Raw genomic sequence first — 44,209 nt, 5'->3', positions numbered from 1 at the left:
GCGAGGTCGTCGAGGATGCGGACGGACTGGTAACCGTCGGCGGACAGCCGCTCCGGCTCTCGCTCGGCAAAAAGCGCCATGTGGTGGTGAAGTAGGCCAGCCGGCGGCGGCGGCCGCGCCGCCGCCGCCCGTTCAGGGGCCCGTCACAGGATTTCAGCCGCGCCTTCGGCGCGAAGGCGGTTGCGGCCAGCGTTGCGGGTGCCGTTTTCCGCCGTGCGGACGCACGGCTGCTGGATCCCTGTGACGCGCACAGGGATGAGGCTGGAGAGGGGCTGTATCCGGCAAGAACCAGGCTCCCACGAGCCCTGTCCAACAAGCGGGCGTCGCATCGTCCCTCCCGCCATGCAGACGCATGGCTGCTGGATCCCTGTGACAAGCACAGGGATGAGGCTGCAGAGGGGCTGTATCCGGCCAGAACCGGACTCCCTCATCCGCGGGGCTGGAACTTGAGACGGAGCGGCGGCGAGATGGCAACCCCGAGAACGTCGAATAACGTCCCCTGGGTCGCCGCGTCCAATGCTCTCCACAACGACACCACCACCCTCATCCGCGGGGCTGGGACCTGAGACAGAGCGGCGGCGAGATTGCAGCTGCGAGAAGTCGGGCAACGTCCCCCGTGTCGGCGCGTACTATGGTCTTCGCAAACACCACAACGACACCACCGCCCTCATTCCTGTGCTTGTCACAGGAATCCAGCCGCGCCGCGTCTGCGGCGCAAAGGAGATCTGCACTCAAGTGCAAGCGCACGAGCGCAGTCGCGCATTTATCCGCCACGCGTATCCGCCGCTGGAAGCAGGGATGAGTAGCGACAGGCTGTGGCTGCCAAGATCGTGGCTGCAATGGTGCGAAATGCCGGCCAAAAGGCTGCAGCGGCCTGCATCGTGGCTTCAACGCCGAGAGAGAGTGTGATGCGCTCGATGGCCACGCTGACGTCGCGGCGGTCAGCCCGCCGCAACCGCCCTCGCCTCGACCTGTCGTGCGTCCTCGCCGAACCTCTCGCCCCATTGGCAGAGGGCCTCCGCAGCGACGTTCAGGGCAGCGCCGCGTTCGGTCAGCGAATAGACCACCTTCGGCGGGATTTCCGCATAGGTGGTGCGGGCAACCAGGCCGTCGGCCTCGAGTTCGCGCAACTGCTGCGCCAGCATCTTTTCGCTGATTTCAGGGATCGCCTGGCGCAGCCGGCCGAAGCGGCGGGCCGCCTTGCCGAGTTCGCAGAGAATATCGACCTTCCACTTGCCCTCGATCGCACGCAGCGCGGTCATGAAACCGCAGTTTTCCATCGCATCCGTCACGTCTTCCTCCCTTACGCCGGGGTAAGCACTTACCCGCGGGTGCGTATTGCGACCCGGTTGTCCCACCTTACGTCTCAGCCGCGACGACAATCCCGTCGTGTCGAACAATCGAAGCGGGATGCGCAGCAGCGCCGACCCGCGCCATGGATATGGAGACTGGACATGCAACCTGCAATCAGTGTTTTGGGAATGGGGCGAATGGGATCGGCACTGGCGCATGCGCTGCTGAAGGCCGGACACCCGACGACGGTATGGAACCGCACGCCGGCAAAGGCGGCGCCGCTCGCCGCTGCCGGAGCCGAGGTGGCGGCCAGTGTCCGCAACGCCGTTGCCGCGTCCGACATCGTCATCGTCAATGTCAGCGACTACCTGGCGACGCAAAGCCTGCTGCGCGACCCCGACGTCACTGGCGCCCTCAAGGGCAAGCTGATCATCGAGCTGACCTCCGGCACGCCAGACGGCGCCCGCGAGGTGCAGGATTGGGCCGGGCGACATGGCATCCGCCACCTCGACGGCGCAATCCTGGCAACGCCCGACTTCATCGGCACCGAAGCGGGCACCCTGCTCATCTCCGGCCCGACCGCAGCGTTTGAGGAAAGCCGCGCGGTGCTCGGCGCGCTCGGCGGCAATGTGCAGCATATCGGCGCTGATCCGGGCCTTGCCAACGCGCTCGACAGCGCGGTGCTCGCCCTGATGTGGGGGGCGCTGTTCGGTGCGCTGCAATCGATCGCCGTCTGCCGCGCCGAGGCGATCGATCTCGAAACGCTTGGCAAACAATGGTCGGCGACGGCGCCTGTCATCGATGGCCTCGTCGCCGACCTGATCAAGCGCAGCGCCGCCGGGCGCTATACGGCCGACGACGACACGCTTTCCTCGGTCTCGCCGCACTATGGCGCCTTCCACCATCTGGTCGAGCTGATGGCCACCCGCGGCATCGACCGGACGATCACCGACGGCTACGAGGCGATCTTCCGCCGTGCCATCGACGCCGGCCACCTGCACGACGATTTTGCATCGTTGTCGCTGTTCATGGGGCGTCCGTAAGGCGTAGGTGACGGGGCGCGCGCGCCGTCAGCTGTGCCGCCCCGCGCCACAATCTTTCAGATTTGCGCTTTAAGCCGTTGGTCCACCGCCGCGTTTCGCGCCTGCCGCCCCCTTGCGCCACGTGCGGCGGTGGGCACTCATTTCGCGGCCTCCGCACCGCCCCCTTCGCCTGCCGGCTTGAGCACTCCGACCAAGGTCTTGCCGTCGGTGAAGTAAGGATCGCCGCCGCCGTTGCGGCCCGATGTGGTGGCGCCGATGCCGGGGATCTCATAGGTCGACGCTACCTGCCCGGCCTTGTCGAGGTCGCCGATGACCAGATTGCGTTCGGCATCGAGATTGGGGCCGATGTGGTGGGTAATCTGGCCGGTATCGTGGCTGAGGCCGACACCGCGGTCGAAGCTGGCCGAACCGAGCCAAAGTGGGCCGTTGCCCTCCACAGGCTTGGTCGTCTGCCAGATGCGCACATGGTTGCGCTGGTCGGCGCTGTGGCCGACCGGCTTCTCGAAGGCCAGGTCCTGCTTGCGCCCCTCATAAAACAGCGGGCTGACGGGCGCGTCGAGATCTGGCCGGTCGAGCACGACGCTGAGGCCGATATCGACCGAGGACCTGAGCGTCACCTTGTCGGCAGCGTCCCATCCGGCCGCGACGAAGGCGCGGATAATCTGCTCCTTGGAGCCGACCAGCCCGACATTGATCGGGTCGCCGGGAATGCCCTGCTCCGTGGACGTGACCATCGGATTGAGCGGAACCCTGCGCCTGGAGTCATGGAAGACCCAGAGTTCCGGAACGAGAAAATAGCTGACCGCGAGATAGGCGGCGAGCATGGTCGCCAGAAGGAGAACGGCTGCACGCATGTGTGAGCGGCGGCTCATGCCACTCTCCTTCGCTCCAGACGATGGCAGAGGTCCCGGCTATCGGGGACAGACGGAGACTATGGCACCGATAGAGGCGACTGCACAGCGGTGCCAAAAAGGCGAACGCTGGCGACATCAAGACCGGCGATCGCGCCGGCCGATAGCCAGGTCTCCGGATCACGGTTGTCGACGTCGTCCCGGCGCGTTTACCAACGGAAGAGTCGAGATGGCGTCGCCTACTCCGCCGCGTGCGCCTTCACCTCCAGCGCCTCAAGTTCATAAGAGTAACCTTCCAGCATTTCATAGGCCTGCTCGATCGTCTTGATCTGCTCGTCGGTGTTCTTGATCGCCTCGGCGATCGAGCGCGAGCGGGCGCGCAGCATCGAGCCGAGCACGTCGGTCTCCGGCCGGCGGCCGAGGCGGTCGAGGTGCTTGCGCACGCGGGCGCGGTGGCGTTCGAGCTCGAGGATGTGGAAGCGGCTCTTGACGATATCGTCCGAAAGCTTGCGCCGCATGGCGGCGACGGGATCGAAGCTGCCGGGCTCGCGCTCGTCGAGGATGAACTCGTTGACCAGCGTTTCCAGCATCATCAAGCCCTTGAGATCGCGTGCGTCTGCCAGCTGCGGATCGTAGCCGGTGTCGTCATAGACCTTGCGACGGACAGGATCCTTGAGCAGCTCATAGGCCACCTGCAGCCGAGCAAACTGTTCGGGATCGCCGCCGGAATCCGGATGCGCGGATTTCGCCGCCTTGCGATAGGCGTTGCGGATTGCCTGATTGTCGGCGTCGCGTTCCAGTCCAAGCAGTTCGTAAGGGTCGATCACGCTGTCCCTCTCCGTATGTCACTCCCACCGCCGGCCAAAGCCGTCGGCGCATTCTTCAGGCACGTCACGCCATCCCGCTTTGCGCGGCCGGCAGGGCATCGCTAAGCCATTGCCGGCCAAGACGGAACCAACCTTCGGTAAAACCTGCGCGTTATCCTGGGGATGCGCAAGTCTTATAGCGAGGTGCAAGCCCACCAACGGCAGTCCACCCCAAGACGCGAACGCCCGTTGGCGGCGCGCACGTTCGGTCGCGGTCGGGACGAAATTGTGTCCGCAAACCGGCCGTCCCCGATTTTTCTCCCGGCCCGGAAAGCGACGATCGAGAACCGGCCAAAGCCCTGCAAAGACAGAGGCCGGACGGCTTCCCGCGGCGCACAAGGCGCTTGCCTTTTTCTACAAATCCTGTCACTTCTTCCGCCGTTCGGGCGATTTCTATCCCGGAGACTGGACTTTCAACTGCGCCCGGCCTTGTGTCGGGACTGCCGGCAGCGGCACCGTAGACGTCTTTTCCCCGATATCGTGACCACTCGACGCCTTTCCGCTTGCAAGCGGAAGACGAGATGCCCACATCCCCCAGGGGGCGCGGGCAACGCAAATTGACTGAAGGAAAAGGACTTCTTCCATGGCCACCAAGGGCATCGTAAAATTCTTCAACCAGGACAAGGGCTTCGGCTTCATCACGCCGGATGGCGGCGCGAAGGACGTGTTCGTACACATCTCCGCCGTTCAGGCCGCTGGCCTCGCTACCCTCAAGGATGGCCAGCAGGTCACCTTCGACACCGAGCCGGATCGCATGGGCAAGGGCCCGAAGGCCGTCAACATCCAGGCTGCCTAAGCCGGATCGTCCAGTCGGACATTCATTTGGAAACGGCGCTCCGCAAGGGGCGCCGTTTTCATTTGGGGAGTTCCCCGCCGACGCCAGCTTCCCGGCCGAGCTGCCTGCAACGGCATACCCGGTTACGGTTGCGGCCATTCGCAGCTGCCGGTTCTCGCGCGCTCCGGAAACAGCTCGTCATAGGCCGGGCACCAGATGCCGAGGGCCGCGACTTCGATTTCGCCCGCTTCCTCGAAGTAATCCTCGATCGCAACGCCCGCGCAGCGGATCGGCACATCGCCAAGTCTCACGGTGAAGTCGCTGTTCTCATTGGCCATGTCACGATGATATGCGCCGGTTGGAAAAAACTCTCCGTAGGCGACAGCCATTGATCGGTCGCCATGCTCGAACACCGTGTGTCCGACAAGCTGATCGCCAAGGTAGACTTCAAACCGTCGCATTCGTAACACCTTAAACAGAACGACAAACAACTACGGGAGTGGTGCCCGTTCCGCGGGGCGGTCGCGGCGCAGTCGTTGGCCTACCCTACTCCGCCGCCTGCTTTGCCGCCGTCGCCTCGAACACCGCCTCGAACGCCGCGTGGATCACGTCCGGACCCGCGCCCTGGCGGGTCGCATCGGAAGACAGGATCTGGCGATAGCGTCGAGCGCCCGCCCAGCCCTGGAACAGGCCGACCATGTGACGCGTCACATGGATCAGGCGCCCGCCGCTGGCGATATGCGCAGCGGCGTAGTCCGCCATGGCGTCACGGACGCCGGCCCAGAAATCGAGATCGAGGCGATGGCCGCGCTCCGAGAAGGTGGCGCCGTTTTCAACGATGGGCTCCGCCCCGGTCAGCGGATGCGGGAAATGGCGATCCGCCGCCGTCAGCATGGCACTGTCGTGATAGGCGGCGCGGCCAAGCATGACGCCGTCCAAATGCTGAAGCTGTTCAAGCGCCTGATCAAGGGTCTGAAGACCACCGTTGATACCGATGAAAATATTGGGGTTTTCCTGCTTCAAACGATGCACGAGACCATAATCGAGTGGCGGGATCTCGCGGTTCTCCCTGGGGCTCAGGCCCTGCAACCAAGCCTTGCGGGCATGCACCCAGACGGCATCCGTGCCGGCATCGACCACCTGCGCCACGAGCGTGCGCAGCGCCACTTCCGGATCCTGGTCGTCGACGCCGATCCGGCACTTGACCGTGACCGGGATTTTTACCGCCGCCTTCATCGCCGCAACGCAGGCAGCCACCGTCGCCGGCTCCTGCATCAGGCAGGCGCCAAACGTGCCGGATTGCACCCGATCCGACGGGCAGCCGACATTCATGTTGATCTCGTCGTAGCCGAAGGCTTCGGCGATCCGTGCCGCCTCCGCCATCTTCGCCGGATCATTGCCGCCGAGCTGCAGCGCGACGGGATGCTCCGATCCGTCAAAGCCGAGCAGCCTCTGCCGGTCCCCCCGCAGGATCGCCTCAGCGACGATCATCTCCGTATAGAGCAGCGCATGCCGCGACAGCTGCCGCGCGAAAAAGCGATAATGCCTGTCCGTCCAGTCGATCATGGGTGCAACGGCAAAGACAGGTCCCCTGAAGTACCTGCACCCACCCACGCTCTCAACCGTTTGCGCTGTCTTCATCATCTCTTGTCAGCTCTTGCTTGAGCCCTGCTCTGACCGCCGTCGCTGGGCGATTGCTACATTGTAGCAAGTGGTCCGGGGCTTGTCGTAAATCCATGGGCAGCATCGTCAGGCCAATGCGCCCCAATGGGCCGGGGTCATATACCGCGTGGATCCGCAGAATGCGAGAGGGCAAACAGTCCAAGGTTAGAAGACGTGGCAGACCGGACAGAGTTGAAGGCCCCGACCGCTCTCACCAGCGTGCTCGACTGACATCTGAGGCCGAGCGGTCTTGTCGGGCGCACCAAGGCGCAGACGCGAGAATGACGGCAGGCTCGAACGTCTCTAACTCGTTTACAAACCACAATTTTTGTTTAGTTAGAGCTGACCGTCGCAATGAGGGATTGATGTCGAATATTGTCAACACAGTTTGGATCGGCAAGCAGCTCGGCCCTGTTCATGCCGCTTGTTTGCGATCCTTTTTACGCAATGGTTATGATGTGGTGCTGCATTCGTTTGGAATGCCAGAAGATGCACCTGTAGGCGTAAGATTATTTGATGCAAGCAAGCTGATGGCTTTGCAGGAGGTCGACGTTTTTCGAAAAGCCAAGATGTTGGCTCTTGCGTCGGACATCTATCGCTATCGCATTCAACGCGAGGGTATGGGGCTCTATGCCGACTGCGATGTGTATTGCCTGAAGCCCCTGGACGAAGATGATTACATTTTCGGATGGGAAAGCTCCAAGTTGATCGGCAGCGCCGTTCTGAAGATTCCGCCTCAAAGCCGCTTGCTACAAGAGCTTCTGGAGGCAGCCGAGGACCTTCATTTCATTCCGCCATGGCTGCCTCGCCGCAAGAGAAACAAGATGGGGCTGCGGAAAAAGCTCGGTTTTCCGGTGCATGTCGCAGACCAGGCTTGGGGCGTCATTGGTCCCCAACTCTTGACGCACCACGTGCGTGAGATGAACCTGACGAACCACGCGTCCAGCATAGATGCCTTCTACAATCTGCATTTCGAATGCACGGGCCTGCTGTACGAACCTGGGCTTTCCGTTCGCGACCTGGCGACCAGCCGATCGTCCTTCCTTCATCTCTGCAACTCCCGCCTGAAGCCAAGTGGCGTTCCGGCCGGCAGTCCGATGCATGAAATTCTGAATGCGTGATCTTGGATGACGTCAAAAAGGCCGGGTATGAGTGAGATCGCTCTGCCCGCCTTTCGGCCGCAGAAACCGCAGCGCAGATGAGTGATCACGCCGCCAACGTGGACAGCGCCAGGCTTAGCCGAACGGCACGGCCGTCCAGCGGTAGCGAATGCTGCGAAAAAGGAACGGCGGCAGGGCCGCTAGCTGCAAGGACAGGCGCTTGCACTCGCGCCAGAGCTTCTGGTGTATCCCGAGCTTTGGCTTCACGCGGACCGTCGCGGCGGCCGGCTTGCGGATCGTGCTTCCGTGCGCGGGGTCGGCGCTGTCGAGCAGCATGCCCTGGATGCAGACGGCCGGATAGAGCTGATGGATGCGGCATTCCTCCGGCCGCGGCACCTCGTCGTCGAACATGAAATGATCGACGGGGCATGGAAACGCGGCCTCCGAGAGCTCGAGCAGTCTCTTTGCATAGTCCCGAGAGATCACATAGCCGCCCGTGCCGACATGGCATCCTCGCAACGCGTGGATCGAGCGCCCGGCATCGGCGAGCACACGGGCGCGACTGAGAAACACCTTCTGCCGGAAGGTTTCGATCTTCAGCAGCCCCACTTCGGCCGGTATCCAATTCGACGACGACAGCACATGGGTGGCGCTCGGCGAAAAGAAGACATCGTCCTCGATCACCGCGCCATAGGCATCGCTCCCTTCCGCAATGATGGCCCAGCACGTCCGATGGCTCATGAAGCAGGCGATCTCCGCCTTGTTCATCCTCTTCCACTGCTTCGACGCCGGCTGCATCGCCAGAACGGCGTCATCGAGCTCTCGCCCATCGACGGCAGCGACGCGCTCGAAATTCAGGCCGAGGGTGGAAAACTGGCTACCGATATGGATCAGGCGCTCAGGGGAACGGTCGAGATTGATCACCAGGCAGCGCATGGATACCCCTGCTTCCTTCCATCTTGGCGTGTGTGGGTCGAAGGCGCACGCCGCATGGCGTGCCGCACGCGCCCGGACACCGGAACTCCGAAAAAACGCTCCGAAATCAACGGCAGGGTGACCGAACGCATCATCGGGATTCGTACAACTGCGCGACGAGCTATCACGGATCGCCCAGCGTCACAACGATCAGCCCTGCGGCGACAAGCTGCTGCGCGACAACGACGTCTGCAAGCTCCTCGCAATACGGGGCTGACGGGACTACCAGCCGGGTTCCGTCAAAGTGCCCCCCAAAGGGGGAGCGCCGCGCCGGCGCGCGACCATTCGGGCATGGTTTCCATTTTGTTAAGCAAAATCACCGATTGTGCCGCATCGACTGGATCGTCATCGGAGCGAAACATGAGCTACGATTGGAGCGGCGCACGGCGCCGGCGGACAATAGCGACCGTCATCGGCGCCGCATTTCTGCTGCTGGCACTGGCGGCCACGGTGGCAGCATCGGTTGGCACGAGCCTTTTCTGAGCGACGGGCACTTTTTTTGCGGCTTTGAACGACAGAGGACGAGCGTATGATCGCCAACGGAGGGAAGGCAGATGATCGGCCCGCCTCGCCCGCTCCGTTCCACCCCCCACGGGCTTGACGGCGCCCGCGGACAGGACTAGGGCAGCGTTCCTGTATCGTTACCGGTCACAGGAATAAGGACGGACGGCATGAAACGCGCGATCGCGGCACTTCTCACGCTTCTCTTGGCCGGGTGCCAATCGATGGAGTTGGAGGCGCCGGAAGTCGCGAAGCCTCGGCCGACCGCTCCGTCCGTCCCGACGCTCTCGGGCGATGCGCTCCAGGCCTTCCTCGTCGGCAAGACGCTGCGGTACAATCTCAACGGCGTCAACTCCACCTTCTTCCCCGACGGCCGCTACGGTTATCGCGACTACGAGGTGCGCGACGGCGGCACCTACACGATATCAGGCGACGAGGTCTGCATCACTTTCGAGGATGGCGGCCGTCGCTGCGACCAGTATGCGCAGATCGGTTCCGACTATTACCGGATCGAGGAAGGCGGCCGCCGCACCAAGGTCGACCGCGTCGTCCCGGCAGCCTGACTCGAGGACAACGGGCGCCTGTGTAACCCCTCATTCCCGAGGGGTTCAATTCGCCGGCCTTCTGCCATAGTGCGCGCGGGAATGCGACCTTGTGGGAGGGACGGGTGGCCCCATTGCGAGCGACTCAATGCCTGGCGCTGTCGAAGATCGACATGGCGAGGCTGCAGCGTGTCTTCGACGCGCTTTGCATCGAGCAGGGCTGGGCACGCGACGGGGAGCCGGCGCGGCGCCATGCCAGGATGCTGATCGACGACTATCTCGCGGGCAATACGAGCGAGGGGCGACTGCTCATTGCCGGTCGCGCATTTGCCGAAAGATTGCAGCGCGATATGCCCCGATAACGCCACCAGCGACATTCGCACGACATGGCTTCGCCACCGCCGCTGGCAGCCGGCCCTGCCATAGCCGAAAAGCTGCTTACAAAAACAAACTCCTGCGCTACATTAGCAAGATCGACTGTCGGCGCTCTCGAGAGGAGCCAGACGCAGGCGGTCGCAAATGCCGATGTTCATTGAGATGATCTCGAGGAGGAGACGCATGCAATTAGTCTGGAAACAGCCGATCGAACTCGACTTCGTTAGCGGCGACTGCCGCACCGTCAAAGGCCCCTCAGACGCCCTCGCCTGCCTTGCAGACCACTGGCCTCGCCGCGGACCATTCTATGTCGCCGCTCGCAGTGCCTGCCGTGCCGCCATCGACGGCCGTCGCACCGCCGAGGAAGCCCGATCGCTGTTCATCTCGGCCGCCGAAGAAGCCGAGCTGCATACGCACTGACGCGCCAGCCGGCGCAGAATGGAAGATGCCGCCGTCAAGGTGGCGAGCGCTTGTCATCGGGCAAGCGGAACAATGACTTTTTGATTGAAAAACCACGGCATCTGATGGCCGATTACGATTGTTCAAGCTCCGGGCATTCGCCCGACAAACGCATCATTTCAGCACATTACTGCCCAATCTCGGGTGATTTTTCCAGAAATGGCCCGATTTCTGTCGTGAAGCATTCATTTCTTTCTACTATATTCTGAGGTGCCTCACAAAAACCCATTTCGGAGCGCCTTAGTCCCCGCAAGGGAATTCAAGAAAAACGATATACGGGAGAGAACATATGAGCGAGAGCAATCTCTATCGCATCGTTGAAGTCACCGTGAAGCGTGAAGGTGGCCGTCGTGATCTCGGCATCATGACCGTGCGCCAGGCCCTTGAGCTTCCCCAGGTCCCCAGCCTCGAATACAGCCATCCCGAACTCAATTCGCGTTCGGACGGTCGGTTCCTGACCCGCGACCAGCTTCAGGCCTACGCGCAGTGCGCCTGACTTTGCCGATGATGGCATCCTTGCGGATGCCGTGATCGCGCGCGCCCGGCCGGGCGCGCATCAACCAAAATCTTCTTCCTCAATCCTTGTTCCTAATTTTTCTGCAGATCGATTCCGATTCGCGGATTTATGCAGTAACGTCCGGATTCTCTCTCGCCTCGCTGGAACCGAAATCGGGCAACAGCGAGCGCACAACACACGCGCGGCGCTCTTCCTGTCGGTTGCGATTAGGCGGACGCCCAAGACCGGACGATCATGGAAACAATCATCCCCCCACCGCTTCCCGTGCTGCTGCCGATTTCCGGCAGCCTCGTCGGCTTTCCGGTCCGCCGGGTCTATTGCGTCGGCCGCAACTATGCCGCCCATGCCATCGAGATGGGCCACGACCCGGACCGCGAGCCGCCGTTCTTCTTCCAAAAAAATCCGGACAATCTGCTCGCCGCCGGCAACACCTTCCCCTACCCGCCATTGACCACCGACGTTCATCACGAGGTCGAACTGGTCGTGGTGCTGAAGCGTGGCGGCAGCGACATCGCCGTCGAAGACGCGCTCGATTGCGTCTACGGCTATGCCGTCGGCATCGATTTCACCCGCCGCGACCTGCAGGCGGAAGCGAAGAAGGCCGGCAAGCCCTGGGCCGCCGCCAAGGCGTTCGAGCATTCCGCCCCGCTCTCGGCGATCGCATCCGCCGAAACGATCGGCCATCCGGTCAACGGCAATATCTGGCTGAAGGTCAACGGCGATTTGCGCCAGCAGGGCGATCTCGACCAGATGATCTGGAAAGTGCCGGAGATCATCGCCGAACTCTCCAAGCTCTTCACACTGGCTCCCGGCGACGTCATCATGACCGGCACGCCCTCTGGCGTCGGCCCAGTCGCGCGCGGCGACGAGGTCACCTGCGGCGTCGATGGCGTTGCAGCACTCGCCGTCAGCGTCGTCTGACCGGCTCACTTCCGGCAGGCGGTCCGCCGCCTGCCGCCCGGCCGCAATCGGCCATGTAGCGAAAGGACAGAATGGATGCCGCTCTACGCCCTTGGATCACTGCGCCCACAGACGCCGCCGAAGGGTAGCTATTGGGTGGCCCCGGACGCCAATGTCGTCGGCCAGGTCGAGATCGGCGACGAGGTCGGCATCTGGTTCGGCGTGACCTTGCGCGGCGACAACGAACCCATCCGGCTCGGCGCGCGCACCAACATCCAGGAAAACGTCGTCATCCATGTCGATCCCGGTTTCCCGGTGACGATCGGCGAAGGCTGCACCATCGGGCATGGCGCCATCATCCATGGCTGCACCATCGGCGAGAATTCGTTGATCGGCATGGGCGCAACCGTGCTCAACGGCGCCAGGATCGGCCGCAACTGCCTGGTCGGCGCCAATGCGCTGGTCACCGAAGGCAAGGAGTTCCCGGATAATTCGCTGATCGTCGGCGCGCCGGCCAAGGCGATCCGCACGCTGGACGAGGCGGCGGTGGAAGGCTTGAAGCGCTCGGCGGCGCATTACGTCAAGAACTGGCGGCGCTACGCCGCCGATCTCACGCGGCTGGACTGAGCGCCAAACACCTCAAGGTAAGCTTTCCACAGGCCCTGAAGGAGTTGCCCTTACGCGCAGCTCTGGCAGTGGCCGCGAATCTCGATCGTCGTCTTTTCGGTCTTGAAGTGCTGCGCCCGCGTTAGCGTCGAAAGCCGCTGCTCGATTGCCTCGTCATGAAATTCGGTCACCTGGCCACAGCCTTCGCAGATGGTGAAGGCCGTGACGCCATGGTCGTGTTCGTGATCGTGCGGGCAGGTGCAGGCAACGAAGGCATTGATGCTCTCCAGCCGATGCACGAGACCGTATTCGAGCAGCTTGTCGAGCGCCCGATAGACCTGCAGCGGCGCGCGAAATCCATGATCGCGCAGCTTGTCGAGGATGGTATAGGCGCTCATCGGCCCTTCGGAGTGGCTGAGCGCATCCATCACCAGCGTCTGGTTCTTGGTCAGTTGCGGCGTAGCCATTAGTGGTGCCCTCCAGGCGTGGAATGATGCGCCGCCTCGATCGGGCGGCGGCCGATCGGTAGCAGACTCAGAACGAAAAGCCCAACCGCGGCAACGACGATAGACGGTCCCGACGGCGTATCCCAGTGCAGCGAGCCGAAAAGCCCGCCGGTGACGGCGAGCGCGCCGATGACCGAGGCGAGTACCGCCATGACTTCCGGCGAAGTCGAGAAGCGTCGTGCTGTTGCTGCCGGGATGATCAGCAGCGAGGTGATGAGCAGGATGCCGACGATCTTCATGGCGATCGCAATCACCAGCGCCATCAACAGCATGAAAAAGAGCCGCGTGCGCTCCGGCTTCAGCCCCTCGGCTTCCGCCAGTTCCGGATTGACGGTCGAAGCCAGGAGCGGCCGCCAGAGATAGACGATCGCAAAGATCACCAGAATGCCGCCGCCCCAGATGATGTCGATATCGGATTCGGAGACCGCGAGAATATCGCCGAAGAGGAAGCCGACGAGATCGATGCGCACCCAGGTCATGAAGGCGACGATGACGAGGCCGAAGGACAGTGCCGAGTGCGAGAGGATGCCGAGCAGCGCATCGGTCGACAGCGCCCCGCGCCGCTGCAGAAAGAGCAGCAGCACCGAGACGACGGCCGCAACGATGAAAACGCTGAGCATCAGATTGAGTTCGAGCAGCAGCGACAGCGCCACGCCCAGCAGCGCCGAATGGGCCATGGTGTCGCCGAAATAGGCCATGCGCCGCCAGATGACGAAGCAGCCGAGCGGCCCGGCCATGACGGCAATGCCGACGCCGGCGATCAGCGCGCGCACGAAGAAATCGTCAAGCATCGCGCTTCTCCTTCACGTCATAGCCATGCAGTCGTGAATGGTGGCCGCAGCCGCAATCCTCGCCGTGGTCGTGCACATTTTCCTCGTCGTCGTGGTGATGGCCGTCGCCAGGATAGCAATGTTCGGTGATCGAACCGTCCGCATGCAGCACCCGGCCGTCGGGCAGATGGGTGTGGTCGTGGTGGTGGCTGTAGACCGCAAGCGTGTTGGCCGCCCGCCTGCCGAAGAGTTTCTGGTATTCCGGGCTCTGGCTGACGGCCTGTGGCGTCCCGCGGCAGCAGACATGGCCGTTGAGGCAGACGACCGTGTCGGTCTCGGCCATGACGATGTGCAGATCATGCGAGATCAGGAGAATGCCGCAGCCGGTGCGATTGCGGATCTGCTTGATCAGTTCGTAAAGCGCGATCTCGCCGCTGAAATCGACCCCCTGCACCGGCTCGTCGAGCACGAGCAGGTCGGGCTTGCGGGCAATGGCGCGGGCGAGCAGTGCCCGCTGGAACTCGCCGCCTGAGAGATGCTGCACCTCGGCTTTCGCCAGATGCAGCACGCCGGTCGCCGACAGCGCCTCTTCGATCTCCCGCCCCTTCAAAGGACCAGTCAGCGTCATCAGCCGCTCGACCGTCAGGGGCAGCGTCCAGTCGACAGCGAGCTTCTGCGGCACGTAGCCGACCTTGAGGCCCGGCTTGCGCTCGACATAGCCTTCGTCCGGCTTCAAAACGCCGATCGCCGTCTTTGCCGTCGTCGACTTGCCCGAGCCGTTCGGACCGATCAGCGTGACGATCTCGCCCGGGCTGATCGAGAACTCGACGCCGCGCACCAGCCAGCGGCCGTTGCGGCGCACGCCGGCATTGCTGAGATTGACCAGCGGCAGCGTATCTGGGGAGCGGACATTCAACATGAAAAAATTCCGGTTTGCATGGTTGCCACTGGCTATCGCACACGTTATAGCATAACGCAATTGATGTAATAACATTACATGACGACTTCAAGGTCATCAACGGCCTGCTGAAGCGAGAGATTTGCATGCCCGACAGTACCTCTGGCCGATGCGGACAGGGGCGTCAATCAAGCCCGGAGAACCCGATGAAATCGACATCCGCCCTGCTCTTTGCCTCCACCATGCTTCTTGCGGCACCCGCCGCAGCGGACAGCCCCAATGTGGTGGTTTCGATCAAGCCGATCCACTCCCTCGTCGCTTCGATCATGCAGGGCGTCGGCGAGCCGTCGCTGATCGTCGAGGGCGCGGCCTCCCCGCACACCTACAACATGAAGCCCTCGAACGCCTCTGCCCTGCAGGCAGCGAAGGTCGTCTTCTGGGTCGGTCCCGGCCTGGAAGCCTTCCTCGACAAGCCACTCGACGCATTAACAAGCGGCGCAACGGTGGTGGAACTCAGCGAAGCCCCAGGCATCGAGAAGCTGAAGTTCCGCGAAGGCGGTGCGTTCGAGGCGCATGACCATGGCGACGAAGGCCATGGTGAGGAAGGCCACAAGCATGCCGAGGGCGAAGCCGGGCACGATCATGGGCATGACCAGGATCACGGCCACGGCGACACCGACCTGCACATGTGGCTCGATCCCATGAATGCCAAGGCGATGGCGGCCGCGATCGAAAAGACGCTCACCGAGGCCGATCCCGACAATGCCGGCGCCTACAAGGCCAATCTGGACGCGCTGAACAAGCGCCTGGACGCACTCGACGCCAAGCTCACGGAGACGGTGGCACCGATCAAGGACAAGCCCTTCGTCGTCTTCCACGACGCCTATCAGTATTTCGAGCACCGCTACAAGGTGCGCGTCGCCGGCTCGATCACCGTTAGCCCCGAGGTGCTGCCAGGTGCGGAGCGGCTGTCCCAGATCCACGCCAAGATCAAGGAACTGGGCGCGACCTGCGTCTTCGCCGAGCCGCAGTTCGAGCCGAAGCTGATCAATGTGGTGATCGAGGGAACGCCGGCAAAATCCGGAACACTGGACCCGGAAGCCGGTACGCTGGAGGCCGGCCCGGATCTCTATTTCCAGATGATGGAAGGGATCGGCACCTCGCTGAAGACCTGCCTCACCTCGGCAAGCTGACCCGTCCTCCCAAGACGGTATCGTTGGGCGTTCGCGTGGCTCGATTATGGGGGCGCCCACCCCTCTCCTTACCTTCGGGCTTGATCCGTCATCCGCGGGCTCGACCCGAGGATGACGAGCCTGGCGGCGACCGGGAATACAGAAACGTCAAGCGAAGACCTGCCTAGGCGACAACCGAGGCATGCCGCGGCTTGAAGCCGGTTTCACACACGGATCTGGCGAGCAATATCGCTCGCCTTTTTTACCGATAGCAATTGTAACGATATAACATACAGGAACCAATCGATGGAAAAGCTCCCCGTCACCGTTCTCTCCGGCTTCCTTGGCGCCGGCAAGACGACGCTGCTCAACCACGTGCTTTCCAACCGCGACGGCTTGCGCGTCGCCGTCATCGTCAACGACATGAGCGAGGTCAATATCGACGCAGCTCTGGTGCGTGACGGCGGCGCCGGTCTGTCGCGCACGGAGGAGCAATTGGTGGAAATGACCAATGGCTGCATCTGTTGCACGCTGCGCGACGATCTCCTGAAGGAGGTGCGCAACCTCGCGGAACAGAATCGCTTCGACTATCTGCTGATCGAATCGAGCGGCATTTCCGAGCCCCTGCCCGTCGCCACCACCTTCGATTTTCGCGACGAGGACGGCGAAAGCCTGGCCGATGTCGCCCGCCTCGACACGATGGTGACCGTCGTCGACGCGGCAAATCTTCTCGCCGACTATTCTTCGCTCGATTTCCTCGCCGATCGCGGCGAAACGGCGGGCGAAGGCGATACACGCACCCTCGTCGACCTCCTGGTCGAGCAGATCGAGTTCGCCGATGTGGTCGTCTTGAACAAGGTCGGCACTGCCACGCCCGAGCAGGTGGATGCCGCCCGCAAGATCATCGTCGGGCTCAACCCCGATGCGCGGCTGATCGAAACCGATTTCGGCAAGGTGAACCTGCGCGAGGTCCTTGGAACCGGTCGCTTCGACCTCGCCAAGGCCGAAGAACATCCGCTCTGGTACAAGGAACTGCACGGTTTCAAGGATCATATCCCGGAGACCGAGGAATACGGCATCCGCTCCTTCGTCTATCGCGCCCGCCGTCCGCTCGATCCCATGCGCTTCCAGGCTTTTCTCAACCGCACCTGGCCGGGCGTGCTTCGCGCCAAGGGCTTCTTCTGGCTGGCGACCCGACCGCATTATGTCGGCGAGATCAGCCAAGCCGGCCCGCTCGTTCGCACCGGCAAGATGGGGCTCTGGTGGTCGGCCGTGCCACAGGAGCAATGGCCGCGCGAACCCGGCTTCCTGAAGGCGGTCGCTCCCTACCTGGACCCGGTCTGGGGTGATCGTCGCCAGGAGATCGTCTTCATCGGCGCCGACCCGATGGACGAGGCGGCACTTCGCGCCGAACTCGATGCCTGCCTGATCGCCGACGAGCGCTTTCGTCCGGAACGGTGGCGCGATCTTGCCGACCCCTTCGCCAGCTGGTCGCCACGGGCCGCCTGATGGCCGATGCCGCACGCGCACCGCGCCGACCGCGCTACATCTGCATGGCGCTCAACGCCGCCGGGCGGCCGGTGCCGATGTTCGATCCGTTTCTGGGCGATGAGCCGGCGGACGAGGACGCGCCGGAAGCGGCAGGCGCCATCGAACTGCTGCTGTTTGGCGACCGGCAAAACCCACGCACCGGTCACCGAAAAGGCGAAGGGGCGGCGTGAAAACGCCGCCCCTTCGCTGAACCCGGTTGGTGTTATCAGCGTGCTGCCGCCAGGCCGACGATGACGCCGGTCGCCAGGCTGATCAACAGGAAGTCGTCGCCGGACCGCACCCACTGCTGGCCGCGCGGCGGCTGGCGAAGCTTGTAGTAACGGTAGTCACGCACTTGCGCCATGTGGCGACGCTCGGCCGGCGACAGGCGATGGCCGCGCGCCCAGCGCTCCTTCTTCTTGACGATCACCCGCTTTTCGATCGTGACGTGCTTGTCAACGTGACGATCCACGCGGCGGTCCATGTGACGATCGTAGTCGCGATCGACGGGTCGACGCGAACGATCATAGTTCTGCGCCACCTCGAAGGATCCTGCCGGCTGGGCAAGGGCTGCGACCGGCGTAATCAGAACGGAGCTGGCGACGAGCGCGATCAGGAGACGTTTCATTCGGGTGTCCTTTCGTTGTCTGCACCCGAAAATTAGTCCCCGCTTCCTGAACCGAATATGAAACTCTACATTACAAATGCGTAATGATATCCATCACTTATTCCGTATTTCTAATGTTTGGAGATCAACCTGCCGCAAGACTGACGTAACGGAATCGGTCGAAATCGGCAGCCTTGCCAGCGCCTGACGTGTCGAAGGCGAACAGGCCGGCGAAGGCCCCGGTGAAGGATCCATGCTCGCCGCGGCCGCCCTCGTCCGAGACCACGCCCGCGTCGAGAACCGGGCCGATCGGCTGCCATTCCGCTGTGCCGCTCACCCGCCAGAAGAACTGCAGGTCGTTGTCGCGGACCTCCATCGCAAGCTCGAGCGGACCATCGGGAACGGCGATGCCACCGCCGACGGGAAACTCCAGCCGCGCATGCGGAAAATCGCCGGGGCACGAGAGGATCGTCAGCGTCCGTCCCAGCGTCTCGTGCCAGGTGACGCCGAGCGCATGAAACTTGTGGCGGTTGTAGTAATGCGTCAGGCCTGCCACCTGTTGATAGGTTTCTGCCGTGAAATCGACTGTCGTTTCGGCGCGGAAGGAATGATGTTCCTGCCGCCGCGCCACGAGCGCCTGCTCGAACCAGCTGCCGATGCTTTCGCGACCGATGAGACGCAGATGGCCCGGACGCCGGTCGAGCGAGAAGATGCGCTCCGGCTGCGGCGTGCGCAGCCATTGGAAGTCGATCGGCAGCACGCCGTCGTCGAACTCCGTCTCCACGACGACGGGAGCCACCACCTGCTCCACCGGTCCCGGCGCCGGCACCAGCACCTCCGGTACCGGTCCGCCATTTTCCAGATAGAGCCAGCCATCCGCGCGCCAGACGCATTTCTGCAGCGCCGTCTCGCGGCCGAGCGGAGAGCGACGCTGCGGCGCAAGCGGCCTGCCGGTCAGATGGGTGTGATAGGCCTGCCCGTCGGGCGTCTCGATGTACTGGCCGTGGCCGGCGCGCTGCAACGGCGCTTCGGGGTGATCCTTCGACGTGATCAGGTAGATGTCCGGATGCATTTCATAGGGACCGTCGATCGTGCGTGAGCGCGCCATGGTGACGGCATGGTCGTAGCCGGTGCCGCCTTCGGCCGTCGTCAGATAGTACCAGCCGTTCTTCTTGAAGAGATGCGGCCCCTCGACGAGGCCGAGCGGTGAGCCGGCAAAGATGTTCTTGACCGGGCCGACGAGCCGGCGTGTTCGCTCGTCCCACTCCTGCAGCAGGATGCCGTCGAAGGCCGGATGTTTCGGCGAGCCGCCGAAACTCATCGTGCGGTGGTTCCACTGCATGTTGAGGAACCACTTGCGGCCGTCGTCATCGTGAAACAACGACGGATCGAAGCCGGAGGAGTTGACATAGACCGGATCCGACCAGGTCGCCTCGATCGTCTCCGCCGTGACGATGTAGTTGTGCGCGTCCTTGAAGTTGCCGTCGAAGCGCTTGACGTCGGTATAGACCAGCCAGAACAGGCCGTCGTCATAAGAAAGGCACGGCGCCCAGACCCCGCAGCTGTCAGGATTGCCGCGCATGTCGAGCTGGCTTGCGCGCTCCAGCGGCCGGCGGACGAGCTTCCAGTTCACGAGGTCGCGCGAATGGTGGATCTGCACGCCCGGATACCATTCGAATGTAGAGGTGGCGATGTAGTAATCGTCGCCAACGCGGCAGATCGATGGGTCCGGGTTGAACCCTTTAAGGATCGGGTTTCGGATCATGGCGGTCATGTCTAGGCGTCCTCCGTTGGCGGCGCCATCCGACCCCAAAAATCATACAAATTCAAGCCTGCAACGTTACAGTAAAGCACTCTCCCCGCTGTTTGCGACCAGCTATCCACATCGATTCGGGACTGCGATCTGCCCCTAGAGATGGCTGGCGATCGTCATGTACCGGCACCGGCCGGTTGGATTGCACAAACAATGAGCAGAGCGCCGAAACGGCCTATTCTACTTTAGTCGGAAGCGGCCCAACTACACGGGAAAATCGTGGCCCGGACTTGAACGCGCGCTTGAAATCGGCACTCTTGCTGTGCTTGGCACAAGAACCATAAGAGCCATCGCGGGGAGGAAATCGATGAGAGCTTTGCTCGGCTTCAGCCGACTTATAGACACGATCACGGAATTTATCGGAAAGAGCGTTTCATGGCTGATCCTGGCCGCTGTTCTCGTCAGCGCCGGCAATGCCATCATCCGCAAGATCTTCAACATGTCGTCGAATGCCTGGCTCGAGGCGCAATGGTATCTGTTCGGCGCCGCCTTCATGTTTGCGGCCGCTTATACGCTGAGCCAGAACGAGCACATCCGCATCGACGTGGTCTACGGCCAGTTCTCGCGCCGCGTTCAGCACTGGATCGACCTTCTTGGGCACCTCCTCTTCCTGATGCCCTTCGTGCTGCTCGTGCTCTATTACCTCTTCCCCTATGTGAAGATGTCCTATGTCTCTGGCGAAGTCTCCTCGTCGGCCGGCGGTCTGATCATCTGGCCAGCCAAGGCCATCCTGCTCTTCGGCTTTCTGCTTCTGGCGTTCCAGGGGGTGTCGGAGATCATCAAGAAAATCGCGATCATGACCGGAAACATGGACGACCCGACACCCTATGTGCCGACCCATGCGCCGCTTGACGATGTCGTGTCTCCGGAGACCCGTCCATGATCGAATTCATCGCTGAAAACCTGGCGCCGATCATGTTCGTGTCGCTGATCGTGTTCCTGCTCTTGGGATACCCGGTCGCCTTCTCGCTTGCAGCCAACGGCTTGCTGTTCTTCATCATCGGCGTCGAACTCGCGCCCCTGTCGGACTCGATCAACCTCTCCTGGCCCTTGCTCAATGCATTGCCCGACCGGTTCTGGGGGGTGATGTCGAACGACACATTGCTTGCCATCCCCTTCTTTACCTTCATGGGGATCGTGCTCGAGAAATCGGGCATGGCGGAAGACCTGCTCGACACCATCGGCCAGCTCTTCGGTCCGATTCGCGGCGGTCTCGCCTATGCGGTCATCTTCGTAGGCGCGCTGCTTGCCGCCACCACCGGCGTTGTTGCCGCCTCGGTCATCGCCATGGGCCTGATCTCGCTGCCGATCATGCTGCGCTACGGCTATGACCGGAAGGTTGCCTCGGGCGTCATCGCCGCCTCGGGCACGCTTGCCCAGATCATTCCACCGTCGCTGGTGCTGATCGTTCTTGCCGACCAACTCGGCCGCTCGGTCGGCGACATGTACGCCGGCGCGCTGATCCCGGGCCTGGTGCTGACCGGCCTCTACATGGGCTACATCCTGTTGATGACCTTCATCAGGCGCGACTCCATGCCGGCGCTGCCGCTGGAAGCCCGCACGCTCGGTTCCGGCGTCACCTCGCTGATCATCGCCCTCATCGTCGCCGGCGCCTTTGCCTATGCGGCGCACGTCTACCTCTATCCGACCCACGGCGAGAACGCCGACATCCTCGGCGCAACCGTGGGCGTCGCTTTCATCTACGTCGTCGCCCTGCTGGATCGTGGTCTCAAGATCAATGCGATGTCGCGCCTTGCCCAGCAGGTCATCATCGTGCTGATCCCGCCGCTGGCGCTGATCTTCCTCGTGCTCGGCACCATCTTCCTCGGCATCGCCACGCCGACCGAAGGCGGCGCCATGGGTGCCGTCGGCGCACTGATCATGGCGGCGGCCAAGGGCCGGCTCAACATGGACGTGGTGCGCGGCGCACTGACGGCCACCACCCGTCTCTCGGCCTTCGTGCTGTTCATCCTCATCGGTGCGCGCGTCTTCTCGCTCACCTTCTATGGCGTCAACGGCCACATCTGGGTCGAACACCTGCTGACGGCGATGCCGGGCGGCGAGACGGGCTTCCTGATTGCCGTCAACCTGCTCGTCTTCTTCCTGGCGTTCTTCCTCGACTTCTTCGAGCTCGCCTTCATTATCGTGCCGCTGCTTGCGCCCGCTGCCGACAAGCTCGGCATCGACCTGATCTGGTTCGGCGTTCTGCTCGGCATCAACATGCAGACGAGCTTCATGCACCCGCCCTTCGGCTTCGCGCTCTTCTACCTGCGCTCGGTCGCGGCCAAGGTGCCTTATCTGGACAAGATTACCGGCAAGAACATCCAGCCGGTCACGACCGGCCAGATCTACTGGGGTGCCGTGCCCTTCGTCGGGATCCAGATCCTGATGGTGGCGCTGACGATCATGTTCCCGCAGATGGTCATGCACTACAAGGGGACGGGGGCCGTGGTCGATCCGAACACGATCAAGATCGAGGTGCCCGGCTTTGCCCCCGGCGGCGGCCTCACCTTGCCGGACAATGGCGGCGGCCTCGGCCTTCCCGGCGGCCTGCAGCTTCCAGGCGGCAGCCCGCTCGACCAGAAGCCGGCCGATCAGGACGGCGCCCAGCCGCAGACCGCTCCGTCGAACGACCTCAGCCAGCCGCCGTCGTTTGGCAGCCCGGGTGCCCAGCCGCAAACCGCCCCTTCAAACGACCTCAGCCAGCCGCCGTCGTTCAAGTAGACGGCAGGCGGACGGAAAACACGAAGGGCGGCCCATCGGCCGCCCTTTTTCCGTGGAACACCATAACTCGTCGTCACCGGAAAGACACGGGCACAAGCCAAGATCTCCCTCATTCCTGTGCTCGTCACAGGAACCCAGACAGCCCAAGTCGTTGGGCTGAAAGGGTCTTTTGACCCGACGGACGTCGGGTCGCTGGATCCCCGCCACAAGGGCGAGGATGACGGAGAGTGGGGCGACCTCGAGGTCACAAGCCACTCAGAGCCTTCATAGCAGTCGGCAGGATGGCCTAACCGCCGGAGAATCGATCGTCACCAAGCCGACCAACGACCCCGCCCGCCTCACTCGATCCGCTTGGCCGGATTGTCCCGATACCAGTCGACGATCATGGGCATCATCTCCTCAAACGGTCCGCCGACATAGACGTTGAGCAGCCCCATGCGGGCCCGGCTCTCATTCTTGAAGTCATGCATCGTCCCGCGCGGGATGACGAACAGCGAACCCTTCGGCTTCTGGTGCCAGGTGTCGCCGACGAGCACACTCGCCGTGCCTTCGATCACATAGAAGATCTCGTCATTGTCGTCATGGCTGTGGGCGCCCGGCCCTTCATGCCGCGCCTCCAGCCACCATTCCGAGATCGAGAAACGCCCTGCGGTCTCGGCGCCATCGGCTTTGAACACCGCCTGGATCGCGCCCATGTCGTAGCGCCGCCCCTCGTCGGGACCGAGCACGACGGATTGGCCTTCGCTTGGCATGGCTCTTCCTCCGTCCTGTTGAGGCAGCAACCATACCACGAAATGCGGAAACGACGGCGCGCAACACGCTGTGCGAGCCGCAACGAAAAGGCCGCCCGCGAGGATATCGCGAGCGGCCCGTTTCCGTGAGCAAGGGAGAAAGCTTAGAGCTTGCCGCCACGCTGCTGGATCATCATGAAGGTGTCATAGTTGTATTCGGCGATCTGAGCGTTGAGGTAGTACTCGCCGCGGAAAGCCTTGATCGAGTCCCAGATCTTCTTGAAGGTCGGGTTCGAGGCTTCCATCTCCGCATAGACTTCGTTGGCCTTGTCGAAGCAGGCCGACAGGATTTCGGCGCTGAACGGGCTGAGCTTGGCACCGGAAGCAACCAGCCGCTTGATCGCCGCCGGGTTCAGGTAGTCGTACTTCTGCAGCATGTTCGCGTCGGTAGCCTGGCAGGCGGTGCGCAGCAGCGACTGGTAGTTCTTCGGAAGCGCCTCGAAGGCCGCCTTGTTGAACATGGCGTGAACCGTCGGGCCACCTTCCCACCAGCCGGGATAGTAGTAGTAGGGCGCGACCTTGTAGAAGCCGAGCTTCTCGTCGTCATAGGGGCCGACCCATTCGGCAGCGTCAATGGTGCCCTTTTCCAGCGCCGGATAGATGTCGCCGCCGGCGATCTGCTGCGGCACGACACCGAGCTTCTCGACGACCTTACCGGCGAAACCGCCGATGCGCATCTTCAGGCCCTGCATGTCGGCGACCGTCTTGATTTCCTTGCGGAACCAGCCGCCCATCTGCACGCCGGTGTTGCCGCCGGGGAAGCCGACGAGGCCTTGCGTGCCGAGGAACTCGTTGAAGAGGTCGATGCCGCCGCCATGGTAGTGCCAGGCGTTCATGCCGCGCGCGTTGAGCGCGAAGGGAACGGCCGCACCGAGCGCCCAGGTCGGGTCCTTGCCCCAGTAATAGTATGCGACCGTGTGGCAGGCCTCGACCGTACCGGCGGCAGCCGCGTCAGCAGCCTGCAGGCCCGGCACGATTTCGCCGGCGGCAAAGACCTGGATCTGGAACGCACCGTCGGTCGCCTCGGAGACGTATTTCGACAGCACTTCGCCGCCGCCATAGATCGTGTCGAGCGACTTCGGGAACGACGATGCCAGGCGCCAGTTCACCTTCGGGTTTGCCTGCGCAAGCGCCGGCGTCGCCAGTGCTGCGGCACCGGCTGCGGCCAAGCCGCCAAGGCTTGCGTTTTTCATGAATGAACGGCGATCCATGGTTCCTCCCCTAGTTCTCGCCAAAAGGGCGGGCGCGTTCAGCACCACGGCCCATCAATCCACCCTGCCCCTTCCCGGACGATGGGTGGCTCTCCTCCTCGTTACCCGTCGCAGGCGACGCAAATCGACATCGCAACCGTCGGGCATGCTCGCACCTTATAGAAACACCTGATCATGTCCAGAAGCCGCTTTCCGGCGCTTATTCGACTTTTGTCTAATGCGCCGGAAAGCAATGAGATTTGCCCAAAATGCAGGCAAATCAATATTTTCGGCCAAGATCAGAGCTCGGCTGACTTGGCCCAGAGGTTGATGTCGGCCTCGCGCGCGTAGAGATCGATCTCGGCCAGTTCGTCGGCCGTGAACGTGTCGTTTTCGAGCGCCTTGACGCAATCGACGATCTGCTCCGAGCGGCTCGCGCCGATCAGCGCCGAGGTGATGCGGCCATTGCGCAGCACCCAGGCGAGCGCCATCTGCGCCAGCGTCTGGCCGCGCTTTTCGGCAATGCCGTTCAGCTTGCGGATGTTGTCAATGATTTCGGGACGAATGAAGTCCTTCTTGAGGAAGTGGTTCTGCGCCGCGCGGCTGTCGGACGGGATACCGCCCAGATACTTCGTCGTCAGCATGCCCTGAGCCAGCGGCGAAAACACGATCGAGCCGATGCCGAGGTCTTCGAGCGTGTGGATCAGCCCGTCATCCTCGATCCAGCGGTTGAGCATGGAATAGCTCGGCTGGTGGATCAGGCACGGCGTGCCCAGGTCCTTCAGGATCGCGGCGGCTTCGCGGGTGCGCTGCGAATTGTAGGAGGAGATACCGACATAGAGCGCGCGGCCCGAGCGCACGATATGGTCGAGCGCGCCGCAGGTTTCCTCGAGCGGGGTCTCCGGGTCGAAGCGGTGCGAATAGAAGATATCGACATAGTCGAGGCCCATGCGCTTCAGGCTCTGGTCGCAGGACGCGATCATGTATTTGCGGCTGCCCCATTCGCCGTAAGGGCCGGCCCACATGTCGTAGCCGGCCTTGGACGAGATGATCAGCTCGTCGCGCAGGTGGGCGAAATCCGTGCGCATGATCTCGCCGAAGGCGGTTTCGGCCGAGCCCGGAGGCGGGCCATAATTGTTGGCGAGGTCGAAATGGGTGATGCCCAGATCGAATGCGGTGCGGCACATGTCGACCTTGCGGTCATGCGGCGTGTCGCCACCGAAATTGTGCCAGAGCCCGAGCGAGATCGCCGGCAGCTTCAGGCCGGAACGGCCGACGCGGTTATACTTCATGGTGTCGTAGCGGTTTTCCGCCGGTAGCCAGGTCATCGCAATTCCTCCGCGATCGGGTGCGGATGGCGTGGGAACAGCCATCCGGCGAACTCAAGGGGCTCCGCAGTGCTCGCGGATACCCGACAGGAAAAGCTCTAGCGCATATGCGGAAGACCCGGAATCGATATCGAGGTGATTTGCACACTTTCGCGTTGCGGCTCAGGCTGCCTAAACCGCCTGGAGATTTTTCGATTTCGCCAGGAGCAAGCGATCGTCGTGCGCTTCATAGGGTGTAGCTGGCATTCGCCCCGTCACAGGAACTGGCGTCGACAGGAGTTTCACCGGCAACGGGAAAGGCACATTCCGACCAGCCGCTTCGATGCGCTCTTTTTCTGAAAGCATCATGTCAAGCAGTCCGGCATTGCTCTCGGTAGTACAAAGCCCATCCGGCGCCAGTTCGTGACGTGCGAAACTGGAATCCTCCGATCGCACGCTGATCATGGCGAGAAGCTTCACCTCCGTAATTTCCGCTGGCTCCACTTCACCAGGCTTAAGCCATCGGGTACCGCGCGAAGCTTTATCCATTGCGACATCCGGCGCCATCAGATGAAGGATGAGTATCGCCGTTGCAGCATCGCATTCGGGCTGGGTCACAACCCATAACAGCACGTCGTAGAGCTCCGGATAGTCCCAATTGAGACCAGGCAACAGGTGCCACAGATCAGGATCTCGCGGCGCTTCAGTCCTCAACCACTGCAAAATGTCTGGAATCTCCCAGAAATAATATTCTGCCGCCCAACGGGCATCCGAGGCCCGTTTAGCCTCCGCGTCGAGCTTGGCTTTGCGCCGAACCCGCCTGTAAACGGCCACGTGATCGATCATCTGCCGAACATACGATCTGCGTGGCGGCGGCCCACCGTAAATGTCGCGCAATTGTTGGAACGTCTTTTGCTCCTGCTTGGAAAGCCGGGCGAGCGTCCGCTTGAATTCACGATCGTTCATGCACGTTGTCGCGTGCAACAATTCGAAAAGACGCCGCTCGCGCTTGCTGAGGTCGGCAAATGCCGGCGGCGGCTCACCGTTCTTGGTCTCGGAGAGCGCCTGCAGCGCACCGAGCATGGCGTGCCGCGGCTGACTTGAGGAAGGCGCTGCGCGCGAACCGGACAGAAAGCTTGCACGAGCCGCGCCGTAGATTTCCGGCAATTTGCCGAGTGCCCTGCTCAGCCTTCGCCGGTCCAAATGCCGGTAGAGAAGAAACAGGCAACTCAGGACGACAACGGCGATCCAAAACAGTGTCTCGACACGCATTCCAACACCCCCAGATTGTATCTTGGGTGTATACGCACTCTGCATTGCCGAGGTGTTAAGCGCCGTTGGAAATGTGTCCTCACCGTCCATCTCACCGGGGCGCTCCACTCTTGGAAACGCCCCGGTGCAAGGTCGTAGACTTACGAGGCGGCGGCACGCCTTTCGCTCGATGCGTCCTCTTCCACGGCGCGCAAGAGCGCCCTCGCCTCCTCGATGCCGAGGGCTGCCGGCTGGGTGCAGGTGGTGGAAAGCTCGATGAACCGCCCTTCCTCGCCGGATTTCAGGATCGACACCATGACGTCGACGCCGTGCAGCGCGCGGTCGAGCGAGCAGCGGGCGTCGCGGCCTTCAAGGATGGCGAGCGCCATGTCGGCAAGGCCGGCGGTGCGGTAGTTCGCCATCGGCCCCTGCGGGTGCTCCTGGTTGGCGATGCCGAAGGGATGGTCCCAGGGCTCGAGCGGCTGGACGTTCTTGTCCTTTCCGCTGATTTCCACCGTGCCGCCGAAGAAGTTCGGATCGGGCACATAGAGCGAGCCTTCGGTGCCGTAGAGCTCCATATTGGCGTGGCGATGCGACCAGACATCCCAGCTCGCCGACAGCGTGATCGTCGCGCCGTTCTGGAATTCGAGCAGCGCATGGATGTTGGTCGGCGTCTTGACCGGGATCACCTCGCCCTTGCGCGGCTCGCTGGTGATGGTGCGGGTCGGGTTGGCCATGGTCGTCAAAGCCGCCACGCGCTTCACCGGTCCGATCAGGTTGATCAGGTTGGCGATGTAATAGGGGCCGAGATCGAGGATCGGACCGCCGCCGGGCAGGAAGAAGAAGTCCGGGTTCGGATGCCACATCTCCATGCCCGGGCTCATGACGTGGCAGGTGCCCGAGGTCACCCGGCCGATCTTGCCGGCATCGACGGCGCTGCGCGCAAGCTGATGCGCCCCGCCGAGGAAGGTATCGGGCGCGCAGCCCACGGAAAGGCTCTTCGCCTTGGCGATCGAACGCAGTTCCTCGCCCTGCTCCAGCGAGAGCACCAGCGGCTTTTCCGAATAGACGTGCTTGCCCGCTTCGAGGATCGCCTTCGACACCGGATAGTGCGCATCCGGGATCGTCAGGTTGACGACGATGTCGACGTCAGGATTGGCAAGCAGCGCCTCGATGCTCTGGGCCTCGACGCCGTATTCGGCCGCCCGCGCCTCGGCTGCCGCCGGGTTGAGGTCAGCGCAGGCGACAACCTTGATGCCCTTAAAAAGCGGGGCAAGCTTGAAGTAGGTGGTGGAGATGTTGCCGCATCCGATGATGCCGACGCCAAGTTCCTTGGTCATGGATGAACCTGTTCTCAGTAGGATTGAATGGAGGTGAGCGAACGCTTGGCGAAGCGCTTGAAATCGCTCGGATTGTCGTGCTCGGCGATGAAGTAGCGGACCTTCGTGCCGGAAAGTGCCTGGAACAGCCCCTTCCAGTCGACGGTGCCCTCGCCGACATCGGCCCAGCCGTCTTCGTCCTTCTTCTCGCCCGAGGGCGCGATGTCCTTCACATGCACGGCGGTGATGCGGTCGCCATACTTCTTGATCCAGGCGATCGGGTCGGCACCGCCGCGGATGATCCAGGCGATGTCGGCTTCCCACGAGAGATCGGGTCCGCCTTCGAAGATCAGATCCTGCGGGATGCTGCCATCAGGCAGGGCAAAGAATTCGAAGTCGTGGTTGTGCCAGCCGAAGATCAGCCCGGCGTCGCGATAGGGCTTGCCGGCCTTTTGCAGCCGCTCGCCGAAGGCACGCCAGCCGGCGGCATCGGTCGGGCGCTGGTCCGGCATCAGATAGGGGCAATAGATCGCCTTGATGCCGAGCGCCTTGGCGATTTCGAGCACGCGGGCCGGATCGCTTTCGAGCATGTCCAGACCGAAATGGGCGGTCGGCATGGCAAGGCCGTTCTCGTCGAGACCTTCCTTGAAGCTTGCAATCTCGGCATCGCTGAGTGCTGCATAGAGCGCGCCATAGCCTTCGACCTGGCTGTAGCCGGCATCGCCGAGCGCCTTCAGCACATTGGCGAAAGGCGGGAAATTGCGGGCGCTATAGAGCTGGAAACTGACGTCCTTCATGAAATCCTCCTCGATTTCGTCTTGGGTCCTTGGGGGGGGCCAAGGGGGCTTGGGATTGTCGGGGCCTTGGGATCACTTGAGCCAGGTGTCGTAGTCCGACACCAGCAGATGGGTGGGGCTTGCGTCCTCCTCGATCGCCGAGAAGCGACCGACAGGCTCGCGGAAATAGTTGTCGGTGAGATCGTCGTTGACGGTCGAAACCTCGCCCATCAGCACGTCGGCGCCTTCGGCCCAGAAGGCGTGCCAGTTGCCGGGCAGAAGCGTGACGCTCTCGCCGGCTTTCAGCTTCAGCAGCTCACCGGCCTTCAGGGTGCGAAGGCGGGCATCGGTGGCGACGACCACGTCGCTCTCCTCGTCGACTGAGCCGCCGGGCCTGGAGTTGTACATCTGCAGCACCAGTGAACCGCCGCCGCGATTGATGATGTCCTCGGTCTTGACCGCGTGGCGGTGCAGCGGATTGACCTGATCCTTGGCGGTGATCATCAGCTTTTCGGCATAGACCATGCCCTGCCCGGTGGTCAGGTTCGCGGCATTGCCGTTGCGCAGGGTGAAGAGCACGAGGCCCAGCTGGTCGAAGCGGCCCTTGCCATAGTCGGTGATGTCCCAGCCGAGCCGGGCGTCGAAGATCGTCGGGCTGTCGGACCGGACACGCACCTTCAGCTGCTCCGGCGACCAGTAGGCAAAGGGCGGCAGGGTGAAGCCAAAACTCTTCATGAACGCATCGCTCTCGGCGATGATATCGTTGACGTGGCTGCGTTTCATGGCGGTCAACCTTTTCCCTGGCAGGATTCGAGATCGAAGGCGGCAAAGCGCGGGCGCTCACCTGCGCCAAGCGGCACCTTCGTGGTGAAGCGGATGACCTTGGTCTCGCCGGCCAAGAGGTCGAAGGCGTTGTCGGAATAGCGCCCGGCGACATCCGCCTCGATCATCACGTGCAGTGCCAGGCCGCTCGCCTTGACCGTGACATCAAAGGCGCCCTCGCCCGCCGGCGCCACGTCGAGCGTGAGGCCGGATGGCTTGAGGTCCAGCGCCTTGTAGGTGCCGTTGACATGGTGCCCCTCGCCGCGCATGCCGTTCGACGCCTCGAAGGACCAGAACAGCAGGTCGCCTTCCGGAATGTCGAAAGCTGCGAGCGTCGCCAGCGTTGCCGCCCGGTCCGGGCTGCAGGTACCGGCGACCGCCGCGAGCGGCGTGCGCTGTCCGTCGAGCGAAACAAGGAAGGTCTGCAGCTCGACGGTCACCGGCTCGGCGGTGTCGTTGACCATCGAGAAAGCGATCTCCTTGCCATCGGCCGACGGGATCGCCGCGACCGAGACCGGTTGGAAGAAGCGTCGCACCATGTAGTGCATCGCCTTCCAGCTACCGCCGTAATCGAGGCTCGACCACGAGGCGACCGGCCAGGTGTCGTTCAGCTGCCAGTAGAGTGTGCCCATGCAATGCGGCTTCAGCGAGCGCCAGTAATCGACGGCAGTCTTGATCGCCAGCCCCTGCTGGATCTGGCTCAAGTAGACGAAAGCCGGGAAATCCTTGGGGAAGCGGAAATAGCGGAACATCGTGCCGGCGATGCGCTCGTTGCCGCCGACATTCTTCTGGTGGCTCTCGATCACGGGCGACGCGATGTTGAGGTCCTTCTCCGCCGCAAACTGCCGAATGACCGGCATCGAGGTGTAGGACTGGAAGCCGAATTCCGAACAGAAGCGCGGACGCACGGTGCGGTAATTGTCGAAGGACTTGTTCTCGTGCCAGACCGACCAGTAGTGCATGTCGCCGGAGCCGTCGGCGTGCCAGGCGTCGCCGAAGTCGAGATAGCCCGACGCAGGGCTCGACGGCCACCAGATCGCCTCGGGAAGTGCGGCCTTCAGCGCCACTTCGATGGTGCGGTTCAAGCGGTCATAGGAGACGAGGTAGCGGTCGCGATCCTTGCGCGGCTCGTCGAACCAGGTGAGCGCGCCGACGAGCTCGTTGTCGCCGCACCAGACCGCGATCGACGGATGCGACGACAGCCGCTTGGCCTGGTAGTCCACTTCGGCTGCGACATTGTCGAGAAAATCCGGCGTCGAGGGATAGAGGTTGCAGGCAAACATGAAGTCCTGCCAGACCAAAAGGCCCAGCCGGTCGCACAAATCGTAGAACCAGTCCGGCTCATAGAAGCCGCCGCCCCAGACCCGGATCATGTTCATGTTGGCGTCGATCGCCGAAGTCAGAAGGTCCTCGACACCCTCTGGCGTCACCCGCGACGCCAAGGCGTCGGCCGGGATCCAGTTGGCGCCCTTGCAGAAGATCTCGCGGCCGTTGACGCGGAAGGCAAAGCGGCTGCCCGCCTCGTCCTTGTCGGTCAGGAGTTCGATGGTGCGGAAACCGATCTGGCGGTTCACCTGCTGCTGCGGCACTTCGACCGCCAGCCGCGATAGGTGCTGCTCGCCGCTGCCGGCCGGCCACCAGCGCTTCGGCTTGGCGACGCTGAAGACATGGGTGATGCGCGTCTCGCCCTTGCCGACGGCGCAGTCCAGACGCTCGCGCTCCTCGTCGAGCGAGAAATGCACCGGCACGATGCCCGGCCCATCCGCAAAGAGCGTCAGCGTCACCACCAGATCGACGCTGCCATCCTCCAGCCAGACCTGTTTCGTCGTCACATGCTCGATGCGGGCGATCTCCAGCCGGCAAAGCGCGATCTCGCCATAGACGCCAAGGGGCGCGATTGCGAGGTTCCAGTCCCAGCCGAAATGGCACTGGGGCTTGCGCAGCATATTGCCGTTGGCGATCGGCGAATTGCCGGGATGATAGGGCACGTAGAAGGGCTGCTCCGCCTGACGGCGCACGCCCTCCGCGATCGAGGAATGCAGCACGATGCGAATGCGGTTTTCACCGGCGACGAGCGCCTTCGAAACATCCGGCCGATAGCGGCGAAAGCAATTCTCCGCTTCGAGCACCGGCTTGTCGTTGACGTAGACGGACGCGACCGTGTCGAGGCATTCGAGATCGAGATACCAATGGCCAGCGAGGTCCGCAGCCGCGACCGACACCGTGCGCTCGATTACCCAGTCCTTATGCGCCACCCACTGCACGTCGTTCTCGTTGCGGCCGACATAGGGATCGTCGATCACGCCGGCCTTCTGCAATGCCGAGTGCACGTCGCCCGGCAGCGCGATTGCCAGCGCGTGGCTGTTGTCGACGGAGGAGAGCTGCCAATCCCCCGAGAGATCGAGGCGGATGGCTGTGCGGGTGTAGTCCTCAGAGAGCATTGTCGTATTCCATGGGGTCGACCGGCAGCGCCGGCACAGTCATTGTCGGGATGGGCCGGGCAGCATTCCGCCCGGCGCCATCTCATTGTTTAAAGGCGATTCTCGCTCGTTGCATCGAAGATCGAGGCAACGCCCATGTCGAAGGAAAGCGTGACCGCCGTACCCGGCGCATAGCGCCGCTGACCGGCGATGCGCACCGACATCGATTGTCCGGCGAGCTTCAGCCAAAGCAGATTGTCGGCGCCCATCGGTTCCTCGATATCGACCACCGCCCGGTGCGAGGCCGCACCACCGCTTGCCGCTTCGTCGACGCGCACGTGCTCGGGCCTCAAGCCCAGCACAACCTTCTGCCCATGCACGAATGGCGCGCGCGACGGATAGGCCGACACGTCGAAATCGACGCCGTTGGCGTGCACATAGGCGCGCTGATCGCGAAGCTGCAGCTCGCCGCGGAAGAAGTTCATCGACGGCGAGCCGATGAAGCCGGCGACGAACAGGTTTTCCGGGGCGTTGTAGATCGTCATCGGATCGGCAAGCTGCTGGATCACGCCGCTCTTCATGACGGCGATGCGGTCGGCAAGCGTCAACGCCTCGATCTGGTCGTGGGTGACGTAGATCATCGTGTTCTTCAGCGACTGGTGCAGCCGCTTGATCTCGACGCGCAGCTCCGAACGCAGCTTGGCGTCGAGGTTGGAGAGCGGTTCGTCGAACAGGAACACGTCGACATCGCGCACCAGCGCCCGACCGATCGCCACGCGCTGGCGCTGGCCGCCGGAGAGTTCCGAGGGCTTGCGCTTCAGAAGCGGCTGGATCTGCAGGATCTCGGCGGCGCGGCTGACGCGTTTGTCGATCTCCTCCTTCGGAACCTTCGCGACCTGCAGGCCGAAGGAGAGGTTCTTTTCCACCGACATCTGCGGATAGAGCGCATAGGACTGAAACACCATGCCGATGCCGCGATCCTTCGGCTCTTCCCAGGTGACATTCTTGTTCTTGATGAAGATCTGCCCGTCGCTGACATCGAGCAGGCCGGCGATGCAGTTGAGCAGGGTCGACTTGCCGCAGCCGGACGAGCCGAGCAGCACCAGGAACTCACCGTCCTTGATGTCGAGGTTAAGCGTGTCGAGCACAGTGACGGCACCGAAGCTCAACGACAGGTCTTTGACCGATACGCTGACGTTTTGCATGTTGTTACCCTTTCACTGCGCCGGCGGCGATACCGCGGACAAAAAGCCGTCCGGAGACGAAGTAGACGAAGAGCGGAACCGCCCCGGTCAGGATCGTCGCCGCCATGTTGACGTTGTATTCCTTCACGCCCTGGACCGAATTGACGATGTTGTTGAGCTGAACCGTCATCGGGTAATATTCCGGCCGGGTGAACACGACGCCGAACAGGAAATCGTTCCAGATGCCGGTGACCTGCAGGATCATTGCCACGACAAAGATCGGCAGCGACATCGGCAGCATGATCTTGAAGTAGATCGTCCAGAAGCCGGCGCCATCGACGCGCGCGGCCTTGAACAGTTCCTCCGGCAGGCCGGCGAAATAGTTGCGGAAGAGCAGCGTCAGGATCGGCATGCCGAAGATGGTGTGCACGATGATGAGGCCGGTCAGCGTGCCGTAAATGCCCATTTCCCTGAGCACGATGACGATCGGATAGATCATCACCTGATAGGGAATGAATGCGCCGACGATCAGGATGGTGAAGAACAGTTCCGCACCCTTGAAGCGCCAGTTGGCAAGCGCATAGCCGTTGACCGACGCGATCGCGATCGAGACGATCGTCGAGGGAACCGTGATGCGCACCGAGTTCCAGAAGCCACGCGAAAGCCCGTCGCAGTTGAGCCCCGTGCAGGCGCTCGCCCAGGCCTTGACCCAGGGCTCGAAGGTGATTTCGACCGGCGGCGCGAAGATGTTGCCGAGCCGGATTTCCGGCATGCCCTTGAGCGAGGTCATGACCATCACATAGAGCGGCAGCAGGTAGTAGAGCGCGACGACGATCAACGTGCCGTAGATCATGATGTTGCGGCCCGAAAGCGCCCGGCGGGGCTTGGCGCCGCGGGGACCGGCGAGGACACGCCCGGCCTGGGCCTTGGGTGCGGCTTCTTCCGCCACAGAATTGAAAGCAACGATATCAGACACGCTTGCGCCCTCCCCCGAATTCCAGATAGGCCCAAGGCACGATGATGATGGCGACGGTGATGAGCATCATGGTCGAGGCGGCGAAGCCCTGTCCGAGGTTCTGTGCCTGGAACATGTAGTCGTAGACGTACTTTGCCGGCACTTCCGACGCGATGCCCGGGCCGCCGCTCGTCTGCGCCACCACCAGATCGTAGACCTTGACGATGCCGCTCGCGATGATCACCAGCGTGGTGATGAAGACGCCGCGCATCATCGGGATGACGACGAAGATGTAGGTCTTCCACATCGGAATGCCGTCGACGCGCGCGGCCTTCCAGATATCCTCGTCAATGCCGCGCAAGCCGGCCAGCATCAGGCACATGACGAGCCCCGTACCCTGCCATAGGGCAGCGATCAGGATGCCGTAGATGACGATATTGGCGTTATAGAGCGGATCGAAGGTGAAGCTTTCCCAGCCGAGCGAACGCACCACCGACTGGATGCCGAATTCCGGATTGAGCAGCCATTGCCACACCAGGCCCGTCACGATGAAGGACAGGGCGAAGGGATAGAGCATGATGGTGCGGAAGGTGTTTTCGAAGCGGATCTTCTGGTCCATCAGCGCCGCCAGCACGAAGCCGATGACGAGGCTGAAGATCAGCGAGAAGATGCCGTAGATCGCGAGATTCTGCACCGAAACCAGCCAGCGCGGTGCCGCCCACAGGCGCTCGTACTGGTCGAGACCGACGAACGAGAGCCGCGGCAACAGCTTGGAATTGGTGAAGGAATAGACGACCGTCCAGATCGTACCGCCGAGGAAAATGACCACGGCCGTCAGGATCATCGGGACGGAGGCAATCTTCGCGTTCAGGTTCCGCAGCCACTGGTTCGGTCGGCCCGAACCCTGAGTGTAGCCTGCCATGTTTGTTCCTCCGGAACTGCAATGGGTTTCGGACGATGGGCAGCGCCAATTGCGCCTTGCCTCATCAGGGCGACAACCACTCCCAAGGGCCCGCGAACGCGATCACGCGCGGACTGCCGGCACGGTCACGCCATGCCGGATGGGAGGCTTTGACCGGCCTCTTTTGAAAGCGAGGCCGGTCAAGGCAGTTGCGGTTACTCCGCCGCGGCGATGATGTCGGCGAAGCGCTTCTGCGCGTCTTCCGGCGTGATCGACGGGTTGGCGAAGAATTCGGAGAACAGGTCCTCCTTCTGCTTCTGGCTGTCGGCCGAAAGCAGCTGGTCGGTGCCCTGGATCACGTTGCCCTTGGCAAGGATATCAAGGCCCTTCTTCATGCAGTCGTTGGCAGCAGCAAGATCGACGTCGCCGCGCACCGGCAGCGAGCCCTTCTTGAGGTTGAATGCCACCTGCGTCTTCGGATCGAGCAGCGTCGAAGCGAGCGCTTCCTGCGCCTTAGACTTTTCCTCGTCCTTCAGGAGTGGGAAGTAGAAGGCATCGCCACCGGTCGAGATGATCTCGTTGACGCCGAGACCGGGCAAGCAGGTGTAGTCGGTTCCGGCCTTCTGGCCGGCAAGCGCGAATTCGCCTTGCGCCCAGTCGCCCATGATCTGGCCGCCGGCCTTGCCGGTGATCACCATGTTGGTCGCCTGGTTCCAGTCCTGGACATTGGTGCCCTTCGACATGCGGCGGGCGTCGTCGGCAGCCTTAAAGACCTTGGCGATCTCGGGGCCTGCGGCCACTTCCTCGTCCTTGTCGCCGAAGACCTTCTGGAAGGTATCCTTGCCGGCGATCGCCACCATCAAGACGTCGAAGGCGCCGGCTGCCTGCCACGGCTGACCGCCGACGGCGAGCGGCACGATGCCGGCCTTTTCGAGCGCCGGTGCGGCCGCAACGAACTCATCCCAGTTCTTCGGAACCTCGACGCCAGCCGTCTTGAAGGCGGCATTCGACAGCCACAGCCACTGCCAGGAGTGGATGTTGACCGGTGCGCAATAGATCTTGCCGTCGATCGTGCAGGAATCGAGCAGGCTCGCCGGCTTGATGATGTCCTTCCACTTCTCGCGGGTTGCGACATCGGTGAGATCGCGCATCAGTCCGGCCTGAACCAGTTCCTCGGCCTGGCGACCATGGTTGAACTGCGTGGCGCCCATCGGGTCGCCACCGGTGATGCGGCTGATCATGATCGGGCGGGCCGTGCCACCGGAACCGGCGATCGCGCCATCGACCCAGTGATTGCCCGTTGCATCGAACGCCTTGGCGAGTTCGGCGACTGCCGCCGCCTCACCGCCGGACGTCCACCAATGGGTCACCTCAAGATCGGCGGCACTCGCCGCACCGAGCGGCAGGGCCACGGCGGCTGAAAGCACCGCGGCGAAAGAACGTAAATTCATGAGTCTCCTCCCTCACTGTAACGTTACCGTAAAAAACTTAGTGCAATCGATTACAGGACGCAACACCCACCACAATCGATTTAAACAGAATCTTAAAAAACACCTATTGCGTGTAGATGGCGGCGGCATTCCAAAGCGCTTTGCACCCCCTGCCAGCACATTGGCGACCAACGGGAAATCCCTATAGCCTGCTGAAATTCATGTATTTTCGGCAAGAAAGGCACCCCGTCGCCGGGATCGCCAGTTCGCACGTGCAAAAATCACGCGTCGAAGGCTCTGATTCAACCTGCCCGCTCCATCTTTCGCAGTGCAGCAACGAAAACGCTCGACATAGCAACTGTATCGTTACAGATTTGAAGCAATTTGATCCGTCCAAAGCAGCATAGCCGCCAATGACTTTTCGTATATAAGGCGAGGAAGTGACAGGGCGACGGCGCGGCGGACGGGACTGAACCGACGCGTTTCGCTGCCGGGTGGGCAAACCGGCGGCGTGCGGACGAGAGAGTGGGCGGGTGACGGCAATGGACAACAAGACGAAAAACAGGCCGCAGTCACTGCCGGATGGGGCCCGGCCGACGCTGAAGACGATCGCCTTCATGACCGGGCTCGGCATCACCACGGTTTCGCGCGCATTGAAGGATGCGCCCGATATCGGCGCCGAAACCAAGGAGCGCGTCCGCCTCGTCGCCAAGCAGATCGGCTATCAGCCGAACCGCGCCGGCGTGCGTCTGCGCACCGGCAAGACCAATGTCATCAGCCTCGTCCTGACGCTCGAAGAAGAGATCATGGGCATCACCAGCCCGATGGTCGTCGGCATCACCGAAATTCTCGCCGGCACGCCCTATCATCTGGTCGTCACCCCCTATAGCGCCGTCAAGGACGCGATGGCGCCGATCCGCTATATCCTCGACACGGGCGCTGCCGATGGCGTCATCATTTCGCGCACCGAGCCGCACGACCCGCGTGTGGCGTTGCTCACCGAACGCGGTCTGCCCTTCGTCACCCACGGCCGCACCGAGATGGGCATCGTGCATCCCTATCACGACTTCGACAACGAGCGCTTCGCCTATGAGGCGGTGCGCAAGCTCGTCGCGCGCGGCCGGCGCAAGCTGGTGCTGCTCGAGCCGCCGCCGCACCTCACCTTCTATTCGCACATGCGCGCCGGCTTCGAGCGCGGACTTCGCGACTTCCAGGCCGACGCGGTCGGCTTCCACCAGACCAATATCGACCATTCGCTGGTCGAGATCCGCGACGCCTTCGAGGTGTTGATGCGCTCCGAGGACGCACCCGACGGCATCGTCTCGGGCAGCGGCTCCGGTGCGATCGCGCTGATCGCCGGCCTGGAGATGGCCAAGAAGAAGCTTGTCGAAGACTGTGACATGGTCTCGAAGTCCCCGAGCGACTTCCTGCGCTGGCTGCGCCCGGAAGTGATGACCATGTACGAGGACATCCGTGTGGCCGGCCGTGAACTCGCAAAAGCCGTCATCGGACACATCGACGGCCAGCCGGCGGAAACGCTGCAGAGCCTCAGCCAGCCGGAGTTCCAGCCGCCGATCTCGCGTGGTTTGCGCGCCTGAGGCGACGCCCGACGGTGCCTTTGGATTTGGCGAATACTTCTCCTCATCCCTGTGCTCGTCACAGGGATCCAGCAGCGCCGCATCCGCGGCGCGGAGGTTTCCTCAGCCCAAAGACTTGGGCTGAACTAGATTCCTGTGACGAGCACAGGAATGAGGGGTGGGGAAATGTCCGGCCACAAGCGACGAAGCGAGAGCCCAACGCGAGCATAGCGAAACCCGGAAATTCCCTTCCTGTCTTGCTTGTGACGCAGAAACCTGCGACAGGCCGGGGCAACAATTGGGCGCAAGTGCGCCCCGCTCCTCCCTTCAGGCTACCGCAGACATGATCCGTATCGAAAACATCAGCAAGCAGCTCAGCCACCGCATCCTTTTCATCGAAGCCTCCGCCGCACTGAACCGCGGCGAAAAGGTCGGCCTCGTCGGCCCGAACGGCGCCGGCAAGTCCTCGCTCTTCCGCATGATCACCGGTGAGGAAATCCCCGACGAAGGCCAGGTCGCCGTCGATAAGGGCGTCACCATCGGCTACTTCAATCAGGACGTCGGCGAGATGTCCGGCAACAGCGCGGTTTCCGAAGTGATGAACGGCGCCGGTCCGGTGAGCGAGGTCGCCGCCGAACTGCGCGAGCTCGAAGCCGCCATGGTCGACCCGGATCGCCTTGATGAAATGGACGCGATCATCGAGCGCTATGGCGAGGTGCAGGCGCGCTACGAGGAGCTCGACGGTTACGCGCTCGAGGGCCGCGCCCGCGAAGTACTGGCGGGCCTGAGCTTCTCCCAGGAGATGATGGACGGCGATGTCGGCAAGCTTTCGGGCGGCTGGAAGATGCGCGTGGCACTTGCCCGTATTCTGCTGATGCGCCCCGACGTGATGCTGCTCGACGAACCGAGCAACCACTTGGATCTCGAAAGCCTGATCTGGCTCGAAGACTTCCTCAAGAACTATGACGGCGCGCTGATGATGACCTCGCACGACCGCGAGTTCATGAACCGCATCATCACCAAGATCATCGAAATCGACGGCGGCCAGCTCAATGCCTACTCCGGCGACTACGGCTTCTACGAGCAGCAGCGCGCCCAGAACGAGAAGCAGCAGCAGGCGCAGTTCGAACGCCAACAGGCGATGCTCGCCAAGGAGATCAAATTCATCGAGCGCTTCAAGGCGCGCGCCTCTCACGCCTCGCAGGTGCAAAGCCGGGTGAAGAAGCTCGAAAAGATCGATCGCGTCGAGCCGCCGAAGCGCCGCCAGACGGTCAACTTTGAATTCCGCCCGGCGCCGCGCTCCGGCGAAGACGTCATCAACATCAAGGGCGTGCACAAGAAATACGGCAGCCGCAGCATCTATGAAGGCCTCGACTTCATGGTCCGCCGCCGCGAGCGCTGGTGCATCATGGGCATCAACGGCGCCGGCAAGTCGACGCTTTTGAAGCTCGTCGCCGGCTCGACCGAACCGGATGAAGGCAACGTCGCGCTCGGCGCCAGCGTCAAGATGGGTTACTTCGCCCAGCATGCGATGGACGTGCTCGACGGCGACCGCACGGTGCTGCAGCAGCTCGAAGACACCTTCCCGCAGGCCGGCCAGGCGCCGCTGCGCGCGCTTGCCGGCTGCTTCGGCTTTTCCGGCGACGATGTCGAAAAGAAGTGCCGCGTGCTTTCGGGCGGCGAGAAGGCACGCCTGGTGATGGCGATCATGCTCTTCGACCCGCCGAACCTGCTGGTGCTCGACGAGCCGACCAACCACCTGGACCTCGACACCAAGGAAATGCTGATCAAGGCGCTCGCGGACTACGAAGGCACCATGCTCTTCGTCTCGCACGATCGCCATTTCCTCGCAGCCCTTTCCAACCGCGTGCTGGAGCTGACGCCCGAAGGCATCCATCAGTATGGCGGCGGCTACACGGAATATGTCGAGCGCACCGGCCAGGAAGCGCCGGGTCTCCGGGGCTGACAGATTTAAAGCGAGCTGGGCGTCGCGCGCCGGCGCCCAGCATTTCGCAGTCACCGCCTTCCTCGGCGGGGACCGAGGACCTGCAAGCAGAGCCCAGACGCAAAACGCGACCCCGCTCTAAATCGGAACTGAAAAAACTAGGTTCTTGTGAAGCGCTGCCGTGGCAGCCCACCGATCCTAACGGATCGCCGCGCGAAATCGATGGGACTTTGGTCCGACTCTCGCAGCCAAAGGTCTGAGTGTCATTGCCGCGCCATGCACCGGTCACATATTGGGACGGCTGGGGCACCATCGCAGCAAGCACACGCTGCCAATCACTTGAGATAGGTGATGTTCGGCATGACATCGAAAATTGCATGGAAAGACCGGTTGACCGATTGCGCGTGGGACTTCCTGTCCAATCCCCTCACCACCGGCCTCTATCTGGCGCTCGCCATGCTTTGTGCTTTCGTCGGCGGCGCGACGACCGGTATTCCGGCCTACCTGCTCATGGCCATCGGCTTTCTGCTGGTGATCTTCGTCGACCCACCGAAGAGGCTGAGCAAGCTGCGGGACCGACGCCGCCGCACGCCACGGCCAAACACGGTTACGCCATTTCCGCGTCGAACGGATGAGCGCGAAACGATGCGCGGTTCGCAGCACCCGGGCGAACGCAGCCGAACCCGCGACGATCGCCGCGCTTCTCGGCGCTAGATGCGCCCGCCAGGGGTCTTTGGGACAACTGGCGTCACGCGGTGCACAAGCCAGGCCGGCAACAATCGGTACTTTCGGCCGTTTCCCGTGTGACGTACATTCACAGGAACGGACGCATGACGTCCACGATGCACGAAGGCCCTCCCGGAAGGGATGGCGAAGAAAGCGCGTGGGCACGATGAAGACCAAGCACTACGTGTTTCAGATTTTTCGCGCCGCCTTCACCGACAGGCTGGTGTTGATCATCATTGTGCTGATGATTGCCTCGCTGTTTGCCGTCCTGCCGATCAAGTCCTGCTCCAATCCCGGTGCTTCGGGTGGAGGCGAAGCCGCGGCGCTACCGGCGCCCGTCTCGATGACCGGCTAGCCAGAGAATCCCACGCGCCTCAGTCAATGTCTTGCCCCCTCAGCATCCAGCAATACCATAGAGGTTCTTCTTATGTTAAGTTCCGGCCAAAATGCGGGATTTACAATGTATCTCGCGTCAGGGTCCCTGTTTAGTCGTATCTTCATCGGCCTCGGGTCATAATTGACTGTGTATATGTAGTATTCATTTCCGCCCGCTCGCACACCAAGAACGCCGTAATAGAGTAAGAAATCGAGTACCGCTGCAAAACGATCTTCCCTAATTCCGCTGGACTTCAGAATTTTCTGCAGCGCTTCCTCTGTCAACGTATCGGCTGCATCCAAGAAGTGATAAAGGAGGTCTCGGGCCTCGGGGAACACGTCCGTCAGCTCACGGTCCAGCTCTGAAGTGATATCGGTCGAATAAGCCTTTAATCCTTTTTCGATATCACCTTCCTCAATCCTCTCATGCCGGAAGCTAGTGGCGAAGCCTCGACAATGGCTGAGTATTTTTATCAGGTTGCGAGGGCGCATGAGCGATCGTTCCGTGAGATAGATGAACGTCTCCTCTCCCTGGAAATGGGGCACACAGATCTGCCTCCAAATGCCGTCGAAAGCGGGATCAGTGCCATCCATACCCGCAACTAGGCGGAGTCGCAGCATTTCCTTAAGAAGATCGGCGTCGGACCAATCTAAGGTCGCCCGCATCTCTTTGCCATAATCCGTCGAATGCCTCATGAGGTGGTCATAGACATCGTTGCGTATGAAGATGATGCAATGAAAATCGTGTTCATCCCTTCGCATTTCTCGTTCCAGCTTTCGCCCTGCGTCAACAAGGCAACGGAGAACGATTGCGTCAAGAGCATCAAATCCCTGCGTGCTCCATCCCCGGTCGAGATTGTCAAAAAGAACCCATACCGACTTTTTGAACTCCAAATACTCAGACACTCTTCGGCGGAGTTCTCGTAGATCATGCGAATAGAGCAACTCCGTCACCTGACCTGTCGTCAGCCGCTGGCCCTGGGTGTCTCCGAAGCGGGATCTGTATTCGTTTACAATTCTCTGCGAGAGATTTGAAAGCCGTTCGGCAAAGTCGCCGTCAGTAGAAAAGTCCGGAGACTTGTATGCTTGTGCAAGATCCACGTAGAGTTGGTAGAGTTCGTGATCTTGCCTGTAGATCGATTGGTCTTTTTCAAGAAGCTTATAAGCCACCTCAAGAAGTATGAGATACTCCCAAAATGCCGTAATGAGATGTTCTCGGGCGCCCTCAGATAGGTGGTCGAAAATCTCTTCCTTCAGCTTAATTAGCTGATATCCATCCGGCCTCAGGTCAACTACGATATTACGTTTATCTTGGCGAGTTTTGTCACGCACGCTGATCCAAAGGGCCGTTTTTCCAGAGCCCTTTCTTCCTACGACGAGATTGACCTCTCCTTTCAACGCTCGTTCGTATTCATGTGTCCGCAGGTAGTAGCGGCCAAGCGTTGGCATCTCATTTTCTGCGCGCGGATCGCCGATCGTCAGCGACTGAAGCTTGGTTACTGCTTCGTTGGGTACAGGGTCCACGTTGGAATTGTAGGCCACGATAGCTGGGCAAAAATCAGCAACCGCGTTTATGATGTCTTCTTCTCGCCTGAAAGGGCGGACGACATCGCGGATATCCAGTGGTGCCGTGAAAGTAGCCGGTGCCATGATGAGCGTTGGCTTTTCCATTCCGTGAGACAGGCCAGCTACGAACATGATCCGGACGTTGTGGATAGCAGAGCCAAAAACGTTACCGTTTTGTAGAGCGAGAAATACTCCGGCAGATTGGCTTACTTGCTGGATCGCGTCGGTAGCACTGAGCCGTAGATCTTCTTCGGCGCTGAAACTCCGATAGGAGTAGAAGCCAGCTTTCTTCATTCGCGAAACGAGTAGCTTTTCGGCCTGCCCTACCAGCGGAGGGTCAACAGTGTAGATCAGAGCTCTCTTGTTTAAGGGAAAGGATGTTGGGAGGGGGCTCTCCTCGATGTGAGCCACCAGACGCGCCCGCAAATCTTCCACCGTTGAGTATTCATAGTAGCCCAAGGTATCAAAGATGCCGACTTCATTGGCAATGGCCTTGTCTCCGGTCGTCCCCCGGTGGCGTACCAAGAAAACCCGCTTGCCACGACCGATTGCAAATCCTACTTCATAAACGACGTTTAGATTGAGCGTCGTGATATCCGCAACGACGAACGGAGACTCGGTGATTTTCCCGAGAATTGGGCCAACTAATTCAGCGCCTGGAACGTCGTTAAACTCCCAGGGTTCGTAGCGAACCGGAATTGGCATCGCGTTCGCACGTCTGACCGCATCGAAGATAATCGTCGAGACTTCCGGCACGCGAGACGCGTAGGCAACAAAGGCGGTATTTTCTTTTGTACTCGGCATTGCAGCACACTCCTCACGACCGCAACCAATAGCCGAATGCTCCGATTCCCACCATGCTTTTGATTGCACGTCGGCGCGTCTGTACCAACTAGCATCTGTTCAAGACCAAAGGGCAGCATGAGCCCCAAACGCAAACGGGGCGACCCTAGGGCCGCCCCGCGTTGATTGCTTATCCTATCGCTCAGGCGTTGAGGCCGCTGCCCCACGGTCCGTGGTGGCTGTCGGCACCGTCGACGCGGTCGAAGCCGTGCGCGCCGAAGAAGTCGCGCTGCGCCTGGATGACGTTGGCCGTGCCGCGGCCGCGGCGGTAGCTATCGAAATAGCCGAGTGCCGAGGCAAGCGCCGGCACCGGCAGGCCGCCGAGGACGGCGGCCGAGACGACGCG

General features: G+C 62.1%; 43 protein-coding genes and 1 pseudogene. 19 read left to right on the top strand and 25 right to left on the bottom strand.

What is annotated here, in order from left to right; translation table 11 throughout:
* Positions 1 to 941: 941 nt before the first annotated feature.
* A complete protein-coding gene (locus tag L981_RS29730; protein ID WP_245281744.1) occupies positions 942 to 1,292 on the bottom strand; it encodes a helix-turn-helix domain-containing protein in 351 nt (116 codons plus the stop codon).
* Positions 1,293 to 1,454: 162 nt separating this feature from the next.
* Between L981_RS29730 and L981_RS29725 the strand changes: the two genes are divergently transcribed.
* Entirely contained in the window at positions 1,455 to 2,336 is an 882-nt protein-coding gene (locus L981_RS29725) for an NAD(P)-dependent oxidoreductase (RefSeq protein ID WP_043625207.1), read from the top strand.
* Positions 2,337 to 2,473: 137 nt separating this feature from the next.
* Here L981_RS29725 and L981_RS29720 read toward each other — a convergent pair whose 3' ends face one another.
* Both L981_RS29720 and L981_RS29715 read right to left on the bottom strand, forming a co-directional pair.
* On the bottom strand, positions 2,474 to 3,208 hold the full coding sequence (locus L981_RS29720) for an LssY C-terminal domain-containing protein (RefSeq protein WP_043625205.1): 735 nt from the start codon (positions 3,206 to 3,208) through the stop codon (positions 2,474 to 2,476).
* A 218-nt stretch (positions 3,209 to 3,426) separates the two neighbouring features.
* Positions 3,427 to 4,014, bottom strand: coding sequence for a J domain-containing protein (locus L981_RS29715; protein WP_043625202.1), 588 nt, complete (start codon positions 4,012 to 4,014; stop codon positions 3,427 to 3,429).
* A gap of 622 nt (positions 4,015 to 4,636) precedes the next feature.
* Between L981_RS29715 and L981_RS29710 the strand changes: the two genes are divergently transcribed.
* Positions 4,637 to 4,849 (top strand): cold-shock protein, encoded by a 213-nt coding sequence (locus L981_RS29710; RefSeq protein ID WP_034788487.1) that lies wholly within the window; start codon positions 4,637 to 4,639, stop codon positions 4,847 to 4,849.
* 122 nt (positions 4,850 to 4,971) lie between these two features.
* Here L981_RS29710 and L981_RS29705 read toward each other — a convergent pair whose 3' ends face one another.
* Positions 4,972 to 5,289, bottom strand: a complete 318-nt coding sequence (locus tag L981_RS29705) for a hypothetical protein (RefSeq protein ID WP_043625199.1) — start codon at positions 5,287 to 5,289, stop codon at positions 4,972 to 4,974.
* 85 nt (positions 5,290 to 5,374) lie between these two features.
* Entirely contained in the window at positions 5,375 to 6,472 is a 1,098-nt protein-coding gene (gene dusA / locus L981_RS29700) for a tRNA dihydrouridine(20/20a) synthase DusA (protein ID WP_043625197.1), read from the bottom strand.
* Between the two features lie 383 nt (positions 6,473 to 6,855).
* Here dusA and L981_RS29695 point away from each other — a divergent pair, with 383 nt between their 5' ends.
* The gene (locus tag L981_RS29695) at positions 6,856 to 7,611 is read left to right on the top strand and encodes a galactosyltransferase Lgt5 (RefSeq protein ID WP_156134281.1); all 756 of its coding nucleotides are present in this window, start codon (positions 6,856 to 6,858) and stop codon (positions 7,609 to 7,611) included.
* Between the two features lie 114 nt (positions 7,612 to 7,725).
* Here the strand turns inward: L981_RS29695 and L981_RS29690 are convergent, their stop codons facing one another.
* A complete protein-coding gene (locus L981_RS29690; protein WP_052202092.1) occupies positions 7,726 to 8,526 on the bottom strand; it encodes a glycosyltransferase family 25 protein in 801 nt (266 codons plus the stop codon).
* Positions 8,527 to 8,925: 399 nt separating this feature from the next.
* Between L981_RS29690 and L981_RS35860 the strand changes: the two genes are divergently transcribed.
* From L981_RS35860 to L981_RS29660, 7 genes are all read left to right on the top strand, one after another.
* Positions 8,926 to 9,048, top strand: coding sequence for a hypothetical protein (locus L981_RS35860; RefSeq protein ID WP_256364300.1), 123 nt, complete (start codon positions 8,926 to 8,928; stop codon positions 9,046 to 9,048).
* Positions 9,049 to 9,236: 188 nt separating this feature from the next.
* Positions 9,237 to 9,629 (top strand): hypothetical protein, encoded by a 393-nt coding sequence (locus tag L981_RS29685; protein WP_043625194.1) that lies wholly within the window; start codon positions 9,237 to 9,239, stop codon positions 9,627 to 9,629.
* A 104-nt stretch (positions 9,630 to 9,733) separates the two neighbouring features.
* A complete protein-coding gene (locus tag L981_RS29680; protein ID WP_245281743.1) occupies positions 9,734 to 9,970 on the top strand; it encodes a hypothetical protein in 237 nt (78 codons plus the stop codon).
* 196 nt (positions 9,971 to 10,166) lie between these two features.
* On the top strand, positions 10,167 to 10,403 hold the full coding sequence (locus tag L981_RS29675; protein WP_082006202.1) for a DUF982 domain-containing protein: 237 nt from the start codon (positions 10,167 to 10,169) through the stop codon (positions 10,401 to 10,403).
* A gap of 328 nt (positions 10,404 to 10,731) precedes the next feature.
* Entirely contained in the window at positions 10,732 to 10,938 is a 207-nt protein-coding gene (locus L981_RS29670) for a hypothetical protein (protein WP_043625188.1), read from the top strand.
* 255 nt (positions 10,939 to 11,193) lie between these two features.
* On the top strand, positions 11,194 to 11,880 hold the full coding sequence (locus tag L981_RS29665) for a fumarylacetoacetate hydrolase family protein (RefSeq protein ID WP_043625185.1): 687 nt from the start codon (positions 11,194 to 11,196) through the stop codon (positions 11,878 to 11,880).
* Between the two features lie 75 nt (positions 11,881 to 11,955).
* A complete protein-coding gene (locus tag L981_RS29660; protein ID WP_043625182.1) occupies positions 11,956 to 12,486 on the top strand; it encodes a gamma carbonic anhydrase family protein in 531 nt (176 codons plus the stop codon).
* 50 nt (positions 12,487 to 12,536) lie between these two features.
* Here L981_RS29660 and L981_RS29655 read toward each other — a convergent pair whose 3' ends face one another.
* Genes L981_RS29655 through L981_RS29645 form a run of 3 tightly spaced genes read right to left on the bottom strand, consistent with a single transcriptional unit; the run spans position 12,537 to position 14,660 of the window.
* A complete protein-coding gene (locus L981_RS29655; protein WP_043625179.1) occupies positions 12,537 to 12,932 on the bottom strand; it encodes a Fur family transcriptional regulator in 396 nt (131 codons plus the stop codon).
* Positions 12,932 to 13,762 carry a zinc ABC transporter permease subunit ZnuB gene (znuB, locus tag L981_RS29650; protein ID WP_043625176.1) on the bottom strand — a complete coding sequence of 277 codons (831 nt, stop codon included), beginning with the start codon at positions 13,760 to 13,762 and terminating at the stop codon, positions 12,932 to 12,934. Before znuB ends, L981_RS29655 begins: the two co-directional genes overlap by 1 nt.
* Positions 13,755 to 14,660 carry a metal ABC transporter ATP-binding protein gene (locus tag L981_RS29645; protein ID WP_043625173.1) on the bottom strand — a complete coding sequence of 302 codons (906 nt, stop codon included), beginning with the start codon at positions 14,658 to 14,660 and terminating at the stop codon, positions 13,755 to 13,757. The genes znuB and L981_RS29645 overlap by 8 nt, the downstream gene beginning before the upstream one ends.
* Positions 14,661 to 14,845: 185 nt before the next feature.
* Between L981_RS29645 and znuA the strand changes: the two genes are divergently transcribed.
* The 3 genes from znuA (at position 14,846) to L981_RS29630 (ending at position 17,532) form a co-directional block, all read left to right on the top strand.
* On the top strand, positions 14,846 to 15,832 hold the full coding sequence (gene znuA, locus L981_RS29640) for a zinc ABC transporter substrate-binding protein ZnuA (RefSeq protein ID WP_043625169.1): 987 nt from the start codon (positions 14,846 to 14,848) through the stop codon (positions 15,830 to 15,832).
* Positions 15,833 to 16,117: 285 nt separating this feature from the next.
* On the top strand, positions 16,118 to 17,320 hold the full coding sequence (gene zigA / locus L981_RS29635) for a zinc metallochaperone GTPase ZigA (protein ID WP_043625167.1): 1,203 nt from the start codon (positions 16,118 to 16,120) through the stop codon (positions 17,318 to 17,320).
* Positions 17,320 to 17,532: a hypothetical protein gene (locus L981_RS29630; RefSeq protein ID WP_043625165.1), complete on the top strand. Its 213-nt coding sequence runs from the start codon at positions 17,320 to 17,322 to the stop codon at positions 17,530 to 17,532. The genes zigA and L981_RS29630 overlap by 1 nt, the downstream gene beginning before the upstream one ends.
* Before the next feature lie 35 nt (positions 17,533 to 17,567).
* On the opposite strand, the gene L981_RS29625 is transcribed toward L981_RS29630, so the two are convergent.
* Together L981_RS29625 and L981_RS29620 are read right to left on the bottom strand one after the other, a co-directional pair.
* Complete coding sequence (locus L981_RS29625) at positions 17,568 to 17,969, bottom strand: RcnB family protein (protein WP_043625162.1); 402 nt, start codon at positions 17,967 to 17,969, stop codon at positions 17,568 to 17,570.
* 124 nt (positions 17,970 to 18,093) lie between these two features.
* Positions 18,094 to 19,722, bottom strand: coding sequence for a glycoside hydrolase family 43 protein (locus L981_RS29620; RefSeq protein WP_156134280.1), 1,629 nt, complete (start codon positions 19,720 to 19,722; stop codon positions 18,094 to 18,096).
* 346 nt (positions 19,723 to 20,068) lie between these two features.
* Here L981_RS29620 and L981_RS29615 point away from each other — a divergent pair, with 346 nt between their 5' ends.
* Both L981_RS29615 and L981_RS29610 read left to right on the top strand, forming a co-directional pair.
* On the top strand, positions 20,069 to 20,644 hold the full coding sequence (locus L981_RS29615) for a TRAP transporter small permease subunit (protein WP_043625159.1): 576 nt from the start codon (positions 20,069 to 20,071) through the stop codon (positions 20,642 to 20,644).
* Positions 20,641 to 22,485, top strand: a complete 1,845-nt coding sequence (locus tag L981_RS29610) for a TRAP transporter large permease subunit (RefSeq protein WP_043625155.1) — start codon at positions 20,641 to 20,643, stop codon at positions 22,483 to 22,485. The genes L981_RS29615 and L981_RS29610 overlap by 4 nt, the downstream gene beginning before the upstream one ends.
* Before the next feature lie 338 nt (positions 22,486 to 22,823).
* On the opposite strand, the gene L981_RS29605 is transcribed toward L981_RS29610, so the two are convergent.
* From L981_RS29605 to L981_RS29550, 12 genes are all read right to left on the bottom strand, one after another.
* Positions 22,824 to 23,237 (bottom strand): cupin domain-containing protein, encoded by a 414-nt coding sequence (locus L981_RS29605; RefSeq protein WP_043625152.1) that lies wholly within the window; start codon positions 23,235 to 23,237, stop codon positions 22,824 to 22,826.
* A gap of 143 nt (positions 23,238 to 23,380) precedes the next feature.
* Positions 23,381 to 24,487 (bottom strand): TRAP transporter substrate-binding protein, encoded by a 1,107-nt coding sequence (locus tag L981_RS29600; RefSeq protein WP_043625148.1) that lies wholly within the window; start codon positions 24,485 to 24,487, stop codon positions 23,381 to 23,383.
* Positions 24,488 to 24,765: 278 nt separating this feature from the next.
* Positions 24,766 to 25,794, bottom strand: coding sequence for an L-glyceraldehyde 3-phosphate reductase (gene mgrA / locus L981_RS29595; protein ID WP_043625145.1), 1,029 nt, complete (start codon positions 25,792 to 25,794; stop codon positions 24,766 to 24,768).
* A 171-nt stretch (positions 25,795 to 25,965) separates the two neighbouring features.
* Entirely contained in the window at positions 25,966 to 27,045 is a 1,080-nt protein-coding gene (locus L981_RS29590; RefSeq protein WP_197067210.1) for a DUF4274 domain-containing protein, read from the bottom strand.
* Between the two features lie 140 nt (positions 27,046 to 27,185).
* Positions 27,186 to 28,364: a Gfo/Idh/MocA family protein gene (locus L981_RS29585; RefSeq protein WP_052202090.1), complete on the bottom strand. Its 1,179-nt coding sequence runs from the start codon at positions 28,362 to 28,364 to the stop codon at positions 27,186 to 27,188.
* Positions 28,365 to 28,378: 14 nt separating this feature from the next.
* Positions 28,379 to 29,140, bottom strand: a complete 762-nt coding sequence (locus tag L981_RS29580) for a sugar phosphate isomerase/epimerase (protein ID WP_043625140.1) — start codon at positions 29,138 to 29,140, stop codon at positions 28,379 to 28,381.
* Positions 29,141 to 29,212: 72 nt separating this feature from the next.
* Positions 29,213 to 29,902 (bottom strand): D-lyxose/D-mannose family sugar isomerase, encoded by a 690-nt coding sequence (locus tag L981_RS29575; protein WP_043625137.1) that lies wholly within the window; start codon positions 29,900 to 29,902, stop codon positions 29,213 to 29,215.
* Between the two features lie 5 nt (positions 29,903 to 29,907).
* Positions 29,908 to 32,382 carry a glycoside hydrolase family 2 protein gene (locus tag L981_RS29570; protein WP_043625134.1) on the bottom strand — a complete coding sequence of 825 codons (2,475 nt, stop codon included), beginning with the start codon at positions 32,380 to 32,382 and terminating at the stop codon, positions 29,908 to 29,910.
* 89 nt (positions 32,383 to 32,471) lie between these two features.
* Positions 32,472 to 33,566: an ABC transporter ATP-binding protein gene (locus tag L981_RS29565; protein ID WP_043625131.1), complete on the bottom strand. Its 1,095-nt coding sequence runs from the start codon at positions 33,564 to 33,566 to the stop codon at positions 32,472 to 32,474.
* 4 nt (positions 33,567 to 33,570) lie between these two features.
* Positions 33,571 to 34,521, bottom strand: a complete 951-nt coding sequence (locus L981_RS29560) for a carbohydrate ABC transporter permease (RefSeq protein WP_043625128.1) — start codon at positions 34,519 to 34,521, stop codon at positions 33,571 to 33,573.
* Positions 34,514 to 35,422, bottom strand: a complete 909-nt coding sequence (locus L981_RS29555; RefSeq protein ID WP_043625125.1) for a carbohydrate ABC transporter permease — start codon at positions 35,420 to 35,422, stop codon at positions 34,514 to 34,516. The genes L981_RS29560 and L981_RS29555 overlap by 8 nt, the downstream gene beginning before the upstream one ends.
* 194 nt (positions 35,423 to 35,616) lie before the next feature.
* Positions 35,617 to 36,852, bottom strand: a complete 1,236-nt coding sequence (locus L981_RS29550) for an ABC transporter substrate-binding protein (RefSeq protein ID WP_043625122.1) — start codon at positions 36,850 to 36,852, stop codon at positions 35,617 to 35,619.
* Positions 36,853 to 37,373: 521 nt separating this feature from the next.
* On the opposite strand from L981_RS29550, the gene L981_RS29545 reads away from it, so the two are divergent.
* The 4 genes from L981_RS29545 to L981_RS29530 all read left to right on the top strand — a co-directional run bounded on the left by L981_RS29545 (position 37,374) and on the right by L981_RS29530 (position 41,434).
* Entirely contained in the window at positions 37,374 to 38,429 is a 1,056-nt protein-coding gene (locus tag L981_RS29545; protein ID WP_043625119.1) for a LacI family transcriptional regulator, read from the top strand.
* A 322-nt stretch (positions 38,430 to 38,751) separates the two neighbouring features.
* A complete protein-coding gene (locus tag L981_RS29540) occupies positions 38,752 to 40,374 on the top strand; it encodes an ABC-F family ATP-binding cassette domain-containing protein (RefSeq protein WP_043625117.1) in 1,623 nt (540 codons plus the stop codon).
* Between the two features lie 330 nt (positions 40,375 to 40,704).
* Entirely contained in the window at positions 40,705 to 41,067 is a 363-nt protein-coding gene (locus L981_RS33490; RefSeq protein ID WP_052202089.1) for a hypothetical protein, read from the top strand.
* Between the two features lie 169 nt (positions 41,068 to 41,236).
* Complete coding sequence (locus tag L981_RS29530; RefSeq protein ID WP_156134278.1) at positions 41,237 to 41,434, top strand: hypothetical protein; 198 nt, start codon at positions 41,237 to 41,239, stop codon at positions 41,432 to 41,434.
* Between the two features lie 23 nt (positions 41,435 to 41,457).
* Here the strand turns inward: L981_RS29530 and L981_RS29525 are convergent, their stop codons facing one another.
* Together L981_RS29525 and L981_RS29520 are read right to left on the bottom strand one after the other, a co-directional pair.
* Entirely contained in the window at positions 41,458 to 43,824 is a 2,367-nt protein-coding gene (locus tag L981_RS29525; RefSeq protein WP_052202088.1) for a P-loop ATPase, Sll1717 family, read from the bottom strand.
* A gap of 181 nt (positions 43,825 to 44,005) precedes the next feature.
* Positions 44,006 to 44,209: pseudogene (locus L981_RS29520) on the bottom strand (NADP-dependent phosphogluconate dehydrogenase); the annotation flags it as partial.

It is taken from the genome of Ensifer sp. ZNC0028, assembly GCF_000799055.1.
In the GTDB taxonomy this organism is placed as follows: Bacteria; Pseudomonadota; Alphaproteobacteria; order Rhizobiales; family Rhizobiaceae; genus Ensifer.
Note: the sequence above shows the minus strand (reverse complement) of the source record. Positions and strands in the feature narration are given on the sequence as shown.

Coding starts and splice junctions, on each gene's coding strand:
- L981_RS29725 (WP_043625207.1), top strand. CDS start 1,455: ATGCAACCTGCAATCAGTGTTTTGGGAATGGGGCGAATGGGATCGGCA.
- L981_RS29720 (WP_043625205.1), bottom strand. CDS start 3,208: ATGAGCCGCCGCTCACACATGCGTGCAGCCGTTCTCCTTCTGGCGACC.
- L981_RS29710 (WP_034788487.1), top strand. CDS start 4,637: ATGGCCACCAAGGGCATCGTAAAATTCTTCAACCAGGACAAGGGCTTC.
- L981_RS29705 (WP_043625199.1), bottom strand. CDS start 5,289: ATGCGACGGTTTGAAGTCTACCTTGGCGATCAGCTTGTCGGACACACG.
- dusA (WP_043625197.1), bottom strand. CDS start 6,472: ATGATGAAGACAGCGCAAACGGTTGAGAGCGTGGGTGGGTGCAGGTAC.
- L981_RS29695 (WP_156134281.1), top strand. CDS start 6,856: ATGTCGAATATTGTCAACACAGTTTGGATCGGCAAGCAGCTCGGCCCT.
- L981_RS29690 (WP_052202092.1), bottom strand. CDS start 8,526: ATGCGCTGCCTGGTGATCAATCTCGACCGTTCCCCTGAGCGCCTGATC.
- L981_RS35860 (WP_256364300.1), top strand. CDS start 8,926: ATGAGCTACGATTGGAGCGGCGCACGGCGCCGGCGGACAATAGCGACC.
- L981_RS29685 (WP_043625194.1), top strand. CDS start 9,237: ATGAAACGCGCGATCGCGGCACTTCTCACGCTTCTCTTGGCCGGGTGC.
- L981_RS29675 (WP_082006202.1), top strand. CDS start 10,167: ATGCAATTAGTCTGGAAACAGCCGATCGAACTCGACTTCGTTAGCGGC.
- L981_RS29670 (WP_043625188.1), top strand. CDS start 10,732: ATGAGCGAGAGCAATCTCTATCGCATCGTTGAAGTCACCGTGAAGCGT.
- L981_RS29665 (WP_043625185.1), top strand. CDS start 11,194: ATGGAAACAATCATCCCCCCACCGCTTCCCGTGCTGCTGCCGATTTCC.
- L981_RS29660 (WP_043625182.1), top strand. CDS start 11,956: ATGCCGCTCTACGCCCTTGGATCACTGCGCCCACAGACGCCGCCGAAG.
- L981_RS29655 (WP_043625179.1), bottom strand. CDS start 12,932: ATGGCTACGCCGCAACTGACCAAGAACCAGACGCTGGTGATGGATGCG.
- znuB (WP_043625176.1), bottom strand. CDS start 13,762: ATGCTTGACGATTTCTTCGTGCGCGCGCTGATCGCCGGCGTCGGCATT.
- L981_RS29645 (WP_043625173.1), bottom strand. CDS start 14,660: ATGTTGAATGTCCGCTCCCCAGATACGCTGCCGCTGGTCAATCTCAGC.
- znuA (WP_043625169.1), top strand. CDS start 14,846: ATGAAATCGACATCCGCCCTGCTCTTTGCCTCCACCATGCTTCTTGCG.
- zigA (WP_043625167.1), top strand. CDS start 16,118: ATGGAAAAGCTCCCCGTCACCGTTCTCTCCGGCTTCCTTGGCGCCGGC.
- L981_RS29630 (WP_043625165.1), top strand. CDS start 17,320: ATGGCCGATGCCGCACGCGCACCGCGCCGACCGCGCTACATCTGCATG.
- L981_RS29625 (WP_043625162.1), bottom strand. CDS start 17,969: ATGAAACGTCTCCTGATCGCGCTCGTCGCCAGCTCCGTTCTGATTACG.
- L981_RS29620 (WP_156134280.1), bottom strand. CDS start 19,722: ATGACCGCCATGATCCGAAACCCGATCCTTAAAGGGTTCAACCCGGAC.
- L981_RS29615 (WP_043625159.1), top strand. CDS start 20,069: ATGAGAGCTTTGCTCGGCTTCAGCCGACTTATAGACACGATCACGGAA.
- L981_RS29610 (WP_043625155.1), top strand. CDS start 20,641: ATGATCGAATTCATCGCTGAAAACCTGGCGCCGATCATGTTCGTGTCG.
- L981_RS29605 (WP_043625152.1), bottom strand. CDS start 23,237: ATGCCAAGCGAAGGCCAATCCGTCGTGCTCGGTCCCGACGAGGGGCGG.
- L981_RS29600 (WP_043625148.1), bottom strand. CDS start 24,487: ATGGATCGCCGTTCATTCATGAAAAACGCAAGCCTTGGCGGCTTGGCC.
- mgrA (WP_043625145.1), bottom strand. CDS start 25,794: ATGACCTGGCTACCGGCGGAAAACCGCTACGACACCATGAAGTATAAC.
- L981_RS29590 (WP_197067210.1), bottom strand. CDS start 27,045: ATGCGTGTCGAGACACTGTTTTGGATCGCCGTTGTCGTCCTGAGTTGC.
- L981_RS29585 (WP_052202090.1), bottom strand. CDS start 28,364: ATGACCAAGGAACTTGGCGTCGGCATCATCGGATGCGGCAACATCTCC.
- L981_RS29580 (WP_043625140.1), bottom strand. CDS start 29,140: ATGAAGGACGTCAGTTTCCAGCTCTATAGCGCCCGCAATTTCCCGCCT.
- L981_RS29575 (WP_043625137.1), bottom strand. CDS start 29,902: ATGAAACGCAGCCACGTCAACGATATCATCGCCGAGAGCGATGCGTTC.
- L981_RS29570 (WP_043625134.1), bottom strand. CDS start 32,382: ATGCTCTCTGAGGACTACACCCGCACAGCCATCCGCCTCGATCTCTCG.
- L981_RS29565 (WP_043625131.1), bottom strand. CDS start 33,566: ATGCAAAACGTCAGCGTATCGGTCAAAGACCTGTCGTTGAGCTTCGGT.
- L981_RS29555 (WP_043625125.1), bottom strand. CDS start 35,422: ATGGCAGGCTACACTCAGGGTTCGGGCCGACCGAACCAGTGGCTGCGG.
- L981_RS29550 (WP_043625122.1), bottom strand. CDS start 36,852: ATGAATTTACGTTCTTTCGCCGCGGTGCTTTCAGCCGCCGTGGCCCTG.
- L981_RS29545 (WP_043625119.1), top strand. CDS start 37,374: ATGGACAACAAGACGAAAAACAGGCCGCAGTCACTGCCGGATGGGGCC.
- L981_RS29540 (WP_043625117.1), top strand. CDS start 38,752: ATGATCCGTATCGAAAACATCAGCAAGCAGCTCAGCCACCGCATCCTT.
- L981_RS33490 (WP_052202089.1), top strand. CDS start 40,705: ATGTTCGGCATGACATCGAAAATTGCATGGAAAGACCGGTTGACCGAT.
- L981_RS29525 (WP_052202088.1), bottom strand. CDS start 43,824: ATGCCGAGTACAAAAGAAAATACCGCCTTTGTTGCCTACGCGTCTCGC.